This is a genomic window from Neoroseomonas eburnea, from assembly GCF_018129005.1.
Lineage (GTDB): Bacteria > Pseudomonadota > Alphaproteobacteria > Acetobacterales > Acetobacteraceae > Neoroseomonas > Neoroseomonas eburnea.
Map to the genome: position 1 here is coordinate 226,053 of NZ_JAAEDL010000004.1, position 48,607 is coordinate 274,659.

The window sequence follows — 48,607 nt, forward strand, 5'->3', positions numbered from 1 at the left end:
CAACTTCCCGGAGGGCCTGGCGGTCGGCGTCGGCTTCGGCGGCGGGGACGTGGCCGCCGGCACCGCGCTGGCTCTGGCGATCGGGCTGCAGAACATCCCGGAAGGCATGGCGGTGGCGGTGGCGCTGGCCGGGCTCGGCTACCCGCCGCGCCAGGCGGCGGGGGTGGCGCTGCTGACCGGCCTGGTGGAGCCGGTCGGCGGGCTGCTCGGTGCCGGGGCGGTCGCCATCTCCGGCGCGGTCCTGCCCTGGGGCATGGGTTTCGCCGCCGGGGCGATGATCTGGGTGATCAGCAACGAGATCATCCCCGAAACGCATCGCAAGGGGCATGAGGACATCGCGACGCTCGGCCTGATGGCGGGGTTGGCGGTGATGATGCTGCTCGATGTCTCGCTGGGCTGAGCCGCTTGCGCGGCGACCGCCGGCGGGCCATTGCTGGCATCGCATGGGCCTGTAGCTCAATGGTCAGAGCGGACCGCTCATAACGGTTTGGTTGCAGGTTCGAGTCCTGCCGGGCCCATGATTTTCGCGCGCGCCAGCGCGCGAAAATCATCCGCCGGAGGCAAGGCGGCGCAGCCGCCTGGGAGGCACCCTCGCGCGGCGCTGCCGCGCGAGTGCGGCGGCCCGGCGCCGTCCGTGCCGCCCGCCGCGCATCCCCTGCACCCGCGCGGAGCGCCAGCGCGCGAATATCATCCGCCGGAGGCAAGGCGGCGCAGCCGCCTGGGAGGCACCCTCGCGCGGCGCTGCCGCGCGAGTGCGGCGGCCTGGCGCCGTCCGTGCCGCCGCGCATCCCCTGCACCCGCGCGGAGCGCCAGCGCGCGAAAATCATCCGCCGGAGGCAAGGCGGCGCAGCCGCCTGGGAGGCACCCTCGCGCGGCGCTGCCGTGCCTGCCCGTTGCCCGCCGCTCCGTCCGCGGGCACACCATCCGTTCCGCCGGCGAGGCCGCCCTCCCGGCAGCCGAAGGGGCCAGGACCATCAGCGCGAAGACAGGCAAGGAAAATGGAGGGGCTCCGCCCCTCCAAGCCACCCCGCCAAAGGCCGAAAGGCCTTTGGAAACCGTGGTTTGGCACGGTGCGCCGCGCATTGACGCGATGCCGTACGCCATGCCCCTGCACGAAGCGCGTCGCGACGATCCGACGTGGCTGCCGTGCCCGGTGCCAGATGATGGTTTCCAAAGGCCTTTCGGCCTTTGGTGGGGTGGTGCGGAGGGGCAAAGCCCCTCCGGCCTTCGCGGATGACCTTCGCACCGATGGCATCCGCGCCCCCGGAAGCGCGCGGCGATGCGCCGCCTCGGTCCGCGCCGCTCACGGTCCTCGTCCTCGGCGCCTATGGCTTGGTCGGCGCCGTGGTGGCGGATCGCCTGGCCGCTGCCGGTCATCGCGTCACCGGCATCGGCCGGCAGGTCGAGGCCGCCCGCAGGGCGCGCCCGCACGTGGACTGGAAGGCACAGGACATCGCCCGCCTCGGGCGGGCCGAGGACTGGGCGCCGCTGCTCGTCGGCGTGGACGCTGTGGTGAATTGCGCCGGCGCGCTGCAGGACGGCGCGCGCGACGATGTCCAGGCCGTCCAGTCCGTCGCCATGCGCGCGCTGTTCGAGGCCTGCGATGCCGCCCGCATGGGCTGCGTCGTGCAGGTCTCGGCGGTCGGTGCGGCGGCGGATGCGTCGACCGCCTTCATGCGCAGCAAGGCGGAGGCCGATGCCGCCCTGGCCCGCGCGGCCTGCCCCTGGGTGGTGCTGCGGCCCGGCCTGGTGCTCGCACAACAGGCCTATGGCGGCACGGCGCTGCTGCGCGCGCTCGCCGCCTGGCCCGGGCCGGTGCCGCTGCCGCTCGTCGGGGCGGAGGTGCAGACCGTGCCGGTCGGCGTCGTCGCCGATGCGGTGCTGGACGCCGTGGAAGGCCGGCTCGCCCTGCGCGCGACCTACAACCTGCTGGAGGACCGGCCGCACCGCCTGGCGGACTGCGTCGCGGCGTTGCGAGCGTGGCTCGGGCGGCCGCCCGCGCGGAGCCTGCCGGCGCCCTTCGCCCTGGCGCGCATGCTGGCCTGGGGCGGGGACCTGCTCGGGCTGCTCGGCTGGCGGCCGCCGCTGCGCAGCACGAGCCTCGCCGAACTGGCGCGCGGCGTGCGCGGAGATCCGGAACCCTGGGCGCAGGCCACCGGGCGGCGTGTGCCGGCGCTGGCCGAGACGCTCGCCGCCATGCCCGCCACGGTGCAGGAGAAGTGGTTCGGCCGGCTCTGGCTCCTGCGGCCGGCGATGATCGCGGTGCTCTCCGTCTTCTGGGCAGCGAGCGGGATCGTCGCCCTGCTGCGCCCGGCCGAGGCCGCCGCGGTGCTGACGGCGCGGGCGGTGCCGGAGGCGTTCGCCGTGGCGGCGGTGCTGCTGGGCGCCGCGGCGGACCTCGCGCTGGCGGTGCTGATGCTCCACCGCCGGACCATGCCGTTCGCGGCGCGGGGCATGGTGGCGGTCACGCTCGCCTACCTGGCGGGGGGCAGCCTGCTCGCGCCCGATCTCTGGCTCGATCCGCTGGGACCGCTGCTGAAGCCCATCCCGGCCATGCTGCCCGCCCTCGTGCTGCTGGCGACGGAGGAGGAGCGGTGAGCCTGCTGCCCGACCTGCTGCGCTGGCTGCATGTGCTCGGCGCCGCCGTGCTGTTCGGCACCGGCGCGGGCATCGCCTTCTTCATGGTCATGGCACACCGGACGCGCGATGCGGCGCTGATCGCCCATGTCGCCGGAACGGTGGTGGTGGCGGACACGGTGTTCACCGCGACGGCGGTGGTGCTGCAGCCCGTCACCGGCGTGCTGCTGGTGCAGGAGGTCGGGTGGTCCCTGACCGAGGGCTGGATCCTGCTGTCGCTGGCGCTCTACGTCCTGACCGGCCTGTTCTGGCTGCCGGTGGTGGCGATCCAGCTCCGCCTGCGCAACCTGGCGCGCGCGGCGGCCGCGGCGGGGGTGGCGCTGCCGCCGGCCTATCACCGGCTGTACCGGATCTGGTTCGCCTGCGGTTTCCCCGCCTTCCTGGCGGTGCTGGCGATCTTCTGGCTGATGCTGACGCGCCCGCTGCTCGGCTGAACGGGAGCGCCGGCCGGGCCAGGGGCGCCGGCTCCGTTGCCTTCGCGGGGGGATGGGCGGCGTCCCTTGGCGGCGAAGGCACGCCGCCGACGCGTCACCGGCGTCGCATCGCCAGGGCCAGGCCGCCGAGGATCATGGCGCCCAGCAGCCAGACCAGCAGCAGCGCACCGATGCCGAGTCCTGTGCCGACCAGCGTCCCGGTGCGCGCGCTGTCCGATTCCGCCGCCAGGTACTGCAGCGTGGCGCGGACCAGGCTGACCGCGAACCAGCCCGCCATGCCGATGTTGAAGGCAAGAAGGAGCCGCCGCGGCAGGCGGGCACGATGCGGGGTGGCGGACGCATCCATCGGCGGCTCCGGGGCGGTGTCGGTCCGTTCCTGAACGAAGCGGCGCCCGGCGCCGAGGAAATGCTTCGCGCGCCATGCCGTCAGGCGGTCGAGGCCGTCGTCGCCGCGCCCGCCGGCCGCCGCGCGCCGAGCGCCAGCACCGCCGCCACCAGGCACGCCGCGCCCGCCAGATAGAAGGCCGGCAGGTAGGAGGCCAGCGCATCACGGCTGAGTCCGCCCAGCAGGGCCGCCAGCGCCGCGCCGAGCTGGTGCGCCGTGAAGATCCAGCCGAAGACGATCGGCGCCTTCTCCCGCCCGAAGGCCTGGCCCGCGAGCTTCACGGTCGGCGGCACCGTCGCGATCCAGTCGAGCCCGTAGAACACCGCGAAGAAGGCGAGCCCATAGAGGCTGAAGGTGCTGGACGGCAGCCAGAGCAGCGAGAGCCCCCGCAAGCCATAATACCAGAACAGCAGCTTGCGGTTGTCGTAGCGGTCCGAGAGCCAGCCCGACAGCACGGTGCCGATGAAATCGAAGATCCCCATCAGCGCGAGCACCGAGGCCGCCTGGACCTCCGCCATGCCGAAATCGGCGCAGAGCGGGATGAAATGAGTCTGGATCAGCCCGTTGGTGGACAGGCCGCAGACCAGGAAGGTCACGAACAGGATCCAGAAGACCCGGGTCCGCGACGCCTCGGCCAAGGTCGCGAAGGCGGTGCGGACGGGATTGGCGGCGGGCGACGGGGGTGGGGCGACGCGGTCCTCGCCAAGGGCCGGCAGGCCGAGCTCGGACGGATGGTTGCGCCCGAGCAGCAGCACGAGCAATGCCGCGACGCCGCAGGCGAGCAGGCCCGGCGCCATGGCGGCGCGCCAGCCGGCCTCCTGCGCCAGCCAGGCGCCGAGCGGCAGGAAGGCGAGCTGCCCGGTGGCATTCGCCGCCGTCAGCAGCCCCAGCACCAGGCCGCGGTGCCGCACGAACCAGCGATTCGCGACCGTCGCGCTCAGCACCATCGCCGTCATGCCGGTGCCGATGCCGGTGATGGCCCCCCAGTAGAGCCAGAGCTGCCAGACCTGCGTCATCGTCGTCGAGAGCAGGCAGCCCGTCACCACGGTGACGAGCGCGATCGCGACCATCCGCCGCAGGCCGAAGCGCTGCAGCAGCGCCGCGGCGAAGGGCGCCATCAGGCCGAACAGCAGCAGGCGCAGCGCGAGCGCCCCGGAAATGGCGGAGGTCTCCCAGCCCGTCTCCCGCTGCAGGGGCAGCAGCAGCGCGCCGAGCACACCGAGCGCGCCGGCTGAGGCCAGCGACACCAGGAAGGTGATGGCGACCATCACCCAGCCGTAGTGGATGCCGCGGCGAGCAAGCGCGGCGGCGAGCGGTTCGGCGAGCATGGGGCGTCCTTCCGGGATCAGGCGAGGTCGGTGGCGAGGAGTTCGGCGACCAGCAGGCGCAGCGCCTGCGTGCGGTCCGGACCGAAACGGGCTTCGAAGTCCTGCTGCGCCGCGGCCCAGAGCGGGCGGGCGGCGGCGAACCGGGCCTGGCCTTCGGGTGTCAGCGCGAGCAGGCGGCTGCGGCGATCCGCGGGGTCCGGTCCAACGGTGAGCAGCCCGTCGCGCTCCAGCGGCTGGAGGTTCCGCCCGAGCGTGGTGCGGTCCATGGCCATGACGGCGGCGAAGGCGCCAAGGGCGATCGGCCCGCGCGAGGCAAGCCGGCCGAGCAGCGCGTATTGCCCGATGTTCAGCCCGGCCGGCGCGAGGCGCAGGTCGTAGAACTGGGTGAGGTGGCGCGTCGCCTTGCGCAGGCCGTGGCAGCTGCAGCGGTCCGGAAGCATGGCGCGATACTAGGCGTATATACACCTATTGCAAGGCCCCGCGCCGCCAGCCTTGGCGCGAGGGGCCGCGGGCCGTAGAACCCCGGGCCAACCCTTCCCCTTCGCAGGTTCCCCGCCCCATGGCCGCCTATCAGTACGTCTACGTGATGAAAGACCTCACCAAGTCCTATCCGGGCGGTCGCGAGGTCTTCAAAGGCATTACCCTTTCCTTCCTCCCCGGCGTGAAGATCGGCGTGCTCGGCCCTAACGGCGCCGGCAAGTCCACGCTCATGCGGATCATGGCCGGGCAGGACAAGGAATTCGGCGGCGAGGCCTGGGCCGCCGAGGGCGTGCGCGTCGGCTACCTGGCGCAGGAGCCGCATCTCGACCCCAACCTCACCGTCGGCGAGAACGTCCGCGCCGCCTTCGCCGACCTGAACGGATGGCTGCACCGCTTCAACGAGATCTCCGAGAAGTTCGCCGAGGAGATGTCCGAGGACGAGATGAACGCCCTGCTCGCCGAGCAGGCGGAGCTGCAGGAGAAGATCGACGCCGCCAACGGCTGGGAGATCGACCGCCAGGTCGAGATCGCGCTCGACGCGCTGCGCTGCCCGCCGCCGGACAGCCCGGTGACCAACCTCTCGGGCGGCGAGCGGCGCCGCGTCGCACTCTGCCGCCTGCTGCTCGAGAAGCCGGACATGCTGCTGCTCGACGAACCGACCAACCACCTCGATGCCGAAAGCGTCGCCTGGCTGGAACGCACGCTGAAGGACTATGCGGGCACGGTGCTGATCGTCACGCACGACCGCTACTTCCTCGACAACGTCACCTCCTGGATCCTCGAGGTCGATCGCGGCCGGGGCATCCCCTACGAGGGCAACTACTCGACCTACCTCGAACAGAAGCGCAAGCGCATGGCGCAGGAGGAGCGCGAGGAAAGCGCCCGCCAGCGGCAGCTCGCCGAGGAACGGGACTGGATCGGGCGCTCGCCTTCCGCCCGCCAGGCCAAGTCCAAGGCGCGCATCGCGGCCTATGAGGACCTGCTGCGCGCGAGCCAGGACAAGGCGCCGGACCCGACCGAGATCGCCATCCCGCCCGCCCCGCGCCTGGGCAACACCGTCATCGTCGCGGAGAACCTGTCGAAGGGCTACGGCGACCGGCTGCTGATCGACAACCTGTCCTTCAAGCTGCCGCCGGGCGGCATCGTCGGCGTCATCGGGCCGAACGGCGCCGGCAAGACCACGCTGTTCAAGATGATCATGGGCCGCGAGACGCCGGATGCCGGCACGCTCACGGTCGGGGAGAGCGTGGAACTCGGCTACGTGGACCAGTCCCGCGACAGCCTCGACGACAACAAGACCGTCTGGCAGGAAATCTCCGGCGGCGATGACACCATCACCATCGGCAAGCGCACCGTCGCGTCGCGCGCCTACGTGGCCGCCTTCAACTTCAAGGGCGGCGACCAGCAGAAGAAGGTCGGCTCGCTCTCGGGCGGCGAGCGCAACCGCGTCCACCTCGCGAAGATGCTGAAGAAGGAGCACAATGTGCTCCTGCTCGACGAACCGACCAACGACCTCGACGTCGAAACGCTGCGGGCGCTGGAGAACGCGCTGATGGAATTCGCGGGCTGCGCCGTGATCATCTCGCACGATCGCTTCTTCCTCGACCGGCTCGCGACGCACATCCTCGCCTTCGAAGGGGACAGCCACGTCGAGTGGTTCGAGGGGAATTTCGAGAGCTACGAAGAGGACAAGCGACGTCGACTCGGGGACGCAGCGACGGACCCGCACCGGATCAAGTACAAGCCGCTGGCGCGGTGACGCGGGAGAAGAATCCGGGGGAGGGAACTCCCCCGGACCTTCTGTCTGTCACCAGGGCAATCCGGGCGCGGCAGGCCTGCCCGCCTGGCGGAGGCCGCATTTGAGCGCGAGCATGATCCCGCTGCGCTCGGCACGGATCGTCACGACCGAACGGCTGATGATGATCCCGCCGGGGAAGGAGAACCTGCCGGACCTGATCCGGCTGAAGGGCGACGAGCGCGTCTTCGGCTGGATGCTGCACGGCGTCCGCAGCGCCGAGCGCGCGGCGGAGGAACTCGAGGACGATTCCGACTTCTGGGAGGTGCGCGGCTACGGCACCTGGTGCGTCTTCGAACGCGAGAGCGGTGCCTTCCTCGGCATCTGCGGCTTCATGGAACGGCCGGACGGGCGCGGTGTCGCGCTGCGCTACGCCCTCTGGCCCGAATGCCGCGGCAAGGGCTTCGCCCGGGAAGCGGCACGCGCGGCGCTCGCCTTCGGGCACCGCGCGGGCCTGCGGCGCATCATCGCCGTCGCGCGGGACGAGAACATCGCCTCGCGCGCTGTGCTGACCGATATCGGCATGACCCTGGCCGGGGAATTCCGCAACCAGGGCCACCGCATGCTGCTGTTCCAGAGCCTGGCCGGAAGCTAGAGCGGCTTCGGTTCGCCTTGGCTCACGGCAACCGCTGCAGCCTTCTGAAATTGCTAGCATCTTCACCCGATCAGGTGGGGCCACCTGATCGGGATCTGCTCGAGCATCCTGATTCGGAAGTCCCGCGGACTTCGGAATCAGGACATCATTCCAGCCTTTCCGGCCAGCCCACAAACAACCCGACATCTCCCGGCATCCCGCCGGGGAAGTCGATGATGCGCGCTGAGAAGGTGAAGCCGCCGGGGGCGAGTTCCTTCTCCCACCACTCGTAGACCTTGTGGAAGACGCCCGGAAGCGTGTCCTGCCAGCCGGAGAGGTGGTTGTTGATCCGCCGCCCGCCATCCTCGCACAGCAGGGAGGGGAATTTCACGATCATCACCTCCCGCTCGCCGGCTTCGAAGGCCTTGCGGATGCGCGTGATCGCCCGCGCGCGATCCTCGGCGGTGATCTCGTAGGTCTGTACGCGTTCGGAGAAGGCCTGCAACTCGGCTTTCCTATGCGCCTCCGCGGCTTCGGCCTCGGCGTGGCGCCGTTTGGCCTCCGCCTCGCGCGCCGCGAACAGGCCTTGGACGCTGAGGGGTGGTGAAGGCTCGGTCATGGGCAGCTCCTTCGATGCCGAGGACGAAGCCTAGCCGTCTTTGTGATCCTGCCGTTCTGATTCTGCGCAAGCCGCGGGTGCGATCAGCCCCGCGTCTCGCGCGCGGCGAGTTGCGCGATCTGGTTGCGCATCGCGTCCAGCAGCGGCGCGACCCTTCCGCCGTTGCGCTGGATGACAGCGGCGTATTCGCTGCGCGTCGTCAGCCGGAGGGAGGTGCCCTCGGCGATCACATCCACCACCTTGGGCTGGCCGCCGATCTCGCTGACCCGCCAGTCGAGCGAGAAGGCCGGCGTATTCGGCCGCTCGATGATGGTGTTGACCAGCGCGTCCTCCTCCGTCCGCTGCTGGCTGCGGCCGAGGGAGAAGCGCACCCCCCGGTATTCCCCGAAGCGGGCCGAGAGGTTGCGCACGATGATGTCGTCGAACAGGCGATTGTATTCCGCGAGTTCCGCCGGGGTTGCCTGGCGGACGTAGCGGCCGAGGATGAAGCGGCCGGTGCCTTCGATGTCGATGGTCCGGCGCAGCACGGCCGCGACCCGGTCCCGCCGCCGCGGCAGGTCGAGCCGCGGGTCGTTGATCGCTGCCACCAGCTCGTTGCCGGCCGCCTGGATGAAGCCGGTGGCGCGGGCGAGGTCCATCTCGGCCCGGCCATGGCGCGGCAGTGCGAGCATCGCCGCCGCGAGGAAGGGGGAGGAGAGAAGCAGCCTTCGGGTCATGTGGTTCATATGGGTGGACCTCCGCCGATTCCGAGTCATCGCGGGGGCGGCGGCGTCGGTTCCGGGTTCGGCCCCGCCGGCTGGGTCACTCCCTGGCCATAGCCGATGACGCCCGAGGGAGCGACCGTCGTGCCGTAGACTTCCCGGTTCTCGATCTCGAAGGCGCGTCGCTGCCGGTAGGCCGAGCGCAGCGTCGAATAGGGGTCGAGAGAGGTTGCGCGCACCTGGTCGATCGGCTCCAGCAGCGCCTCCCGCGTGTCCACCACGACGAGGCCAAGCCGAACCCAGCCGGCGGCGTCCACCGCCGCCCCCTGGCCAAGCCAGGTGAGCGGGTGAAGTGCGATGTCCACCCCCTGGCCGACCAGGTCGCGCGGGGAGGAGGGGCCGAACAGCGGCACGAACATGTAGAAGCCCTCGCCGGCCCCCCAGACCGCCAGGGTCTGGCCGAAATCCTCGGAATGGCCGGGCACGCCCCAGTCCCGCGCCACGTCGAGGATGCCGCCGATGCCGAGGGTCGAGTTCACCATGAACCGGCCGAGCGTGATGCGTGCCCGGCTGATGTTCCCCTGCAGCAGGTCATTGGCCAGGATCACCGGCGCGCGCAGGTTGCCCAGAGCGTTGCGGATCCCGTTGCGCACCGGCTGGGGCAGGACGTCGCGATAGGCTTCGGCCACCGGCTGCAGCACGAAGCGGTCGGCGACCTCGTGCACTTCGAACATCGCGCGGTTGGCGGGTTCGAAGGGGTCGTTGGTCTCGCGGAACTCGGCCACCGCTTCCGGGTCGTCGGCCGGGGGAGGCGTCGCGCACGCCCCCACGGCGAGGACGGCCAGGGCACAGGCCCAGCTTCGCGATTTCGTGATGATCGGGGGGAGCATTGCGGCGGAATACAAGGTCTCGCCCGGGGTTGGAACCGGTTTCCGAACAGGTCTCATGGACGGCAGGCGGGCACGACTATAGCGACAGCAGGTTGCGGCGCAGCAAGGCGTTTCGTCGCAGTGTGTCACGAAGTCTTGCAAGCGCGTCGTGGACAGGCGAGAGGAGCCGCCCGCCCGCTGCGGTGCTGAGGAACGAGGAACGAGCGCGATGAACCAGGTCATGGGCGGTACCCTGGCCCGCTGGCTGACCGGGCCCCGGGTGGCCGGCCTGCCTGCCCCGGCGGAAATGCCCGCCCCGCGCCTGTCCTTCGAGTTCTTCCCGCCCCGGACGGACAAGCTCGAGGAGCAGCTCTGGGCCTGCATCCGGCGGCTCGAGCCGTTGGCGCCGCGCTTCGTCTCCGTGACCTACGGTGCCGGCGGATCGACCCAGGAACGCACCCATGCGACCGTCGCGCGCATCGTCACCGAGACCACGCTGACGCCCGCTGCCCACCTGACCTGCGTCGGCGCGACGCGGGAGGAGGTGGACGCCGTCGCCCGGCGCTACTGGGCGGCCGGGGTGCGCCACATCGTCGCCCTGCGCGGGGACCCGCCGGCAGGGGCCGCCACCTACACGCCGCACCCGGGCGGCTATGCCCAGGCGGAAGATCTGGTGCGCGGGCTGAAGCGCATCGGGGATTTCGAGATCAGCGTCGGCGCCTACCCCGAGACCCACCCGGCGGCGCTCTCGGCCGAGGCCGACCTGGATTTCCTCAAGCGCAAGATCGATGCCGGGGCGACGCGGGCGATCACCCAGTACTTCTTCGATACCGAGGTCTATCTCCGCTTCCTCGACCGCTGCCTGGCCAAGGGCATCACGGTGCCGATCGTGCCGGGCATCCTGCCGGTGTCGAACTTCCAGCAGGTGGTGAAGTTCTCCGCCATGTGCGGCGCGAGCGTCCCGGCCTGGATGGGCCAGCTCTTCGAAGGGCTGGAGGAGGACGCCGAGACGCGGCGCATGGTCGCCGCGGTGGTGGCGGCCGAACAGGTGCGGCTGCTGCAGGCGAACGGGGTGGACGAGTTCCACTTCTACACGCTGAACCGGCCGGACCTGACCTACGCGATCGCGCATATTCTCGGGGCACGGCCCAGGAAGGCCTGATGCCGTCCGGCCCCGCCGGGGCCGCTCAGCCGGCGATCGCGATGTGGTCCGGCGCCAGCTTCGCCGCCGCGCGCGCATGGATGGCCGCGAAGGCCCGCTCCAACGCCTCCGTCGCCCTGTCGGCATCGAAGAGCGGGCAGGAGGGCAGGTTCGCGGCCAGCCTCCGCTTCAGCTCCGCGACCCGCTCCGGCGCATTGCCGAGACCCGTCGCCATCCGTTCGTAGTCCTGCAGGGAGGCCACGGCGAGTTCGGGCATGCCGACCGCCCCCAGCAGGCTGGCCCCCATGCGGCTGGCGAAGGATTCGCCCATCCGCGTCAGCACCGGCAGGCCCATCCGCAGCGCGTTGCTGGCCGTCGTGCCGCCATTGTAGGGGAAGGTGTCGAGGAAGAGGTCCGCCAGCGCATGCCGCGCCAGGTGCTCAGCCAGCGGAACGAAGCCTGCGAAGACGATCCGCTGCGGATCGATGCCCAGCTTCCTGGCGCGCGTCCGGTAGGTGCCGGAGGATTCCGCCTTGCCGGCATAGAGCCAGAGCACGCTGCCGGGCACCTGCGCCATGATGCGCATCCAGGCGTCGAAGGTTTCGGGCGTGACCTTGTAGGCGTTGTTGAACGAGCAGAAGACCGTGCCGCGGTCCGGCAGGCCGGATGCTGCGCGGTCCGGCGCTGCCGGCGCGGCATCGAGATGCCGGCAATTGGCCTGGAAATGCGGGAGGTGGATCACCTTCTCGCGGAACTGCCCGAAATGGGCGGCCGGGATCGTGGTTTCGTCGGCGACGACGTAGTCGATGTAGCCGGCCCCCATGGTTCCGATGAAGCCGAGATAGCCGACCTGCACCGGCGCGATCCGCGCGGCGAAGAGCCGCGTCCGGGCGCCGAGCGTATGCCCGTTCAGATCCACCGCGATGTCGATGCCGAGATCGCGGACGTACCGGATCGCCTCCTGGTCGCCGAGGGCCGAAAGGTCGTGGAACCGCGTGACCGCCGCGCGGACCTTGTCCTGCCACGGCTCGGCCTGCGCCGGCACCAGAGAGAGGGCGTGCACCTCGAACCGCCGGCGGTCGTGCCGCTGCAGCACGTCCAGCATCAGGTGGGTTACCGGATGGTTGCCGAAGTCGGAGGAGACATATCCGACCCGGATGACATCCGCCGATCGGGGCACGGCCGGAAGGGGCACATCCGCCGTGGCGGGATACCTTTCCGCCACGAAGGCCTCCGCCGCCAGCCGCTGGAGCTGCAGGGAATCGGTCGCCGCCAGCAGGTCGAAGGGGGAGGAGGCTGGACGGCCCTGCCGGATCGCATCGAGGAGTTCCGCGACCATCTCCTCATGCCCGCTCCAGTCCGCGACCTGCATCCGGGCGTGCAGGATCTGGCCCGGGAGGAAGGGTTCGGACGGATCGATCCGCCGTGCCTCCTCGAGGTCGCGCAGCGCCCTGTCGGGGCGGCCGGCCCGCAGGAGGGCGTTGCCGCGCTGCAGCAGCGCCTCGCGGTATCTCGGCCGCAGCGCGATCGCCTCGCCGCAGGCCGCCGCCGCCGCCTCGAAGCGCAGCAGCCTGGTCAGCGCGATGCCGAGGTTGCAGTGTGCCTCGGCCAGATCGGGCGCGAGCGCGATGGCCCGGCGGAAGGCGGCGCTCGCCGGCCCGGGGCGACCGGCGTCGAGCAGCGCGATGCCCAAGCCGTTGTGCATCGTGGCGTCGGCGGGCTTCAGGGCCGTTGCCCGTTCGTAGGCGGCGAGCGCCTCCTCGACGCGCTTCAGCGCAAGCAGCGCCCTGCCGCGTCCGGCGTGGCCCTCCGCGAGGTCCGGCCGCAGCGCGAGGGCGCGATCAAAGCTCGCCAGCGCCTCTGCTGCGCGCCGGAGGTCGCACAGGGCGCCGCCACGATGCAGATACGCCTCGGCGGCGGAGGGGGCGAGCGCGAGCGCCGCGTCGAAGGCCGCGAGCCCCTCGGCGAGGCGTTCCATGGTGCAGAGCGCGCAGCCGCGCAGGATGTGGGCGGGGGCGATGTCCCGGTTGCGGGCAAGCAGGCCGTCAAGGGAGGCCACGGCCTCGGCCGGGCGTTCCAGGTCGATCAGCGCCTGGGCGCGGTGCAGATGCGCCTCCAGCATGTCGGGCCGGAGCCGGATGGCCTTCTCGTAGCAGCGCAGCGCGCGCTCGTGCCGCCCGAGCTGGCGGAGGCCGTTGCCGAGGTTGGCTTGTGCCTGGGCATTGTCGGGCCGGTAGGCGAGCGATTTCTGGATGAGGTCCACGCCCGCCTGGTGCTGCCCCTGCTGCAGCGCGCAGACACCGAGGAGGTGCAGGGCGTCGTAGTGGTCGGGGAAGAGCCCGAGGATGGCCCTGTAGATGTCCTGCGCGGCCACCACCTGCCCTTGCTGGTGCAGGGCCAGGGCGCGGCCGAACATCTCGTGCGCCCGCTGGATCAGGGCTGCGGAGCGGCGGTCGTTCTGCGGTGACAAGGGCTGCCCCTCCTCGCCCGGCTGCGGGACCTCGGCCACCGGGCCGGGGCGCGGGCCGGTGTCGTCTAGAGCAGATCCCGATCAGGCGGAATCACCTGATCGGGTGAAGATGCTCGCGAAAACAAGAGGCTGGAGCGGTTGCCGTTCGCCGAGGCGAACAGTGGCCGCTCCAGCCCCGGCGCCTGACCCTGCGAAGGGGTGAGGCCGGCGCGGTGCCGCCATGCTCAACCCGGCCGCAGCCGGGCATAGACCGGGCGCAGCAGGAAGGGGCTCAGGAACAGCGGGAACTGGCAGAGCGCGAAGAACAGCAGGATGCGCGAATCCGTCGCGGCCGGCAGCACCGCGAGGTACAGAGCCATGTTGCGGTTGCCCGACAGCAGCCCCGCCGCCAGCGCCAGCCGCCGCCCGGCCGGCGCGAAGGCCAGCGCCGTCGCGATGTTCAGCCCGAAATTGCCGGCGAAGGCCAATGCCAGCCCGCCCAGCACCCAGTCCGGCTCGGCCAGCAGCTTCGCCAGCATCCCGTCCATCACGCCGAAGCCGTAGAGCACCACCAGCCACACCACCGCCCCGTCCACTGCCGGGCCGACGCGCTTCAGCGCCGCGTCGCCGACCGCCCGGCGGATGGCGATCGAGACCAGCAGCGGCAGCCCCACCACCAGCGCCAGCCGCGCCATCAGCCCGGTCAGCGAAATGGCGAGGTCGATCCCCATCAGCCCCAGCGCCAGCGGCGGCGCGGTCAACGGCACCAGCAGCGTCGTCACCACCGCGACGACGAGCGAGATCTCCCCATCCAGCCCCACCAGCCTGGCGAAGGCGGGGGAGGAGGTCGCCGCGCACCCCGTCGCGCTGATCACCAGCGCCGCGCCGAGCGGCCCGTCCAGCCCCGTCGCCAACGCCACCGCATAGGCGAGCAGCGGCGAGATCAGCAGCAGCCAGGCGGTCAGCGCCGCCACCAGCAGCGGCCGGCGCAGATAGCCGAAGACCTGCGCCGGATCGACGCGCAGCAGCACCAGCGTCATCAGCCCGGCGACGGTGATGGTGACGACGTCGCGGAACAGCGCGGCGAGCGGCGGGACGAACAGCCCGGCGAAGATGCCGATGGCCAGCAGCGCACCGCCCTGCCGGGCGGACCATTCCAGGAAACGGAGCGGTGACAGGAGAGGCGGGCCCCGGCGGCGGTTGGAGGTCTTCGCCTCAGGTTCTATATCCCAGGGCGTGCACGCGCCATCCTCGCTCCTCACCCTGCTTGCGGGGCTGGTCCTTCTTGCCGGGCCGGCCCTGGCCGGCTGTACCGATCCCCCTGCGCCCGGCGTGGTGTGGCGACGCTGCCTGCTCGACGAGGCGGACCTGCCCGGCGCCGACCTGACGCGCGCGCTGCTGCGCGATGCCTCCTTCCAGCGCGCCGTACTGACGGGCGCGAAGCTCATCGAGGCGGACGGGATCGAGGCGCGCTTCGTCTCGGCGGATCTGTCCGGCGCGGATCTCTCGCGCGCCAACCTGCGCCAGACGGATTTCACCCGCGCGAACCTTCGGCATGCCGTGCTGGCCGGGGCGGATCTGCGGCGTGCGACCCTGTTCCGCGCCGACCTGACGGAGGCCGACCTGAGCGGTGCGAACCTTGCCGGCGCCAACCTGGCAGGCGCGATGCTCGGCGGTGCGCGCTGGACCGACGGGCAGCGCGTCTGCGCCGCCGGCTCGGTGGGGAACTGCCAGTGAGCGGCGCCGACTACCTGGCGCGGCTGAACCCCGAGCAGCGCGCCGCGGTCGAGGCGGTGGACGGCCCGCTGCTGGTGCTCGCCGGCGCGGGCACCGGCAAGACGCGCGTGCTGACCACGCGCTTCGCGCATATCCTGCTGCAAGGGAAGGCGTACCCGTCGCAGGTGCTCGCCGTCACCTTCACCAACAAGGCGGCGCGGGAGATGCGCGAACGCGTCTCCGCCATTCTCGGCCAGCCGGCGGAAGGGCTGTGGCTCGGCACCTTCCACGCCCTTGCCGCGCGCATGCTGCGGCGGCATGCGGAGAAGGTGGGGCTGACCTCGAACTTCACCATCCTCGACGCCGACGACCAGACGCGGCTGCTCAAGCAGGTGATGGACGCCGCCGGGGTGGACCTGAAGCGCTGGCCGCCCAACGGGCTGATGGCAGTGATCCAGCGCTGGAAGGATCGCGCGCTGTCGCCGGAAGCGGTGACGCCGGCCGAAGATTCCGACTACGCCAATGGTCGCGCGACGGAACTCTACGCCGCCTACCAGGACCGCCTGAAGGCGCTGAACGCGGCGGATTTCGGCGACCTGCTGCTGCATGTCGTGACGCTGCTGCGCGACAACGCCGACATCCTCGCCGACTACCACCGCCGCTTCCGCTACATCCTGGTGGACGAGTACCAGGACACCAACCTGGTGCAGTACTACTGGCTGCGGCTGCTCGCGCAGGCGCACAAGAACATCTGCTGCGTCGGCGACGACGACCAGTCGATCTATTCCTGGCGTGGCGCGGAGATCGAGAACATCCTCCGCTTCGAGAAGGATTTTCCCGGCGCGCGGATCGTGCGGCTGGAGAGCAACTACCGTTCCACGCGCCACATCCTCGCCGCCGCCTCCGGGCTGATCGCGAAGAACACCGGGCGGCTGGGCAAGACCCTGCGCCCGGGCCGCGCGGACGCGGAAGGGGAGAAGGTGCGCGTCGTCTCGCTGTGGGACAGCGAGGAGGAAGCGCGCATGGTCGGCGAACGCATCGAGGCGGCGCGGCGGGACGGCTTCTCGCTCGGCGAGGTCGCGATCCTGGTCCGCGCCGGCTTCCAGACGCGCGCCTTCGAGGAACGGATGATCGTCCTCGGCATCCCCTACCGCGTCGTCGGCGGGGCGCGCTTCTACGAGCGGCAGGAGATCCGCGACGCGCTCGCCTATTTCCGCGTGGTGGCGCAGCCGGCGGACGACCTGGCCTTCGAGCGCATCGTCAACGTGCCGAAGCGCGGGCTCGGCGACACGGCGATGCAGGCGATGCACGCCATCGCGCGGGCGGAATCGCTGCCGCTGTCGCTCGCCGCCGCGCGGGCGCTGGAAACCGGCGCGATCAAGCAGGCCAAGGCGCGGGCCGCGTTGACGGACCTGCTGCGGGGCTTCGAACGCTGGCGCGCCATGGCCGGTGTCGAGGGCCATGTGGTGATGGCCGCGACGCTGCTCGACGAATCCGGCTATGCCGAGATGTGGAAGCAGGACAAGTCGCCCGATGCGCCGGGGCGGCTCGACAACCTCAAGGAACTCGTGCGCGCCATGGGCGAGTTCGAGAACCTCTCGGGCTTCCTCGAACACGTCTCCCTGGTGATGGAGAATGACGAGGCGGCGGAAGGCGAGCGCGTCTCGCTGATGACGCTGCACGCCGCCAAGGGCCTCGAATTCGACATGGTCTTCCTGCCGGGGTGGGAGGAAGGGCTGTTCCCCTCCCAGCGCTCCCTCGACGAGGGTGGCGAGAAGGCGTTGGAAGAGGAGCGCCGGCTGGCCTATGTCGGCATCACCCGCGCGCGGCGCGTCGCGGTGATCAGCCATGCGGCGAACCGGCGCATCTACGGCAACTGGCAGGCCTCGATCCCCTCCCGCTTCCTGGACGAGCTGCCCGCCGGCGAGATCATCGTCGAGGGCGGGGCGCAGCGGGAGGCGCGGTCCCATGCCTCGGTCTTCGCCGGCGGCGGGATGTTCGGCATGCGGCCCCGGCGGATGATCGAAGCCGGCGCCTGGGAGGTGAAGGAACGCCCTGCCGCGACCGGGAAGTTCTCGGTCGGCGAACGCATCTTCCACCAGAAGTTCGGCTATGGGCGGATCACCGCGATCGAGGAGAACCGCCTCGACATCGCCTTCGAGAAGGCAGGCGAGAAGCGCCTGCTCGACAGTTTCGTGGAGAAGATCGGATGAGGCCCTCCGGCCCCGATGCGCCCGGCGCCCTGTCCCGCCGCCGGGCCGAACCGCTGGAAGCCCTGGTGATCGACGGGTTGCCCGAACATGCCGTGCCGGTCTTCGAGGCGGCGCTCGAACAGGTGTGCACCACCGTCGCCTATTTCCGCGACGAGCCGACCGATACCTGGCGGATCGAAGGCGTGCGCGAAGCGGGTGCGCATGACGAGGCGCTGGACGCGGCGCTGGCGCTCGCCGCGGCCGTCGCGGGGATCGACCCGCCCGTGGTGCAGGCCGCGCCGGTGGAGGCGGAGGGTTGGCTCGCCCGCACCGTGCAGGCCTTCCCGGAAATGCCGATCGGCGGGCGCTTCCTGATCCGCCCGACCCATGTGCCGGACCCCGTGACCCATGGCCGCGTGGTGCTGAAGCTCGATGCCGGTCTGGCCTTCGGTTCGGGGGAGCATGCCTCGACCCAGGGCTGCCTGCGCGCCTTCGAGGCGGTGGCGCATCGCCGGCCGCGGACGGTCTGCGACCTCGGCAGCGGGTCGGGCATCCTGGCGATGGCGGCGGCGAAGATGGTGCCGTGCCGCGTGCTGGCGACCGATATCGAGCCGTGGTCGGTGCGCGTCTGCGAACAGAATGCCCGGCTGAACGGGCTCGTGCCGCGGCGGATGCGGGCCATCCTGGCGGATGGCTGGAAGCCGCGCGTGATGAAGGGCGTGCGCTACGACCTGATCTTCGCGAACATCCTGGCGCGGCCGCTCTGTGCCATGGCGCGGGAGCTGGCGCTGCACCTGGCACCCGGCGGCACGGCGATCCTGGCGGGGCTGCTTGGCACCCAGGCGCGCATGGTGCTGGCGGCGCATCGGCGGCAGGGGCTGGTGCTGGAACGGCGGATCGATGTCGGTCCGTGGTCGACGCTCGTGCTCAGGCGCCGAGGCTGATCGCCTGGCGCTGGATCTCGTCGTTGCGTTCCAGCGCCCTGGCATTCGCCTCATAGGCACGGCGGGCCTGGATCATGTCGGCCATGGCGCGTTCGAGCTCGCCGCTCGCCTGCGCCGTGGTCAGGCCTTCATTGCCGGTCGGCGGGGCGGGCGAGGGATCGCTGCCGCGCGCGCTCTGCGGCGTCGGGCTGGCGATGGTCGCCGCGGCGCGATCGACCCGTTCCGCCGAGCGTTGCATCCCTTGCACCGAGGCATTGAGCGCGACCTGCATCGTCTCATCCTGCGGTACATTCCTTGATCTTCGATGAACGTCGTGCCGGTGCGGCTGCGCAGGTGCCCAAGGAAGGAGGTGGGGGTTCGGGGGCGGAGTTCTCTCCGCCCCCGATTCTCATCCCACCCGCATGGCGAATCCCGTACCAGCCGCCGCTATTGGCGACTGCCGGCATGAGGCTGTTCGTGCCCTCGGACGGCGGCGCAGACCTCCGGTTTGCTTGGCTTCGCCGGACCACCGGCGGGCCGCGTTCGCGGCCTCGGCACGAGTCAAGAACTCGTGCCGCTGGTATCACTCCGCCGCCCTGGCGGTCGCTTCCACGTGCTGCCGCAGCCTCGGCATCACCTCCTCGGCGAGCCGCTTCATCGTCTCCGCTTCCCAGGAGGCGTTGACGCCGGACCAGTCGAGCCCCGGCATCAGCAGGTGTCCGAAGGGCCCGGTGTCCTCGCGCAGCGCCACCAGCCGGTCGAGCACGGTCTTCGGGCTGCCGCAGATGACGCAGGCCTCGATCATGTCCTCGGTGGTGGCGTCCATCGGGTCCATGTCGTCGCGCGGCGTCATGGTGGCGGCGAGGCCGGCGCGCTTCGCGAGGCTGCCGAGGTAGTCGAAGTAGTAGCGCGTCGCGCCTTCCGGCGCGGTGGCGCGGGCGCGGGCCTCGGTGTCGTTGGCGGCGATGACCAGGTTGCGGGCGACGCGCCAATTGGACCCGTCCACGGGCCGGCCGGCCTCGGCGAGTCCCTTGGCGATGCCGCGCCAATGCCCGCCGAGCACCCGGTGGGCGACGAAGTTGGCGCTGATCACGCCCCAGCCGCGCGCCGCGGCGACGGTCACGCCGTAGCTGTCCGGCTGGCGGGCGGAGATGTGGATGGAGGGCCCTTCGCGCCGGAAGGGCTTGGGCATGAAGCCGACGCCGTAATCGGGCAGCACGGTGCGCGTCAGGCGGATCGGCCAGGTGGCGCCGTCGATCTCGTAGGGCGGGTCGGCGGCCCAGATCGCCTGGATGGCGGCGATCGATTCCAGCATGCGCTTGCCGCGCTCGATCGGCGCGATGTCGCCGAAGAGCTCGAAGTCGGAGGCGAGGCCGCCCGAGCCGATGCCGAGCATGAGCCGCCCGCCCGACATGTGGTCGAACTGGGCGACCTCGGCGGCGACGATGGCGGGGTGGTGGTTGGGAAGGTTGATCACACCGGTGCCGAAGGCGAGGCGCGTGCGGTGGATCAGCCCCGCCATGAACATCAGCGGAGAGGCGATCGGCTCGGAGGTCGCGGAGAAGTGTTCGCCGACCCAGAGCTCGTCGAAGCCGAGCCGGTCGGCGAGGAGGGATTTCTCCGTGTCCTCGGCGAGGGTCTCGTGCATCGGCCGCTGCGGCGGGTGCAGCGGCATCATGAACAGGCCGAGGCGCATGGTCGGAACCCTTCCTCCGTTCGATCGGAGGCTAGGGGCTGCGCCGCCGGCGGTGAAGGCGGGGCGGGGCCGCGGTCGGGGGGGTGACGCGGCCCCGCGGTGCCGGTCAGGCCGCCCGGGGGGCGGGGCGCTGGCCGGCGTCGTTGGCCGGGCGGGGGCTGAAGCCGGGCTCGAAGACGCGGCCGATGTCGAAGCGCGTCATGCCGATGTCCTGCAGCTCACGGTCCGAGAGCTGACGGAGGGCGTTATAGGTCTCGACCCGGGCCGGGAAGGTCAGCACGGCGCGGATCAGGCCCTCGGCGACGCGGGCGACGGCGCGGGCGGCGCGGCGGACGCCCTCGGCGATGGCGGCGTCGCGCGCGGCGATGGCGGCGAGGCGGATGCGTTCGGCCTCGGCCATGCGGCTGGAGGTCATGACGGTGGCGGGCAGCAGCAGGGCGGCCTCGGCCTTGGTGATGGCGGTGTCCATGGTAGTTTTCCTTCGCGATGCCGGCGGTTCGTTTCGAACTCGGCTCGCATGTCGTGGGCGTTATGTAGATGCGTCCGGGTCACAGGTGATGCGCGAAGGTCACGCGTGAGATATGCGTTTCTTGCGTGGTTTCCTGTGGATGAATGCAATTTTGCGGTAACAAGGATCACAGCCCTGAGCCCCTCCGACCGCCTCGCCGCCCTTCGCGCCCGCCTCGCAGAGGTCGGCGTGCAAGGCTTCATCGTGCCCCGCTCCGACGAGCATCTCGGCGAATACGTGCCGCCCGCGGGCGAGCGCCTGGCCTGGCTGACCGGCTTCACCGGCTCTGCCGGCCTGGCCATCGTCCTGCCCGACCGCGCCGCCGTCTTCACCGATGGCCGCTACACGCTGCAGGTCCGCCAGCAGACCGACCCCGCCCTCTGGGACTGCCGCCACATCACCGAGGAACCGCCGGCGGAGTGGCTGAAGGCCCACGCCCAGGACCTCGCCATCGGCTACGACCCCTGGCTGCATGCCGCGCCGGCGATCGAGCGGCTCAGCGTGCCCGGCGTCCATCTCGTGCCGCTGCTGGCGAATCCGCTGGACGCCGTCTGGACCGACCGGCCGCCCGCACCGATGGCCCAGGCCGTGCCGCATCCGCTCGATGTCGCCGGCCGGCCGCATGCGGACAAGCGCGCCGAGGCCGCCGCCGCGCTGCGGGAGGCCGGCGAGCAGGCGGTGGTGCTGGCGGATTCGCATTCCCTCGCCTGGCTGCTGAACATCCGCGGCGGGGATCTCGCGAACACGCCGCTGGCCCTCGGCTTCGCGCTGCTGCACGCCGATGCGCGCGTCGAACTCTTCATGGCGCCGGCCAAGGTGCCGGCGGGGACGCGGGCGCATCTCGGCAATGAGGTGGTGGTGCGACCGCGGGAGGAACTGCCCGCCGCCCTCGATGCCCTGCGCGGCAAGCGCGTGCGCATCGACGCCGAAGCGACGCCGGCCTGGTTCACCCATTGGCTGCGCGAGGCCGGCGCCGAGATCAGCTCCGGCGAAGACCCGTGCCGCATGCCGCGCGCCTGCAAGAACCCGGTCGAGCGCGACGGCGCCCGTGCCGCGCACCGGCGCGATGCGGCGGCGATGGCGCGCTTCCTCGCCTGGTTCGCGGCGGAAGCGCCGAAGGGCGGACAGACCGAAATGTCGGCCGCCGCCCGACTGGTGGAGTTCCGGCGCGCCGGCGACCGCTTCCGCGGCGAATCCTTCCCTGCCATCTCCGGCGCCGGCGAGCACGGCGCCATCGTCCATTACCGCGTCACGCCCGAGACCGACCGCGGCATCGCGCCGAACGAGGTCTACCTGATCGATTCCGGCGCGCAGTACCTCGACGGCACGACGGACATCACGCGCACCCTCTGGACCGGGCCGGACGCGGCGCCGGCAACCCTGAAGGACCGCGTGACGCGCGTGCTGAAGGGACATATCGCGCTGGCGACGGCGCGCTTCCCGGCGGGCGTCGCCGGGCCGCACCTCGACGCGCTCGCCCGCCGCGCGCTGTGGGATGTCGGGCTCGACTACGACCACGGCACCGGGCACGGCGTCGGGTCCTTCCTTTCGGTGCATGAAGGGCCGGTGGCCTTCAGCCGCACCGCGCGCATCGTGCCGCTGCGCGAGGGCATGATCCTGTCCGACGAGCCGGGCTTCTACGCCACGGGGGAATACGGCATCCGGCTCGAGAACCTGCTGCTCGTGGTGCCGGCGGAGCTGCCGCAGGCGACGAAGCCGTTCCTCGCCTTCGAGACCCTGACCTTGGCCCCCTTCGACCGCGCGCTGATCGAGCCCGGACTGCTGACAGGGCCGGAACGCGACTGGCTCGATGCCTATCACGCGCGCGTGCTGGCGGAGGTGGCGCCGCAGGTGGACGGTGCGACGGCGGATTGGCTGCGCGCCGCCTGCGCGCCGATCTGATGCCCGGCCACCTCGACACCCTGCCTTCCCGCGCCGTCGGTTCCGGCGCGGCCGTCAAGCATGTGATGATGCCGGCTGCCGCTCTCGCCTGCGCCGGCCCGCCGGCCATCGCGGAATCCGCGCGGTCGATGCACTCCGCCCGCGATCGCGCGGCCGGGGCCGCGCCCGGCCCCTGGCAAGGCAACCGGGCGCTGCTGCGCATTTCGGCCGATCCCGGCGATCCCTTCCTGCTGGGGCCGAAACGCGGCGCGAAGGGGCGCGCCTCGGCGCGGCCGGCGTCGGAGAAGGGCGGGCTTGCCCATCGCCTCGATGCCGAGCGGGAGTGACACCCCGCGCCTGGATGGGCAGCGCGTGCTGCTCGTCTATGGCCTGATGGGCGAAGTCATGGCCGCGCTGCACCCCTTCGGCATGGACTACATGCACCCTCTGCGCGACTGGCTGGAGGCGCAGGGTGCCGATGTCGCCATCGTGCCCCTGCGCACGGCCGAGCCGGTCTCGGCCAATGCGGCGCGGCTGCGAGAGGCGCTGATGGCCGATCCCCGGCCGGCGCTGATCATCGCCCACAGCAAGGGCGGGCTCGAAGCCCTTGCGGCGCTGCTGGACCCGGAGGCCCAGGCGCGCTGCACCGGCTTCCTCGCCATGCAGTCGCCCTTCTACGGCAGCCCCGTGGCCGATGCGGTGACGGGCGCGAAGCCGCTGGAAGCCGCCGCCGGCGGGCTGGCGCGGCTGCTGCGCATCGGCTCGGGCGAGGGGGTGCGGGACCTGACGACCACGTCCCGCCGCATCTGGATGGCGGCGGCAGCCCAGGCGGTGGCGCGGCTGCTTGCCGCCCTGCCGGTCGCCTGCCTGGCGACCGAGGTGCAGGAAGGCCTGGCGCGCGGGCGCGAACGCCTGCATCTCGCCGCCGCGCAGTGGATGGAAAGGCGCGGCTGCGGTCCGAATGACGGGCTGGTGCCGGTCTCCAGCGCGCTGATCCCGGGGGCGCGGCACCTCATCCTGCCGGGCAGCCACATCGCGACGGTCAGCCGCGGACCGGGGCGCGATCCGGTGGCGATGCTGCGCGCCGGGCTGGACGCCCTGTTCAGCGCGGCGCCCCCGCCAGCAGCCTGATCCCGAGGCCGAGGAACAAGGTCCCCGCCGCCCCGTCCAGCCAGCGCCCGGCGGTGGAATTGCGCAGCCGGTCCGCGATGCGCCCCGCGCCGGCGATCAGCACGGCGAAGAGCGGTATGGAGGTGATCGGCAACAGCGGCCCGAGGATCAGCATCTGCAACCAGGCCGGGCTGCGCCCCGGATCGACGAAGAGCGGCACGAAGGCCAGGAAGAACAGCCCGACCTTCGGATTGAGCAGGTTGGTCAGGAAGCCCTGCCGCCAGGCCGCGCCGAGCCCGGTCGTCGGCGTCCGGTCGGCGCCGAGCCCGCCGTTGCCCCTCAGCGCCGCGCGGATCGCATGCACGCCAAGCCACAGCAGGTAGAGCGCGCCGGCCACCCGCAGCGCGGTGAACAGCGCCGGATGCGCGGCGACGATCGCCGCCACGCCCGCGGCCGCGGCGAGGATGTGCACCGCCGCGCCGGTGAAGATGCCGAAGGTGGCCGCCCAGCCCCGCCGCGCCCCGCCCGAGAGCGTCTGGCCCAACACGAAGGCCATGTCCGGCCCCGGTGTCAGCACCAGCACGACGCAGGCGAGGAGGTATCCGGCAAGCAGGCTGGGATCGACGGGGAGCATGGAGCGGAGCATGTCGCAGCCCGCGCCATCGATCCAACGCATAGGAATGATGCGGTCGATCAGCCGCCTTGATGGGCCATCAGCCGCCGCGGATGGTCAGCGCGACATCCACATTGCCGCGCGTCGCATGGGAATAGGGGCAGATCTTCTCATGCGCCTCCTTCGCAAGCGCCTCGAGCTCGGCCTGCAGCAGGCTCGGATCCTCGACGGTGAGCACGACGGACAGGCCGAAGCCGCCGCCCTCGCGCGGGCCAATCGACACCGCCGCCGTGACCTTCGCCCCGGCGGCGTTCTTCTTGTGCTGCTTGCCGATGAAATCGAGCGCCCCACCGAAGCAGGCGGCATAGCCGGCGGCAAACAGGTGCTCGGGCGTCGTGGTGTCCGGCTTGCCCGGGCCACCCATCGCCTTGGGGACGGACAGGTCGGCCTTCACCGAGCCGTCGGCAGCCTCGGTATGGCCGTTGCGGCCACCCGTGGCGGTGGCGGTGGCGGTGAAGAGCGGGGTGATCTTGTCCATCGGCGGGGGTCCCTCTGCCTGCCTGGAGGAGGTGGGGGCGGCAGGGAAAGCGGCAAGGAAGGTCGGGGGAGGGGAACCTCCCCCGAAACCCCCTCCCTTCTTTGGCACCTGGGGAGGCGGATCAGACGTCCGCGAAGCGGGGTCAGAGGGCGGCCATCTGCCGCCACTCGGCCTCGGTCAGGATGCGGACGCCGAGCTCGGCGGCTTTGGTCGCCTTGGAGCCGGCGTCGGTGCCGACCACCACGAAATCCGTCTTCTTCGACACCGATTTCGTCACCTTGGCGCCCAGACGCTCGGCCTGCGCCTCGGCCTCGTCGCGCGTCATGGTCTCCAGCGTGCCGGTGAAGACCATGGTCTTGCCGGCGAAGGGACTGTCCGAGGCACCGGCCGCCTCGGCCGGCAGGGGCGGGGCCTCGCGCGCCAGGTCGTCGAGCGCGGCCAGGGCACGGGGCTCGGCGAAGAACTCGACCAGCTCCTCGGCGATGGCCGGGCCGATGCCCTGGATGGAGCCGAGTTCCTCCCGCGCTTCGGACCCGACGACATGGGCGGCGATCATCTTCGCGCGCCATTCCTCCAGCGTGTGGTAGTGGCGCGCGAGCAGCTTGGCGTTCTGCTCGCCGATGCGGCGGATGCCGAGGGCGAAGATGAAGCGTTCCAGCGGCACGTGGCGGCGCGCCTCGATGGCGTCGAGCAGTTTTCCCACCTTGCGATCGCCCCAGCCTTCGAGCGCGAGCAGCTTTTCGCGATGCTGGTGGAGGCGGAAGATCTCCGCCGGGCTGTGCACCAGGTCCCGGTCGAAGAGGATCTGGATGTTCTCCTCCCCCAACCCCTCGATATCCATGGCGCGGCGGGAGGCGAAATGCTTCAGCCGCTCCACCGTCTGCGCGGCGCAGATCAGCCCGCCGGTGCAGCGGCGCACCACGTCCTCGCCGTCGCGGATCGCATGGCTGCCGCAGACCGGGCAGTGGTCCGGGAAGACGAAGGGCCGCGCGTCCCGGGGGCGCTTCTCCAGCACCACGCCGAGGATCTGCGGTATGACGTCGCCCGCACGCTGCAGGATGACGGTGTCGCCGATGCGGATATCCTTGCGGGCGATCTCATCCTCGTTGTGCAGGGTGGCGTGGCGGACGACGACGCCGCCGACGGTCACCGGCTGCATCACCGCGCGCGGCGTCAGCGCGCCGGTGCGGCCGACCTGGATCTCGATGTCGAGCAGCCGAGTCGTCGCCTGCTCGGCGGGGAACTTCCACGCCGTCGCCCAGCGCGGCGCGCGGCCGACGAAGCCGAGCCGGCGCTGCCAGTCGAGGCGGTCGATCTTGTAGACCACGCCGTCGATGTCGTAGGCGAGCGAGGCGCGCTGCTCGCCGATGCTTCGCTGAAAGGCGGCGGCTTCCTGTTCGCTCGCGAGGCGCTTCGACAACGGATTCACCGCGAAGCCCCAATGCTTCAGCCGCGCGAGGAATTCGTGGTGGCTGTCGGCCGGCGGCTCGCTCGCCGCGCCCATGGCATAGGCGAAGAGCTTCAGCGGCCGGGAGGCGGTGATGCGCGGGTCGAGCTGGCGCACCGAGCCGGCGGCGGCATTGCGCGGGTTGGCGGGGATGACGATGGCCTCGCCCAGCTTCTCGCCGCGCGCGCGGCGCTGCTCGCGTTCCTCGAAGGCGCGTTCCTGCGCCGCGCGGAAGGCGAGGAAATCCGCCTTGTCCATGAAGACCTCCCCGCGGATCTCGATGCGGGCGGGGTAGGGGGCGCGCAGCCGCTTCGGCAGGGAGGGGATGGTCAGCAGGTTCTGCGTGACGTCCTCGCCTTCCATGCCGTCGCCGCGCGTCGCGCCCTTCGCGAAGGCGCCGTGCTCGTAGAGCAGGTTGATCGAGAGGCCGTCGATCTTCGGTTCGGCGACGAAGGGCAGCTTCTCCTCGGCTGGAAGGCCGAGGAAGCGGCGGATCGAGGCGCAGAACTCGGCGAATTCCTCCTCCGAGAAGACGTTGTTGAGGGAGAGCATCGGCTCCCCGTGGCGCGATTTCGCGAAGCCCTCCGCGGCCGCTGCGCCGACGCGGCGGGAGGGGCTGTCCGCGCGGATCAGCGCCGGGAAGCGGGCCTCGATCGCGCGGTTGCGCAGCACCAGGGCGTCGTAGGCGGCGTCGCTGATCTCCGGCGCGTCCTTGCCGTGGTAGAGCGCGTCGTGATGCGCGATCTCGGCGGCGAGCGCGGCGAGTTCCGCGGCGGCCTCGGCCTCGGTCAGCGTGGCGGGATCGCGGGCGCGCAGGGCAGGGTCGGCGGTCATGCATCGGCCTCGGCGGCGAGGGTCTCGTCGGCGGCGCCGACCGGGATGCGGCCTTCGGGGTCGGTGCCGCGCGAGATGTAGAACGTCGGCGCCTCGCCGTCGCCCCGCCGGAAGCGGTTGCCGCGGTCCTTCACGGCGGCGGTTCCGCCGCCAGGTTCAGGAAATCCTGGTGGACCACGGCGAAGGCCATGACGCGTTCGCCGCGGCTGCCGAGGCGGCGGTAGAAGGCGTGGGCGCCGGTGTTGCCTTCCTTCGCCGTCAGCCAGAGATGGCGCGCGCCCTGGGCATGCCCCGCGCGCGCCACGGCGGCGAGCAGCGCGCGCGCGATGCCCTGCCGGCGATGCGCGGGCGCGACATAGAGATCGGCGACATAGACGCCGCGTTCCGCGTGCCCCGTCTCATAGGTGTGATGCCCTGTCGCGTAGCCGAGGAGCCGCCCATCCGCGGCCTCCGCGATCATCACGATGGTCGCCGGATTGCCGATCAGGTCCTCCCCGACATGGCGATCGGTGAGCAGATCCTCCGGGTCTCCCTGGTCATGGTTCAGCTCCGCGATCAGCCGCCGCAGCGCCGCCGCGTCGTGCATCCCGGCCCTGCGGACCTTCATGGCGCCGCCCCTCCTCGAGGGCGGACTCCCGAAGAAGGGAGGGGGAGCGGGGGAGGTTCTCCTCCCTCGCCCTGCTTCCTACCGCGCATCCGCGAGCAGGCTTTCGGCCGCCGCCCGCGCCGCGTCGGTCACGCGCTCGCCCGCGAGCATGCGTGCCAGCTCCTCGCGCCGCTCTCCATCCGGCAGGGCGTGGACCAGCGTCTCCGCCCGCCCGCCCTTCACCTGCTTGGCGACGCGCAGATGGGCCGCGCCGCGCGCCGCGACCTGCGGCGAGTGCGTCACCACCAGCACCTGCAGCCGTTCCGCCACCCGTGCCAGCCTTTCGCCGACCGCCGCCGCGGTGGCGCCGCCGATGCCGGAATCCACTTCGTCGAAGACCAGAGTCGGCACCGGCGACCCGCGTGCCAGCACGACCTTGAGCGCGAGCATGAGGCGGGAAAGCTCGCCGCCCGAGGCGATCCGGGCGAGCTGTCCCGGCGTCTGGCCGGGATTGGTGGCGACGAGGAAGGTCACGCGGTCCTGCCCGTCCGGCCCCCAGGCGTTCTCGTCCTTCGCCGCGACCTCGATGGTGAGGCGCGCGCGGTCGAGCTTGAGCGGCGGGAGTTCCCTGGAGACCGCCTTTTCCAGCCGCGTGGCCGCCTCGCGTCGCGCCGCGGTCAGCGCCTCGCCGGCGCCGAGGTAGGCGCGGCGGGCCGCGGCCTCGTCGCGTTCCAGCGCGGCGACGCGGCCCGAGCCGGCGTCGAGGGCTTCCAGCCGCGCGCGCAGGTCGGCGGCGAGCGCCGGCAGTTCCACCACCGCGACGGAGTGCTTCCGCGCCGCGGCGCGCAGGGCGAAGAGGCGTTCCTCCACCTGTTCGAGCCGGCGCGGGTCCGGGCCGCCCTCGTTCATCAGGCGGGAGAGGGCGGATTCCGCCTCGGCGAGGGCGTCCTGCGCGGCGGCCAGCGCGACGATGGCGGGTTGGGCCTCCTCGTTCGGCGGCGGCAGGCGCTCCAGGGCGCGGGCGGCCTCGCGCAGCGCGCGGGCCGGGCTGCCGGAGCGGCGGTCGCGCGGGGTGAGCTCGGCGATCGCCGCGGCGATGGCCTCGGCGCGGCGCTCGCCCTGCTGGAGGCGCTGGCGCTCGGCGGCAAGGCGATCCTCCTCGCCTTCCTCGGGGTTCAGCTCCTTGAGCTCGGCGACGGCGTGGCGGAGCCATTCCTCCTCCCGCTGGGCGGCGGCGATGGCTTCCCGAGCCTCGGCGAGGCGGCGTGTCGCGGTGCGCCAGGCGCTCCAGGCCTCCGCGGCGGCGGTGCGCCTGCCCTCCAGCGCCCCGAAGGCATCGAGCAGCCCGCCATGGCTGGCGGGGTCGGCGAGGCCGACCTGCTCGTGCTGTCCCTGCACTTCGACGAGCGTCGCGCCGAGCCGGCGCAGCAGCGCGACACCCACCGGCTGGTCGTTGACGAAGGCGCGGGACCGTCCATCGGCCTGGACGACGCGGCGGAGGACCAGGTCGTCCTCCGGCTCGATGCCCTGTTCCCGCAGGATGTCGAAGGCGGGATGGCCGGAAGGCGGGTGGAAGGCGGCGGCGACGGAGGCCTGGGTCTGGCCGGCGCGGACCATGCCCGCCTCCGCGCGCTGGCCGAGCGCGAGGCCGAGGCTGTCGAGCAGGATGGACTTGCCGGCGCCGGTTTCGCCCGTGAGTGCCGTGAGGCCCGGACCGAAGGCGAGGTCCAGGCGCTCGATCAGCACCACGTCGCGGATGGCGAGGCTCGAGAGCACGGTCCCTCCGTGCCCCGCGTCAGAACAGCCAGTTGAGCGTGCGGGTCATGAAGCCCGGCCGGTCCTGGCTGGCCGGCTGGGCGCCTTCGACCAGCAGCGCGTAGGAATCCTGGTACCAGGGGCTGCCCGGGTAGTTGTGGCCGAGCACCGAGGCGCTGCGGCGCGCCTCCTCGGTCAGGCCGAGGGAGATGTAGATCTCGGTCAGGCGGTGCAGCGCCTCGGGGACGTGGTTGGTGGTCTGGTATTCCTCGACCACGCGGCGGAAGCGGCCGATGGCGGCGCCGGACAGGCCCTGGCGCTGATACCAGCGGCCGATATGCATCTCCCGCCCGGCCAAGTGATCGCGGGCGAGGTCGATCTTCAGCCGCGCGTCGCGGGCATAGGCGGTGTCCGGGAAGCGGTTCACCACGTCCTGCAGCGCGGTCATGGCGATCACGGTCTGCTGCTGGTCGCGCTGGGCGTCGTTGATCTGCTCGTACTGCGACAGGGCCCGCAGGTAGTAGGCATAGGCGACGTCGCGGTGCGCCGGATGGAGCTGGATGAAGCGGTCGAGCGCGCCGATCGCTTCCGTGTAGCGGTTGCGGTGATAGTCCGTGTAGGCGGCCATCAGCTTCGCGTTGGTCGCCCAGGTGGAATAGGGGTGCTCGCGTTCCACCGCGTCGAACAGGTCGACGGCGCGCTGGTAGCGGCTGGCGCGCAGTTCCTGCATCCCGGCGGCGTAGAGCGCCTCCGGCGATTGTTCGGCGGCATCGGCCGGCGCCGTGTTCTGGTTGAGGGAGGGATCGGCGCCTGTCCCCTGCCGGAAGCGGTATTCGCCGCAGCCGGCGAGCAGCGCGATGGCAAGGACGGGCAGGATTGGGCGAATCATCAGGGCAGCCATCATGTCGGGCCGCTGTATATCACGCTCGGCGGCCCGACCGCCAAGCGGGGGCGGTCAGGCCATCGCCGGGGCGGCGGCGGCGCGGATCGGCGTAGCGGACATGCCTTCGGCCATGGCCGGCAGGCCGGCGAAGCGCCAGGCGGCGGCATCGGCGAAAAGCGCGCGCAGCAGCCGGTTGTTGAGCGCATGGCCGGACCGGGCGCCGCGGAAGCGGCCGCGGATCGGTGCGCCGGCCAGCGCCAGGTCGCCCACCACGTCCAGCATCTTGTGGCGCACGAACTCGTCCGGGCGGCGCAGCCCGCCGGGATTCAACACCAGCGGCCCGTCGACCACCACCGCATTGGCGAGGCTGCCGCCCTGGGCGAGGCCGGCGGCGCGCAGCCGGGCCACGTCCTCGGCCAGGGTGAAGGTGCGGGCATCGGCCAGCCCTTCGCGGAAGGCGTGGGGCGACAGGCGCATCGCCTTCGCCTGCCGGCCGATCGCGGTGTTGGGGAAGTCGATCTCGAGTTCGATGTCGAAGGCGGGCTCGCGGGAGGGGAGCAGTTCCGCGAAGGCGCCGTTCGGCTCCTCGACGCGGATCGGGCGCAGCACCTCGATCGCCTCGCGCGGGGCGGCGGTGGTGGCGATGCCGGCGCAGTCGATCAGGAAGACGAAGGGGGCGGCGGAACCGTCCATGATCGGCACTTCCGGCCCGTCCACCTCGACGATCGCGTCATCGATGCCGGTGCCGGCGAGCGCGGCCATCACGTGCTCGATGGTGCCGATGCGCCCCGGCCCTTCGCCGATCGCGGTGCAGAGCCGGGTGTCGGTGACGTGGTCGAACAGCGCCGGGATCTCGATGCCGAGATCGACGCGGCGGAAGACGATGCCCGTGCCGGCGGCGGCCGGACGCAGGGTCAGGCTCGCCCGATGGCCGGAGTGCAGGCCGGTGCCGACGCACCCGATGGGTGCCTTCAGCGTCCTGCGCCGCCCCGTCTCGATCGGAAGAAAACCGTCCATTGCCCTCGTGCCTTTCCGGGGCTCTGCCGCCCTCTCCGCAATGCCTCCGCCAACTTGCTGCGGCGGCGATACGGTGCAGGACAGCGCCCCACATCACAGAAGCACTCCGGGATCCAGGGCGCCATTCAAGCCTTGTTTCTCTATATTTCTCTACAAGCAATTGATTTTGCTGAATTAATGCGATGCAAAATGGGGCAGGAAAAAGGCCGATCCGGCCTCATGCGAGGCAGCGCTTCTGCCCCAGCCTTCGGCCGGGACCATGACGGGTGATGCTTCAACCCCGCAGCGCGGTCGCCCCATCGGTGCCGCGCGCGACCTGATGGCCTGATCTTGAAATCCTGCGGACTTCGTAATCAGGCCACCATCCCGCGTTTCCGATGGCCGCTTGTCCGAACAGTTTGCCGGAGATCCTGCGGACTTCGCGGACAGGGCACGAGCCGGTGCCCGACGTCGCCCGGATCGTGGCTGCGGCCAGCAGGACTGGTCCGCAGAGCGCAATGAGGGCCGAGGCCGAGCAGGGCGCCTGGTCGCATAGCCAGGCAAGGTGACTGGAAAGCCGGAAGGCGGCCTGCCGCAGCTGCGGCGAGGCTGGTCGCCGGAGCCCGCCCCCGGCGACTGAAGGCGCGGAACAAGTACCAGCGGTTGCTGAAAGTGACCGCCGGGATCAGTTGTTGCTCTGGCGCCGGAGGAAGGTCGGGATCTCAAGCCCGATGTCATCCTGCTGCGTCTGGCGGGCCGCCTGACGGGCCGGCGCCGTGGGGGCTGGCCCGCCGACCGAGGGCTCGACCCGCACGGCATGGGCCGCCTGCGGCGCCGCGGCCGGCGCCTCGGGCAGGGTGCGGCGCATCATGCCGCCGATGCCGAGGCCGGTCGCCTTCTGGAAGAGGCCGCGCATCATGCCGCCGCCGGCGCGCCCCGGCTCCACCGCCGCGCGCGGGGCAGGGGCGTATTCGGGCGCCGCGGTCGTCGCGGGATGGCCCATCATCACCGGGGCTTCCATCGCCGCCGGCTGGCCGGGGGCGAAGGCCTCCATCACCACGGGCTCGGCCTGCGCCGCGGGCTCCGGCGCGGCATCCAGCACCGCCGGGCGCATGGCCTGCACGACGGCCGGCGCGGCGGCGGTGCGGATGAAGGAATGCGGGCCGCGGGCCGCGGTCGCCGGCGCGGCGGCCTGGACCGGCTGCGACGCCACGGCCGAGACCGGCGCCGCCGCCCCGCCGCCGACGGCGACGAGCTTCGGCCGCTCCGCTTCCTTCGCCACCGCGACGTCGATGCCGGTGGCGACGACGGAGACGCGCACGCGCCCGTTCATGCCCTCATCGACGGAGGTGCCGAAGATGATGTTGGCGTCCTCGTCCACTTCCTTGCGGATGCGGTTGGCGGCCTCGTCCACCTCGAACAGCGTCATGTCGTAGCCGCCGGTGATGTTGATCAGCACACCGCGCGCGCCCGCCATCGAGATGTCCTCGAGCAGCGGGTTGTTGATGGCCGCCTCGGCGGCCTTGCGGGCACGCTCGTCGCCCTCGGCCTCGCCGGTGCCCATCATCGCCTTGCCCATCTCCGCCATCACGGTGCGGATGTCGGCGAAGTCGAGGTTGACCATGCCCGGGTTGACCATCAGGTCGGTCACGCCGCGCACGCCCATGTAGAGGACGTTGTCGGCCATCTTGAACGCTTCCTGGAAGGTGGTGCGTTCGTTGGCCAGCCTGAACAGGTTCTGGTTCGGGATGACGATCAGCGTGTCGACGAAGGACTGCAGCTCCTCGATGCCGGAGTCTGCCGACTTCTTGCGCTTCGGGCCTTCGAAGTCGAACGGCTTGGTCACCACGCCGACGGTAAGGATGCCGCGCTCACGCGCCATGCGCGCGATCACCGGCGCGGCACCCGTGCCGGTGCCGCCGCCCATGCCGGCGGTGATGAAGATCATGTGCACGCCCTCGATGTGGCGGGCGAGTTCTTCCATCGCTTCTTCCGCCGCGGCGCGGCCGATCTCCGGCTTCGCGCCGGCGCCGAGGCCCTGCGTCAGGTGCGGGCCGAGCTGCACGCGGCGCTCGGCGCGCGAGTGGAAGAGCGACTGACTGTCGGTGTTCGCGACGAGGAATTCGACGCCGTCGAGCCCCATCGCGATCATGTTGTTGACCGCGTTCGTGCCACCGCCGCCGACACCGACGACCGTGATCCGCGGGCTGAAATCCGTGTGCGCGCTCTGCGGCACCGTCAGGTTCAGGGTCATGGGCGGGCCTCCTGGAGAGTCTCTACGCGGTCGTGTCGATTCGTGGCGAGGGTTCGCATCACACGCGGTCCTTCACCCAGTTGACGAAGCGGCGGAAGGCGCTGCCCGCGCGGGCAGGACCTGGCGCGATGTCGAGCACGGGGCGGCCTTCGCCGGCGCCCCACAGCAGCAATCCGATCGCGCTTGCGAAGGCGGGGCCGGACGCCGCTTCGGCGAGTCCGCGCACCGGCAGCGGGCGGCCGACCCGCACCTGGCGGTCGAGCACGCGCGCGGCGAGTTCCCGCACGCCGACGAGCTGGCTCGCGCCGCCGGTCAGAACGACCCGCGTGCCGCCTTCCTTGCCGAGGCCGGCGGCCTCGATCTTCTCGCGCACCAGCTCGAAGGTTTCCTCGAGTCGCGGCTTGATGATGTTCACCACCATGCTGCGCGGGATGCGCGCGATGGCGTGCTCGTCCTCCCCCAGCAGCGGCACGGGGAGGAATTCGCGGTCGTCGTCGGAGCCGCCATGCACGCTGCCGTGCAGCGTCTTGATGCGCTCGGCATGGGTCAGCGGAGTCGCCAGCACCGTCGCGATGTCGTTGGTCACCTGGCCGCCGCCGACCGCGACCTGCGCGGTGTGGACCAGGTGGCCCTCGCTGAAGACGGCGAGGCTGGTGGTGCCGCCGCCCATGTCGATGACGGTGGCGCCGAGCTGCTTCTCGTCCTCGACCAGCGTCGCGAGGCCGGCGGCGAAGGGGGCGGAGACCAGCTCCTCCACCTCCAGGTCGCAACGCAGCAGGCAGGCGCCGAGGTTGCGCAGGGAGGCCTGCGCCGCGCTCACCATGTGCAGCCGCGCGCCGAGCGTGTCGCAGATCATGCTGCGCGGGTCGTCGACGCCCGGCGTCGCATCGACGGTGAAGCCGAGCGGGATGCCGTGCACCGTCTCCCGCCCTTCCTCGGCGGTGCGGCGGCGGCCTTCGTGCAGGATGGCGCGCAGGTCCTGCTCGGTGACGGCGCGCCCGCCGACGCCCCACAGGATATGGAGCTGCCGCGAATCCGGCTGCCCGCAGGAGAGGTTGACGATGGCGCCGGGGATGCGGGTGTCCGCCATCTCCTCCGCCTGGCCCACCGCGGCTCGGATGGCGCGTTCCGCTTCCTCGAGATCGACGATCGACCCGCCCTTCACGCCGCGGCCGCGCTGCCAGCCGAAGCCGAGCACGCGCGGGCTGCCGTCGCTTTCGATGCGCGCGATCAGGCACACCGCCTTGGTCGAGCCGATGTCGAGCACGCCGAAGGTGCCGCTGCGCGCATGGCGCCGGCGGCGGGGCGGCGCGCCGGGCTCGATGGGCGGGGGCAGGCGAGCCATCTGGTTCATCCGCGCCGCGCCCGCGCCGCCTGCTGCGGGGAGGAGGGCTGCTCGGCCGGTTCGGCCTGGCGCGTCGGGCGCAGCACGAGGCGATCCGGCAGGCGCAGGTCGATGGCGGCGAGCGGGCGGTCGAGCAGCTTCGCCTCCCGCTGCAGCTCGCCGAGGCGCTGGATGGCGGCGGCCTCGGCGCCTTCCGGCAGCAGCACGTCGGTGCCGTTGTGCAGGCGCAGGTTCCAGCGGCGCTCGTGGATGCGCACCATGGCCTGCACGCGCTCGGCGACCTCGGCCTCGCGGCGCAGCACGTCGTAGAGCGCAGCACCCCCGGCATCGGCGCCGGCGCCGACCAGCAGCGGCAGCGGGCCGAACTGGTCGAGCCCGTCGGCGGCGACCACCTTGCCCTCGCGGTCGATGATCACGAAGCGGCCATTGTGCTGCCAGATCGCGAAGGGCCGCCGTTCCTCGATGCGGACGAGAAGGGTCGAGGGCAGGCGGCGCTCGACATGGGCGCGCTGGATCCAGGCGATGGTCTCGAGCCGCGTGCGCGTCGCCTCGGGCGAGATCTCCAGGATCGGGTCGCCGCGGGAGACGCCGAGCGCGGCGCGGATCATGTCCGTCGGCGTGTTGTGGCGGCCTTCCAGGATCACCTGCTGGACGGTGAACCCCATGCCCTCGCCGAGGCCGCCGAGGCCTTCGGCAACAGCGCGCGCCCGGCTGGCCGGATCGACCGCGCGCACGGCCTGCACGACGACCAGCAGCGCGCCGAGCCCGAGCGCGCCGTAGATCGCCGGGCGCACCAGCGACTTCCGCCGCTTGACCCAGATGCGCAGGCGCGACGGGCGCGCGGGGTCCTTCCGGGCGGAGGAGGTGGAGGAGAGGCGCTCACGCGCCATACCGCGCCTCCTTCACCATCCAGGCGCAGAGCGCGGGGAAGGTGATGCCGCAATGCGCCGCCTGTTCAGGCAGCAGCGAGGTCGGCGTCAGGCCGGGCTGCGTGTTGACTTCCAGCAGCACGAGGCGGCGCGCCCCCTCGGCGCTCTCGTCGTAGCGCAGGTCGGCGCGCGAGGCGCCGCGGCAGCCCAGCGCCTGGTGCGCGCGCAGCGCGATGTCGAGGGCGCGGGCATAATCATCGGCCGGCATCTGCGCGGGGACGACGTGGCGGGACCCGCCCTCGGCGTATTTCGATTCGTAGTCGTAGAAGCTGCCGGCATCGGCGAGGATGTCGGTGACGGCGAGCGCGCGGTCGCCCATCACGCCGACCGTGAGTTCCCTGCCGGGGACGTACGATTCCGCCATGGCATGCTCGCCGTAGCGCCAGTCGCGCGCGATCTCGGCGCGGCGGTTGCTGCCCTTCGGCAGGATGTGCACGCCGACCGAGGAACCTTCGTTCACCGGCTTCACGACATAGGGCAGGGGCAGCGGATCGGCCGCTTCGAGCTCGTCGCGCGTGACGAGCCGGTGTTCCACCACCGGCAGGCCGGCGGCGCGGAACACGGCCTTGGCCGCGGCCTTGTCCATCGCCAGCGCCGAGGCGCGCACCCCGGAATGCGTGTAGGGCAGGCCGAGCCAGTCGAGCACCCCCTGGATGCAGCCATCCTCGCCATAGCGGCCGTGCAGCGCGTTGAACACCACGTCGGGGCGCGGATGCGTCAGCGCGTGGACGACGGCGGCGAGGTCGTCGGTCACCTCGATCGGGATGACCTCGAAGCCGGCCGCGCGAAGGGCGGTGATGCACTCGCGGCCGGAGGAGAGCGAAACCTCGCGCTCCGCCGACTTGCCGCCATAGAGGACCGCGACCTTCTGCGTCATGAGGGCCTCCCGACGCGCTTGATTTCCCATTCGAGCTCGATGCCGGAGGCGGCGCGCACGCGGGCGCGGACCTCCTCGCCCAGGGCCTCGATGTCGGCGGCAGTGGCGCCGCCGGTGTTGATGAGGAAGTTGCAGTGCTTCTCGCTAACCTGCGCGGCACCGCGCGTCAGCCCGCGGCAGCCCGCATCGTCGATCAGCTCCCAGGCCTTCTTCGCGCCGGGCGGGTTCTTGAAGGTGGAACCGCCGGTGCGCGCGCGGACCGGCTGGGTCGCCTCGCGCGCGGCGCGGATCTCGTTGAGCCGCGCGGCGATCGCGGCGGCGTCGCCGGGCGTGGCGCGCAGCCGGGCGCGGACGACGACGGCGCGGGCGGGAAGCTCGGCACGGCGGTAGGCGAAGCGCAGATCCTGCGCCGTCATGCGGATCAGCCCGGCGGGCGTCGCGACCTCGGCCCAGTCCAGCACGTCCTTGATCTCGGTCCCGTAGGCGCCGGCGTTCATCGCCACCGCGCCGCCGATGGTCCCCGGGATGCCGACGAGGAATTCCAGCCCGCCCAGGCCATGCGCCGCCGCGGTTTCGGCCACCGTCACGTCGAGCGCCGCCGCGCCGGCGACGATGCCGCCGGCTTCCGCCGCGATGTCCCCGAAGCCGCGCGCGAGGCGGATGGTCACCCCCTCGATGCCGCCGTCGCGCAGGATCATGTTCGATGCCGCGCCGATGATCGTGAGCGGCGTGGTGCTCGGCAGATGCTTCAGCAGCGTCAGCAGGTCGTTGGTGTCGGCTGGCCTGATCAGTGTTTCGGCGGCGCCGCCCACCCGGAACCAGGTCTGCGCTCCAAGCGGCGCGTCATGGGTGACGCGCCCCCTCAAGGGTGGAATCCCGGTTTCCAAAGGCCTTTCGGCCTTTGGCGGGTGGGGTTCGGGGAGGGCGGCGCCCTCCCTGATCGAGCCCTTCGGCCCGAGAGGGGCGGCGCCCTTCCCGATGGCGGCTGCGGCCATCATCACTTCATCGCCCCCGCCAGCCGCCCGCGCGCCCGCGACTGCAGCGCGGCGAGCTGGTTCGGCAGCGCATGCGCCCACTGCGTGATGTTCCCGGCGCCGAGGCACACCACGTAGTCGCCCGACTTCGCGATGGCGTGGATCATCTCCGGCAGCGAGTCCGGCCCCGGTAGCGGCACGACGGAGCGGTGTCCGCGCGCGCGCAGCCCTTCGACCAGCGCATCCTTGTCGACGCCTTCGATCGGCTGTTCGCCGGCCGCGTAGACGTCGGCGACGATGACCGTGCCGGCGTCGTTCATGCAGGTGCAGAAATCCTCGAACAGCGAGTGCAGGCGGGAATAGCGGTGCGGCTGCACCACCGCGATCACGTCCCGCGCGCCGGCCTGGCGGGCGGCCTTCAGGACGGCGGCGATCTCGACCGGATGGTGGCCGTAGTCGTCGATCACGGCGATGCCGCCGGCCTCGCCGGTGCGGGTGAAGCGGCGCTTCACGCCCTTGAAGCCGGCGAGGGCGGAACGGATGGTCGCCTCGTCCACGTCCATCTCGACGCCGATGGCGATGGCGGCGAGGGCGTTCTGCACGTTGTGCTGGCCGAGCATCGGCAGGCGGAACGGCTTCATGGTGCGGGCGCGGCCGGTGGCGCGGTCGGTCACCGTGACTTCGAAGGTCGCGCCCATGCGGTCGGTGATGACGCGCTCCGCGCGGACGTCCGCCTGCGGGGAGAAGCCGTAGGTGACGATGCGGCGGTCCGACAGGCGCGGGATCATCGCCTGCACCTCCGGGTGGTCCATGCAGAGCACCGCGAAGCCGTAGAAGGGGATGTTGCCGACGAACTGGGCGTAGCCTTCCTTCATCGCCTCCCCGGTGCCCCAGTGGTCGAGGTGCTCGGGGTCCATGTTCGTCACCACGGCGACGACGGCGGGGAGCTTGAGGAAGGAGCCGTCGCTCTCATCCGCCTCCACCACCATCCAGTCGCCCGAGCCCATGCGGGTATTGGTGCCGTAGGCGTTGATGATGCCGCCGTTGATCACGGTGGGGTCGAGCTTCGCCGCCTCCAGCACCGCGGCGACGAGGGAGGTCGTCGTGGTCTTGCCGTGGGTGCCGCCGATGGCGATGGACCATTTCAGCCGCATCAGCTCGGCAAGCATCTCCGCGCGCCGCACCACCGGGATGAGACGCTGCCGCGCGGCGACCACTTCCGGATTGTCGCGCTTCACCGCGGTGGAGACGACGACGACCTGGGCATCGCCCAGGTTCGCCGCATCGTGCCCGACCGCGACCGGGATGCCCGCGCCGCGCAGGCGCTGCACGTTCATGCTGTCGGAAATGTCGCTGCCCTGCACCTGGTAGCCGAGCGTGTGCAGCACCTCGGCGATGCCGGACATGCCGATGCCGCCGATGCCGACGAAGTGGATGGGACCGATATTGAGCGGCAGCGCGCGCATCAGGCGGCCCCCATGGCATGGTGGCGCGCCAGGTCGAGCACGCGGTCGGCGAGGTCCCGCGCGGCGCGCGGGCGGGCGAGGGCGGCAGCGGCGGCGGCGGCGCCGGCGAGCCGCGCCGGCACGGCGAACAGCGCGGTCAGCCGTTCGGCCAGCGCCGTCGGGGTGAAGGCGGGCTGCGGATAGACCCAGGCGGCGTCGGCTTCGGCGAGCGCCCGGGCGTTGGCGTTCTGGTGGTCGTCGATGGCGGAGGGCAGCGGCACCAGCACCGCCGGCCGCCCGGCGCAGGCGAGCTCCGTCACCGTCGAGGCGCCGGCGCGCGCGATGACGAGATGCGCCGTCGCCAGCCGCCCCGCGATGTCGGGGAAGAAGGGCGCGAGGTTGGCGACGACGCCGGCGGTGCGATAGGCGCTCTCGGTGCGCGCGAGATCCTCGGCACGGCATTGCTGCGTCACCAGCAGCCGGGCGCGGATAGCCTCGGGCAGCATGGCGATGGCGGGCGGGACGATGTCGGCGAAGACGCGGGCGCCCTGGCTGCCGCCGGTGACCAGCAGGCGCAGCGCACCGCCATCGGGCGGCACCGGATAGGGCTGCCCGGCCAGCGCGGCGAGCGCCGGCCGCACCGGATTGCCCAGCACCTCAGCCTTCGCGCCGGCGGGCACCTGCGTCGTGCCCTCGAAGGACAGCGCCAGCAGGTCGGCGACGCGCGCCATCAGCCGGTTCGCACGGCCGAGCACCGCATTCTGCTCGTGCAGCACGATGGCTGGCCGCGACCGCCGCGGCATCAGCCGCGCCGCGGCGAGTGGCGGGAAGGAGGCATAGCCGCCGAAGCCCACCACCGCCGAGGGCCGCAGCAGCGCCAGGTGCCGGCGCGCCTGCGCCGTGCCGGCGATCAGCGCCATCGCCCCGGTCAATGCGCCGCGGATGCCGCGGCCGGACAGGCCGGCGCCGCGCAGGACGTAGCGCTCGGCATTGGCGAAGGCGGCGCTGTCATAGGCGGCGGAGCGCGCATCCGTCATCAGCGCGATGCGTTCGCCGCGGCGGAGCAGCTCGGCCGCCAGCGCCTCGGCCGGGAAGAGATGACCGCCGGTGCCGCCGGCGGCGATGACGATGGGTTGCACGAGCGGGCCCCTCACCGCACCCCTCCCGCCGCCAGGGCGGGGGGCAGGCCGGGATCCCCCGCGGCGTCGCCGGCACGCGCGCCGACGCGCCGGCGGGTGAGCGCGAGCAGCATGCCCATGCCGATCGCGATCGCCAGCACCGACGAACCGCCATAGGAGACGAAGGGCAGCGTCATCCCCTTGGTCGGGATCAGGTGCAGGGTGGAGGCCATGTTGACGAAGGCCTGCAGCCCGAACTGCGTCAGCAGCCCGGTGCCCGCCAGCATGACGAAGAGATCGTTCTCGCCGAGCAGCCGCATCAGCCCGCGCACCACCACGAAGGCGAACAGCGCGAGGATCAGCATGCAGACCACCATGCCGAACTCCTCGCCGGCGACGGCGAAGACGAAGTCCGCATGGGCGTCGGGCAGGACGTTCTTGACCCGCCCCTCGCCGGGGCCGCGGCCGAGCAGGCCGCCATTCGCGAAGGCCTCCAGCGCCACGCTGACCTGGTAGGAATCGCCGGAGGTGGGATCGAGGAATCGGTGCACGCGCGACTGCACGTGCGGGAAGATCAGATAGGCGCCGATCGCGCCGGCGATGCCGAGCCCGCCCACCCCGCCGACCAGGAACAGGTTCATCCCGGCGACGAAGAACTGGGCGAAGAACACCGCCGAGACCACCAGCAGCATGCCGATGTCCGGCTGCCCCTTGAGGATGACGGCGACCATGAGGAACAGGCCGAGCGCGATGGACGCGCCCCACACCTTCGAGCCCGGCGCCTTGCCCTCGGCGATCAGCCAGGCCGCCACCACGGCGAAGAAGGGCTTGAGGAATTCCGAAGGCTGCAGCGAAAGGCCGGGGATCGGCAGCCAGCGCCGCGCGCCCTTGATCTCGACGCCGATCACCAGCGTCGCCGCCGTCAGCAGCAGCGCCGCGGCGAAGCCGAGCAGCGCGAAGCGCCGCACGCCCTTCACCGAGAGCAGCGAGACCGCCACCATCAGCCCCGCCGCCATGGCGAGATAGGCGACCTGCTTGATGAAGAACATGTGGCGGGAGGAGGCGCCGATGCGTTCCGCCACCGCCGGGGAGGCGGCGAGCATCATCACGTAGCCGAAGGCGATCAGCGCGAGCAGCGCCGCGAGCGTCCAGCGGTCGACCGTCCACCACCAGCGGCCGAGGACGGAGGTGTCGGCGCGGGAGAAGGACATCAGGCAGCCCCTCCGTTCCGGCTGGCGGCCAGCGCCTGCGCGAGGTCGCGGAAGCGGTCGCCGCGCGCGTCGAAGCCGGTGAACTGGTCCCAGGACGCGCAGGCGGGCGAGAGCAGCACCACCGGCGCGGCCCCCCCGAAGGCGGCCTCGGCGGCGGCGGGCACCGCAGCCTCCAGCGTGCCGGCCACCTCGTGCGCCACGCCGTGCGCGGCGAGCGTCGCCGCCAGCACCGGCGCGTCGCGCCCGATCAGGAAGGCCTTGGCGATGCGCGGGAAGAACGGCGCCAGGGATTCGATGCCGCCCTCCTTCGCCTCGCCGCCCGCGATCCAGACGACGCGATCATAGGAGGCGAGGGCGCGCGCCGCGCTGTCGGCATTGGTCGCCTTGCTGTCGTTGACGAAGACGACGCCGCGCGCCTCGGCCACCCGTTCCTGCCGGTGCGGCAGGCCGGGATAGCTCCGCAGGCCGTCGGCGATCTCCGCCCGCGTCAGCCCGAGCGCGAAACCCGCCGCGGCGGCGGCGGCGGCATTCTGCGCATTGTGGCTGCCGGGCAGGGCGGGCGCCTCGGCCAGGTCGAGGATCGCGCCGGCATCGTCACGCAGCAGGCGGCCCTCCGCCCAGATGCCGCCGGGCTGCGGCGAGAGGCCCGAGATCCGCACCACGCGCGCCGCCAGACCGCGCCCCATCGCGGCGGTCATCGCGTCGTCCTGCCCCAGCACCGCGACGTCCTCGCGCGTCTGCCGGGCGAAGATCCTCGCCTTCGCAGCCGCATAGCCGGCCATGTCGCCATGCCGGTCGAGGTGGTCGGGGCTGAGATTCAGCATGACAGCCACGTTGAAGCGCAGCGTGGCGATTCGCTCCAACATGTAGCTCGACATTTCGAGGGTATAGACCCCTTCGGACCCCAAGATGTTGAGTGAGAGCGCCGGCGGGCCGAGATTTCCCCCCACCGCCGCCTCCCGCCCCGCTCCGGTCAGCATGTGGTGGACCAGCGCGGTCGTGGTGGACTTGCCGTTGGTGCCGGTGATGCCGACGAAGCGTGCCGAGGAATGCGCCGCCAGCACCGCGCGGTAGAGGAACTCGACGTCGGACAGGATCGGCGCCCCGGCGGCGCGCGCCGCCGCCGCCGCCGGATGCGCCTTCGGCAGGATGTGCGGGATGCCGGGGGAGAGCAGCAGCGCATCGGCGCGGAAGCGGCCCTCGGCCGGGTTGCGCACCGTCAGCCCGGCCTCGGCGGCGGCGCGGCGGGTGTCCTCGCGGTCGTCCCAGGCCTCCACCTCCGCCCCCCATGCGGCGAGCCGCAGCGCCGCCGGCAGCCCGGCGCGGCCGAGCCCGACGACGGCGATGCGCGCGCCGGGGAAGGGGGTGAAGGGAGGCTCCGGCGCTGTCATCGGATCTTCAGGGTGCTGAGGCCGACCAGGGCGAGGATCATGGCGATGATCCAGAAGCGGATGACGATGGTCGGCTCGGCCCAGCCCTTCTTCTCGAAGTGATGGTGCAGCGGCGCCATCAGGAAGACGCGCCGGCCGGTCCGCTTGAACCAGAAGACCTGGATCATCACGGAGACGGTCTCGACCACGAAGAGGCCGCCGACGATCGCCAGAACGATCTCGTGCTTGGTGGCGACCGCGAGGCCGCCCAGCGCGCCGCCGAGCGAGAGCGAGCCGGTATCGCCCATGAACACCGCCGCCGGCGGCGCGTTGAACCACAGGAAGCCGAGCGCGGCGCCGATCAGCGCCGAGGCGAGCACCGCCAGTTCGCCGGTGCCCGGCACGTAGTGCAACTGCAGGTAGTCCGCGAAGACGCGATTGCCGACCAGATAGGCGATCAGCGCGAAGACCGCGGCGGCGATCATAACCGGCACGATGGCAAGGCCATCGAGCCCGTCCGTCAGGTTCACCGCGTTGGAGGAACCCATCATCACCAGCATGCCGACCAGCGGGAAGAGCATCCCGAAGGGGATCAGCAGTTCCTTGAACACCGGCAGGGCGAGCTTGTCGGCGAGCGGCACCGGCATCAGCGCCGTGATCCAGATGGCGGCGACCAGGCCGAGCCCCGCCTGCACGGCGAGCTTCATCCGCCCCGAGACGCCCTTGGTGTTGCGCTTGGTCACCTTCAGCCAGTCGTCGGCGAAGCCGAGCGCGCCGTAGCCGACGGTGACGACCAGCACCGCCCAGACCATGCCCGAGCGCAGGTCCGCCCAGAGCAGCGTCGAGACCACCAGGGCGGTCAGGATCATCACGCCGCCCATGGTCGGCGTGCCCTTCTTCTCGATCAGGTGGCGTTCCGGCCCGTCGTCGCGGATCGGCTGGCCGCCGCGCTGGAAGCTGCGAAGCCAGCGGATGATCGGCGCGCCGAACACCAGGCAGATCAGCAGCGCTGTCATGCAGGCGGCGCCGGCGCGGAAGGTGTGGTAGCGCGCCAGGTTGAACAGCGCGAAGTCTTCCGCGAAGGGGGTGAGGAAATTGTAGATCATGCGGCGGGGCTTTCGGTGAGCGCCCGCACCACCGCCTTCATGCCGGTCGCGAGGCTGCCCTTGACGAGGATGGTGTCGCCGTCACGCACCGCGTCGCGCACGATGGGCGCGAGGTCCGTGACGGACGCGGTCCAGGCGCCGACCATGGCCGGCGGGAGCGCAGCGACGGCATGCCTCATCAGCGGCCCGCATGCAAACACCAGATCCGCCGCCTCGCGCAGATGGGACGCAAGGGCGATGTGCTCGGCCTCCGCGAAACCGCCGAGTTCCCCCATCTGGCCGAGTACCGCGAGTTTGCGCCGGCCCGGCAACAGCTTCAGCAGCGCGAGCGCCGCGCGCATCGACGGCGGCTGGCCGTTGTAGGCCTCATCCAGCAGCAGGGCGCTGCCGCCGTCCGGGGTCGCGATGGTCCGGCGGTCGCCGCGGCCGGGCATGGCGCGGAATCCGGCGAGCCGCGCCGCCCCGGCTTCGAGGTCGGCGCCGAGCGCGGCGGCGGCGGCCAGCGCCGCGACGGCGTTGCGCGCCATGTGCAGCCCCGGCGTGCCGAGGCGGAAGGCGATGCGGTGCCCGAGGATCGTCGCCTCGATGTCGCTGCCCTCGGCATCGGCCGCGACGCGCAGCGCGTGGGCATCGCCGCCCTCGCCGAAGGTGACGATGCGAGCGCCGGCGGCGGCCTCGCGCAGGATCGGCAGCAGGGGGCTTTCGGCGGGCAGCACGGCGGTGCCCCCGGGCTCGAGTCCGGCGGCGATCGTCGCCTTCTCCCGCGCGATCGCCTCGAGGCTGCCCATATGGCCGATATGGGCGGTCTCGACTGCGGTGATCACCGCCACATGCGGCCGCGCGAGGCGCGCGAGCGGGGCGATCTCGCCCGGATGGTTCATGCCGATCTCGATCACCGCGAAAGCGGCGTCGCGCGGCGTGCGCGCCAGGGTCAGCGGCACGCCCCATTGGTTGTTGTATGAGGCATCGGCCGCATGCGTCCTGCCGCTGGCAGACAGCGCCGTGCGGAGCATCTCCTTGGTCGTCGTCTTGCCGACGCTGCCTGTGACGCCGACGAAACGAGCGCCGCTGCGCCGCCGCGCCGCCGCGCCGAGCTCGGTCAGCCCGGCCAGCGTGTCGCCCACGCGCAGCAGCGGCGCATCCGGCGCGACGCCCGGCGGGTCGCGGTCGACCAGTGCCGCCGCCGCGCCCTTCGCCAGCGCATCGGCGACGAAATCATGCCCGTCGCGCACGTCGCGCAGGGCGACGAAGAGATCGCCAGCCGCGATGCTGCGCGTGTCGATCGAAATGCCGGTCACCACGACCTCGGCAGCAAGGGCACCGCCGGTCGCCGCGCGCAGCTCGGCCGAGGTCCAGAGCGCGGTCACGGCGCCGCCCCCGCGAGACGGCGGACCACCTCGACATCGTCGAAGGGATGCTTGACCCCGGCGATCTCCTGGCCGACCTCGTGGCCCTTGCCCGCGACGGCCAGCACGTCGCCGGGGCCGAGATCGGCCATCGCCGCGGCGATCGCGGCTTCCCGCGGGCCGGCGTCGATCGCGCCCGGCGCGCCGGCCAGCACGGCGGCGCGGATGGCGGCGGGGTCTTCGCTGCGCGGATTGTCGTCGGTCACCCAGACCTTGTCGGCGGCCTCTGCGCAGGCGCGGCCCATCAGCGGGCGCTTGCCGGGGTCGCGGTCGCCGCCGGCGCCGAACAGCACGTGCAGCCGCCCCGCAGTATGCGGCCGCAGTGCCGCGAGCAACCGGGTCAGCGCGTCCGGCGTATGGGCGAAATCCACATAGACGGCCGCCCCATTGGGCAGGACGACGGCGCGTTCCATCCGCCCGCGCACGCCCGCGAGGCCGGGCAGCGCGGCGAAGACGCGGTCGGCGGGCAGGCCCGCGCCGACCGCCAATGCCGCGGCGAGCAGCGCATTGTCGGCCTGGAAACGCCCCGGCAGGGGCAGGAGGAACTCCTGGCGCGTGCCGAAGGCCTCGGCCTCGATCGCCAGGCCGTCGGGCAGGGGGCGGGCGGCGATCAGGCGCACCGCGTCCCCGGCCTCGCCGACGGTCAGCAGGCGGAAGCGGCGGGCGCGCGCGATGCCGTGCAGCGCGCCGAGCGTCGCCGGGTCCATCTCGGTGCAGATCACGGCGGCGCCGCCGGGCGGCAGCAGCGTGTCGAACAGCCGCAGCTTGGCCGCGCGGTACGCTTCCATCGAGCCATGGTAGTCGAGATGGTCGCGCGTCAGGTTGGTGAAGCCCGCCGCCGCCAGCACCACGCCGTCCAGCCGCCGCTGGTCGAGCCCGTGGGAGGAGGCCTCCATCGCCGCCGCGCCGAAGCCCGCGCGGGCGAGCGCCGCGAGCGCGGCATGCAGCGCCACCGGATCCGGCGTGGTCAGCGACGGACCCGGCGGAAACCCCTCGGCCACCAACCCGAGCGTGCCAAGCGAGGCGGCGCGTTCGCCTTCCGCGATCCAGATCTGGCGCAGGAAATCGACCGTGCTGGTCTTGCCGTTGGTGCCGGTGACGGCGACGACGGTGCGCGGCTGCGCGCCGTGGAAGGCTGCGGCCATCAGCGCCAGGGTGCGGCGCGGATCGGCCGAGGTGATCAGCGGGCGCACCGGCACGCCCGGCGGCCATTCGGTGCCTTCGGGCGCGATCACGGCGGCGGCGCCGCGTTCCACCGCATCGGCGATGAAGGCGCGGCCGTCGGCGCGCGCCCCGGGCAGGGCGGCGAAGACCATGCCGGGGCCGACGGCGCGGCTGTCCGCCGTCAGCCCGGCGATCTCGCCATCCTCGGCCAGGCTCGGCAGGCCGGCGCGGTGCATGAGGTCACCGAGGCGCAAGGCTCGCCTCCCGCTGCGGAGCGGCGGGCGGCGGCGCGATGGCGGGGGTGGCGCCCGGGCGGGACGCGGCCGGGCGGCTGCGGGGCGCTTCGGGCGCCGGTGCCGCCAGCCCCGGCACGCCGCGGCCGTTCATCGGCATGGTGATGGCGCGGGTGATCTCGGGCGTCGCCGGCTCCGGCAGCAGGCCCAGGATCGGCGCGATGCGGGAGATCACCATGCCGGCCGCAGGTGCCGCGACCCAGCCGGCGGTGGCGAAGCCGTGGCTGCGCGCATTGGGCTTCGGTTCGTCCACCATGACGTAGACGGCATAGCGCGGCGCATGCATCGGGAAGGCGCCGACGAAGGCGGCGATGCGCTTGTTCTCAAGGTAGCCGCCGCGCGGGCCGGTCTTCTGCGCCGTGCCGGTCTTGCCGCCGACGAAATAGCCCGGCACCTCGGCGGAACGGCCGGAGCCGTCGGTCACCACCAGCCGCATCATCCGGCGCATGATGTCGGAGGTGCGCTCGCTGAGCACGCGCACGCCTTCGCGCTGGGTGCCCGGCGGCTGCGCCAGGACCGTCGGCTGGCGCAGGATGCCGCCGTTGACGATGGTCGCGCCCGCCGTCGCGACGTGCAGCGGCGTGACCGACATGCCGTGGCCGAAGCCGATCGTCATGGTGTTCAGCTCGCGCCAGGCGCGCTGGGGCGGGACCAGCGGCAGCGCGGTCTCCGGGATCTCGATGCGCAGGCGCGAGGTCATGCCCATGCGCTGCATGAACTCGCGGTGCCGGTTCACGCCCACCGCCGCGGCCATGTGCGCCGAGGCGAGATTCGACGAATAGGCGAGGATCTCCGGCAGGGCGAGCCAGCGGTTCTTGCCGCGGTAGTCGTTGATGGTGAAGCGGCCGACGCTGATGGGGCGGGAGGCATCGTAGCCCTGCCAGGTCTGCAGCCCGTTCTCCAGCGCCATCGAGGCGGTGAGCAGCTTGAAGGTCGAGCCCGGCTCGTAGACGCCGACGGTGACGCGGTTGAAGCGCTGGTCGGCGGTCGCGGAGCCGACGTCGTTGGCGTCGTAGTCGGGCAGGCTGACCATCGCCAGCACCTCGCCCGTGTTGACGTCCATCACCACGCCGGCGCCGCCGATACCGTTGAACTCGGTGATGGCGCGCTGGACGGAATCGCGCAGCGCGAGCTGCACGCGGATGTCGAGCGACAGGCGCAGCCGCTCGGAGGGATTGCCGCGCAGTCGCTCGTCGAAATAGCGCTCGACGCCGGCGATGCCCTGCCCGTCCACGTCGACGCCGCCGATGATGTGCGCGGCGGTGCGCCCTTGCGGGAAGTAGCGGCGCTCGGCTTCCTCGAAATACAGGCCGGGAATGCCCAGCGCGTTGACCTGCGCCATTTCGCGCGGCGTGAGCGCGCGGGCGATGTAGGCGAACTGGCGTTCGCCGGACATGCGCTGGATCAGCCGCTCGCGGTCGAGCTGCGGCAGCACGCTGCGCAGCCGGTCGGCGGCCTCGGCCGCGTTCTCGATCTGGCGCGGGTTGGCGTAGAGCGCGGTCAGCGGCAGGGAGACCGCCATGATCTCCCCATTGCGGTCGGTGACGGTGGCGCGCGCGACCGGTGCCTCGGCGGCCGGCGCCGGCGGGCGGGAGAGGGCGGCGGCGCGCCGCGGCGCGGCGGGGTCGAGCACGGTGGCGAAGGCGAGCTTCAGCGCCACCGCGCCGAACAGGGCGGAGAAGCCGAAGGCGGCGATGACCAGCCGGCCGCGCGTACGCTCGAGGATCGCGCGCCGCATCAGGTCGGGCTGCGTCACGCGTACCACGCTGCGCGCGGGTTCCTCCGCCGTCGCCGCGGGGCGGCGCAGCATGGGCGCGCTCGCCGGGGCCGAATGCGGCTCCGGCGGCCGGACCGAGCCGGGCGGAGGGATGTGGGTCATGGCGATGTGCGCCGCCTAGCGCACGCCGCCGGCGGGCAGCGTCGCCGCGGCGGCGCGGGCGATCGGCACCGGCGGGGCGAGGGCGGGCCCGGTGCCGCCGAGGGCGGAGACGAAGGTGGGCGCGGCGACGGCCGCGGCGGCGGGCG

General features: G+C 72.1%; 44 protein-coding genes and 1 tRNA gene (1 of these 45 running past the window's edge). 13 read left to right on the forward strand and 32 right to left on the reverse strand.

From position 1 onward, the window contains the following. The 4 genes from GXW74_RS06280 to GXW74_RS06295 form a co-directional block, all read left to right on the forward strand. Window positions 1–400, forward strand: the 3' portion of a protein-coding gene (locus GXW74_RS06280; protein WP_246522953.1) for a ZIP family metal transporter. Its footprint begins 389 nt before the window's first position; the window shows 400 of its 789 coding nt (coding positions 390–789); the start codon falls outside the window, past its left edge; the stop codon is at window positions 398–400. Between the two features lie 45 nt (window positions 401–445). After that, window positions 446–518, forward strand: a tRNA-Ile gene (locus GXW74_RS06285). Between the two features lie 730 nt (window positions 519–1,248). Then, the gene (locus GXW74_RS06290; RefSeq protein ID WP_211845607.1) at window positions 1,249–2,598 is read left to right on the forward strand and encodes a DoxX-like family protein; all 1,350 of its coding nucleotides are present in this window, start codon (window positions 1,249–1,251) and stop codon (window positions 2,596–2,598) included. Then, window positions 2,595–3,071 (forward strand): DUF2269 family protein, encoded by a 477-nt coding sequence (locus GXW74_RS06295; RefSeq protein WP_338148158.1) that lies wholly within the window; start codon window positions 2,595–2,597, stop codon window positions 3,069–3,071. The genes GXW74_RS06290 and GXW74_RS06295 overlap by 4 nt, the downstream gene beginning before the upstream one ends. A gap of 94 nt (window positions 3,072–3,165) precedes the next feature. On the opposite strand, the gene GXW74_RS06300 is transcribed toward GXW74_RS06295, so the two are convergent. The 3 genes from GXW74_RS06300 to GXW74_RS06310 form a co-directional block, all read right to left on the reverse strand. Further along, on the reverse strand, window positions 3,166–3,417 hold the full coding sequence (locus GXW74_RS06300) for a hypothetical protein (protein WP_211845608.1): 252 nt from the start codon (window positions 3,415–3,417) through the stop codon (window positions 3,166–3,168). 80 nt (window positions 3,418–3,497) lie between these two features. Then, window positions 3,498–4,784, reverse strand: a complete 1,287-nt coding sequence (locus GXW74_RS06305; protein ID WP_211845609.1) for an MFS transporter — start codon at window positions 4,782–4,784, stop codon at window positions 3,498–3,500. Window positions 4,785–4,801: 17 nt separating this feature from the next. Beyond that, window positions 4,802–5,224 (reverse strand): MarR family winged helix-turn-helix transcriptional regulator, encoded by a 423-nt coding sequence (locus GXW74_RS06310; protein WP_211845610.1) that lies wholly within the window; start codon window positions 5,222–5,224, stop codon window positions 4,802–4,804. 119 nt (window positions 5,225–5,343) lie between these two features. Between GXW74_RS06310 and ettA the strand changes: the two genes are divergently transcribed. Together ettA and GXW74_RS06320 are read left to right on the forward strand one after the other, a co-directional pair. Beyond that, a complete protein-coding gene (gene ettA, locus GXW74_RS06315; protein ID WP_211845611.1) occupies window positions 5,344–7,023 on the forward strand; it encodes an energy-dependent translational throttle protein EttA in 1,680 nt (559 codons plus the stop codon). Between the two features lie 112 nt (window positions 7,024–7,135). Further along, window positions 7,136–7,654: a GNAT family N-acetyltransferase gene (locus GXW74_RS06320; RefSeq protein WP_246522954.1), complete on the forward strand. Its 519-nt coding sequence runs from the start codon at window positions 7,136–7,138 to the stop codon at window positions 7,652–7,654. Window positions 7,655–7,799: 145 nt separating this feature from the next. Here the strand turns inward: GXW74_RS06320 and GXW74_RS06325 are convergent, their stop codons facing one another. The 3 genes from GXW74_RS06325 to GXW74_RS06335 form a co-directional block, all read right to left on the reverse strand. After that, a complete protein-coding gene (locus GXW74_RS06325) occupies window positions 7,800–8,252 on the reverse strand; it encodes a hypothetical protein (RefSeq protein ID WP_211845613.1) in 453 nt (150 codons plus the stop codon). 83 nt (window positions 8,253–8,335) lie between these two features. Then, the gene (locus GXW74_RS06330; RefSeq protein WP_211845614.1) at window positions 8,336–8,968 is read right to left on the reverse strand and encodes an MlaC/ttg2D family ABC transporter substrate-binding protein; all 633 of its coding nucleotides are present in this window, start codon (window positions 8,966–8,968) and stop codon (window positions 8,336–8,338) included. Window positions 8,969–9,003: 35 nt separating this feature from the next. Then, window positions 9,004–9,738 carry an MlaA family lipoprotein gene (locus GXW74_RS06335; protein WP_338148159.1) on the reverse strand — a complete coding sequence of 245 codons (735 nt, stop codon included), beginning with the start codon at window positions 9,736–9,738 and terminating at the stop codon, window positions 9,004–9,006. A gap of 313 nt (window positions 9,739–10,051) precedes the next feature. Here GXW74_RS06335 and metF point away from each other — a divergent pair, with 313 nt between their 5' ends. Next, window positions 10,052–10,984, forward strand: coding sequence for a methylenetetrahydrofolate reductase [NAD(P)H] (gene metF, locus GXW74_RS06340; RefSeq protein WP_246522956.1), 933 nt, complete (start codon window positions 10,052–10,054; stop codon window positions 10,982–10,984). Window positions 10,985–11,009: 25 nt separating this feature from the next. On the opposite strand, the gene GXW74_RS06345 is transcribed toward metF, so the two are convergent. Together GXW74_RS06345 and GXW74_RS06350 are read right to left on the reverse strand one after the other, a co-directional pair. Next, window positions 11,010–13,433 (reverse strand): tetratricopeptide repeat protein, encoded by a 2,424-nt coding sequence (locus GXW74_RS06345; RefSeq protein WP_211845617.1) that lies wholly within the window; start codon window positions 13,431–13,433, stop codon window positions 11,010–11,012. A gap of 224 nt (window positions 13,434–13,657) precedes the next feature. Then, window positions 13,658–14,674 (reverse strand): hypothetical protein, encoded by a 1,017-nt coding sequence (locus GXW74_RS06350; protein ID WP_338148160.1) that lies wholly within the window; start codon window positions 14,672–14,674, stop codon window positions 13,658–13,660. Between GXW74_RS06350 and GXW74_RS27900 the strand changes: the two genes are divergently transcribed. Genes GXW74_RS27900 through GXW74_RS06365 form a run of 3 tightly spaced genes read left to right on the forward strand, consistent with a single transcriptional unit; the run spans window position 14,649 to window position 18,264 of the window. After that, a complete protein-coding gene (locus tag GXW74_RS27900; protein ID WP_338148161.1) occupies window positions 14,649–15,149 on the forward strand; it encodes a pentapeptide repeat-containing protein in 501 nt (166 codons plus the stop codon). The genes GXW74_RS06350 and GXW74_RS27900 overlap by 26 nt on opposite strands. Continuing rightward, the gene (locus GXW74_RS06360) at window positions 15,146–17,341 is read left to right on the forward strand and encodes an ATP-dependent helicase (RefSeq protein WP_338148162.1); all 2,196 of its coding nucleotides are present in this window, start codon (window positions 15,146–15,148) and stop codon (window positions 17,339–17,341) included. The genes GXW74_RS27900 and GXW74_RS06360 overlap by 4 nt, the downstream gene beginning before the upstream one ends. Continuing rightward, window positions 17,338–18,264, forward strand: coding sequence for a 50S ribosomal protein L11 methyltransferase (locus GXW74_RS06365; RefSeq protein WP_211845619.1), 927 nt, complete (start codon window positions 17,338–17,340; stop codon window positions 18,262–18,264). Before GXW74_RS06360 ends, GXW74_RS06365 begins: the two co-directional genes overlap by 4 nt. Here the strand turns inward: GXW74_RS06365 and GXW74_RS06370 are convergent. From GXW74_RS06370 to GXW74_RS06380, 3 genes are all read right to left on the reverse strand, one after another. Beyond that, window positions 18,248–18,535, reverse strand: coding sequence for a flagellar basal body rod C-terminal domain-containing protein (locus GXW74_RS06370; protein WP_211845620.1), 288 nt, complete (start codon window positions 18,533–18,535; stop codon window positions 18,248–18,250). The two genes, GXW74_RS06365 and GXW74_RS06370, sit on opposite strands and share 17 nt — an antisense overlap. Before the next feature lie 291 nt (window positions 18,536–18,826). Next, a complete protein-coding gene (locus GXW74_RS06375; protein WP_211845621.1) occupies window positions 18,827–19,939 on the reverse strand; it encodes an LLM class flavin-dependent oxidoreductase in 1,113 nt (370 codons plus the stop codon). A gap of 106 nt (window positions 19,940–20,045) precedes the next feature. After that, window positions 20,046–20,408 (reverse strand): DUF1127 domain-containing protein, encoded by a 363-nt coding sequence (locus GXW74_RS06380; RefSeq protein WP_211845622.1) that lies wholly within the window; start codon window positions 20,406–20,408, stop codon window positions 20,046–20,048. 174 nt (window positions 20,409–20,582) lie between these two features. Here GXW74_RS06380 and GXW74_RS06385 point away from each other — a divergent pair, with 174 nt between their 5' ends. From GXW74_RS06385 to GXW74_RS06395, 3 genes are read left to right on the forward strand one after another with little or no spacing between them, the layout of a single operon-like run. Beyond that, entirely contained in the window at window positions 20,583–22,349 is a 1,767-nt protein-coding gene (locus GXW74_RS06385; protein WP_246523001.1) for an aminopeptidase P family protein, read from the forward strand. Next, window positions 22,349–22,675, forward strand: coding sequence for a hypothetical protein (locus tag GXW74_RS06390; protein ID WP_211845624.1), 327 nt, complete (start codon window positions 22,349–22,351; stop codon window positions 22,673–22,675). The genes GXW74_RS06385 and GXW74_RS06390 overlap by 1 nt, the downstream gene beginning before the upstream one ends. Window positions 22,676–22,700: 25 nt before the next feature. After that, window positions 22,701–23,459, forward strand: coding sequence for a lipase family protein (locus tag GXW74_RS06395; protein ID WP_211845625.1), 759 nt, complete (start codon window positions 22,701–22,703; stop codon window positions 23,457–23,459). On the opposite strand, the gene GXW74_RS06400 is transcribed toward GXW74_RS06395, so the two are convergent. From GXW74_RS06400 to GXW74_RS06500, 21 genes are all read right to left on the reverse strand, one after another. Further along, window positions 23,431–24,084 (reverse strand): LysE family translocator, encoded by a 654-nt coding sequence (locus GXW74_RS06400; RefSeq protein WP_246522958.1) that lies wholly within the window; start codon window positions 24,082–24,084, stop codon window positions 23,431–23,433. The two genes, GXW74_RS06395 and GXW74_RS06400, sit on opposite strands and share 29 nt — an antisense overlap. Before the next feature lie 67 nt (window positions 24,085–24,151). Continuing rightward, a complete protein-coding gene (locus tag GXW74_RS06405) occupies window positions 24,152–24,589 on the reverse strand; it encodes an organic hydroperoxide resistance protein (protein WP_211845627.1) in 438 nt (145 codons plus the stop codon). Window positions 24,590–24,731: 142 nt separating this feature from the next. Next, window positions 24,732–26,870, reverse strand: a complete 2,139-nt coding sequence (ligA, locus tag GXW74_RS06410) for an NAD-dependent DNA ligase LigA (protein ID WP_211845628.1) — start codon at window positions 26,868–26,870, stop codon at window positions 24,732–24,734. Next, window positions 26,867–27,004: a hypothetical protein gene (locus GXW74_RS06415; protein WP_211845629.1), complete on the reverse strand. Its 138-nt coding sequence runs from the start codon at window positions 27,002–27,004 to the stop codon at window positions 26,867–26,869. Before GXW74_RS06415 ends, ligA begins: the two co-directional genes overlap by 4 nt. After that, complete coding sequence (locus GXW74_RS06420; RefSeq protein WP_211845630.1) at window positions 27,001–27,477, reverse strand: GNAT family N-acetyltransferase; 477 nt, start codon at window positions 27,475–27,477, stop codon at window positions 27,001–27,003. Before GXW74_RS06420 ends, GXW74_RS06415 begins: the two co-directional genes overlap by 4 nt. Window positions 27,478–27,555: 78 nt before the next feature. After that, window positions 27,556–29,232, reverse strand: coding sequence for a DNA repair protein RecN (gene recN, locus GXW74_RS06425; protein WP_211845631.1), 1,677 nt, complete (start codon window positions 29,230–29,232; stop codon window positions 27,556–27,558). Between the two features lie 19 nt (window positions 29,233–29,251). Then, window positions 29,252–30,100, reverse strand: coding sequence for an outer membrane protein assembly factor BamD (locus GXW74_RS06430; protein WP_211845632.1), 849 nt, complete (start codon window positions 30,098–30,100; stop codon window positions 29,252–29,254). 66 nt (window positions 30,101–30,166) lie between these two features. Next, window positions 30,167–31,111 (reverse strand): UDP-3-O-acyl-N-acetylglucosamine deacetylase, encoded by a 945-nt coding sequence (gene lpxC / locus GXW74_RS06435; protein WP_211845633.1) that lies wholly within the window; start codon window positions 31,109–31,111, stop codon window positions 30,167–30,169. A gap of 664 nt (window positions 31,112–31,775) precedes the next feature. Further along, on the reverse strand, window positions 31,776–33,344 hold the full coding sequence (gene ftsZ / locus GXW74_RS06440; RefSeq protein WP_211845634.1) for a cell division protein FtsZ: 1,569 nt from the start codon (window positions 33,342–33,344) through the stop codon (window positions 31,776–31,778). 58 nt (window positions 33,345–33,402) lie between these two features. Further along, the gene (ftsA, locus tag GXW74_RS06445; RefSeq protein ID WP_211845635.1) at window positions 33,403–34,698 is read right to left on the reverse strand and encodes a cell division protein FtsA; all 1,296 of its coding nucleotides are present in this window, start codon (window positions 34,696–34,698) and stop codon (window positions 33,403–33,405) included. Continuing rightward, window positions 34,695–35,579: a cell division protein FtsQ/DivIB gene (locus GXW74_RS06450; RefSeq protein ID WP_246522960.1), complete on the reverse strand. Its 885-nt coding sequence runs from the start codon at window positions 35,577–35,579 to the stop codon at window positions 34,695–34,697. Before GXW74_RS06450 ends, ftsA begins: the two co-directional genes overlap by 4 nt. Next, window positions 35,569–36,495 (reverse strand): D-alanine--D-alanine ligase, encoded by a 927-nt coding sequence (locus GXW74_RS06455; RefSeq protein ID WP_211845636.1) that lies wholly within the window; start codon window positions 36,493–36,495, stop codon window positions 35,569–35,571. Before GXW74_RS06455 ends, GXW74_RS06450 begins: the two co-directional genes overlap by 11 nt. Continuing rightward, window positions 36,492–37,370, reverse strand: coding sequence for a UDP-N-acetylmuramate dehydrogenase (gene murB / locus GXW74_RS06460; RefSeq protein WP_456306965.1), 879 nt, complete (start codon window positions 37,368–37,370; stop codon window positions 36,492–36,494). Before murB ends, GXW74_RS06455 begins: the two co-directional genes overlap by 4 nt. A 122-nt stretch (window positions 37,371–37,492) precedes the next feature. Next, window positions 37,493–38,935, reverse strand: a complete 1,443-nt coding sequence (gene murC / locus GXW74_RS06465) for a UDP-N-acetylmuramate--L-alanine ligase (RefSeq protein ID WP_211845638.1) — start codon at window positions 38,933–38,935, stop codon at window positions 37,493–37,495. Beyond that, window positions 38,935–40,068: an undecaprenyldiphospho-muramoylpentapeptide beta-N-acetylglucosaminyltransferase gene (gene murG, locus GXW74_RS06470; protein WP_211845639.1), complete on the reverse strand. Its 1,134-nt coding sequence runs from the start codon at window positions 40,066–40,068 to the stop codon at window positions 38,935–38,937. Before murG ends, murC begins: the two co-directional genes overlap by 1 nt. Next, window positions 40,065–41,243 (reverse strand): FtsW/RodA/SpoVE family cell cycle protein, encoded by a 1,179-nt coding sequence (locus GXW74_RS06475; protein WP_211845640.1) that lies wholly within the window; start codon window positions 41,241–41,243, stop codon window positions 40,065–40,067. Before GXW74_RS06475 ends, murG begins: the two co-directional genes overlap by 4 nt. Beyond that, a complete protein-coding gene (gene murD / locus GXW74_RS06480; protein ID WP_211845641.1) occupies window positions 41,243–42,634 on the reverse strand; it encodes a UDP-N-acetylmuramoyl-L-alanine--D-glutamate ligase in 1,392 nt (463 codons plus the stop codon). The genes GXW74_RS06475 and murD overlap by 1 nt, the downstream gene beginning before the upstream one ends. Then, entirely contained in the window at window positions 42,631–43,719 is a 1,089-nt protein-coding gene (gene mraY, locus GXW74_RS06485; protein WP_211845642.1) for a phospho-N-acetylmuramoyl-pentapeptide-transferase, read from the reverse strand. The genes murD and mraY overlap by 4 nt, the downstream gene beginning before the upstream one ends. Then, a complete protein-coding gene (locus tag GXW74_RS06490) occupies window positions 43,716–45,086 on the reverse strand; it encodes a UDP-N-acetylmuramoyl-tripeptide--D-alanyl-D-alanine ligase (RefSeq protein ID WP_211845643.1) in 1,371 nt (456 codons plus the stop codon). The genes mraY and GXW74_RS06490 overlap by 4 nt, the downstream gene beginning before the upstream one ends. Then, the gene (locus tag GXW74_RS06495; RefSeq protein ID WP_211845670.1) at window positions 45,083–46,525 is read right to left on the reverse strand and encodes a UDP-N-acetylmuramoyl-L-alanyl-D-glutamate--2,6-diaminopimelate ligase; all 1,443 of its coding nucleotides are present in this window, start codon (window positions 46,523–46,525) and stop codon (window positions 45,083–45,085) included. The genes GXW74_RS06490 and GXW74_RS06495 overlap by 4 nt, the downstream gene beginning before the upstream one ends. A 4-nt stretch (window positions 46,526–46,529) precedes the next feature. Further along, window positions 46,530–48,392, reverse strand: coding sequence for a peptidoglycan D,D-transpeptidase FtsI family protein (locus tag GXW74_RS06500; protein WP_211845644.1), 1,863 nt, complete (start codon window positions 48,390–48,392; stop codon window positions 46,530–46,532). Window positions 48,393–48,607 lie beyond the last annotated feature (215 nt).

Bases quoted from the DNA above. Each gene is read 5' to 3' on its own strand.
- GXW74_RS06375 (WP_211845621.1), bottom strand. From the start codon at position 19,939: ATGCGCCTCGGCCTGTTCATGATGCCGCTGCACCCGCCGCAGCGGCCG.
- GXW74_RS06455 (WP_211845636.1), bottom strand. From the start codon at position 36,495: ATGACGCAGAAGGTCGCGGTCCTCTATGGCGGCAAGTCGGCGGAGCGC.
- GXW74_RS06495 (WP_211845670.1), bottom strand. From the start codon at position 46,525: ATGCACCGCGCCGGCCTGCCGAGCCTGGCCGAGGATGGCGAGATCGCC.
- GXW74_RS06325 (WP_211845613.1), bottom strand. From the start codon at position 8,252: ATGACCGAGCCTTCACCACCCCTCAGCGTCCAAGGCCTGTTCGCGGCG.
- murD (WP_211845641.1), bottom strand. From the start codon at position 42,634: ATGACAGCGCCGGAGCCTCCCTTCACCCCCTTCCCCGGCGCGCGCATC.
- ftsA (WP_211845635.1), bottom strand. From the start codon at position 34,698: ATGAACCAGATGGCTCGCCTGCCCCCGCCCATCGAGCCCGGCGCGCCG.
- GXW74_RS06400 (WP_246522958.1), bottom strand. From the start codon at position 24,084: ATGCTCCGCTCCATGCTCCCCGTCGATCCCAGCCTGCTTGCCGGATAC.
- GXW74_RS06450 (WP_246522960.1), bottom strand. From the start codon at position 35,579: ATGGCGCGTGAGCGCCTCTCCTCCACCTCCTCCGCCCGGAAGGACCCC.
- GXW74_RS06390 (WP_211845624.1), top strand. From the start codon at position 22,349: ATGCCCGGCCACCTCGACACCCTGCCTTCCCGCGCCGTCGGTTCCGGC.
- GXW74_RS06475 (WP_211845640.1), bottom strand. From the start codon at position 41,243: ATGTCCTTCTCCCGCGCCGACACCTCCGTCCTCGGCCGCTGGTGGTGG.
- ettA (WP_211845611.1), top strand. From the start codon at position 5,344: ATGGCCGCCTATCAGTACGTCTACGTGATGAAAGACCTCACCAAGTCC.
- GXW74_RS06370 (WP_211845620.1), bottom strand. From the start codon at position 18,535: ATGCAGGTCGCGCTCAATGCCTCGGTGCAAGGGATGCAACGCTCGGCG.
- GXW74_RS06430 (WP_211845632.1), bottom strand. From the start codon at position 30,100: ATGATTCGCCCAATCCTGCCCGTCCTTGCCATCGCGCTGCTCGCCGGC.
- GXW74_RS06330 (WP_211845614.1), bottom strand. From the start codon at position 8,968: ATGACCCGAAGGCTGCTTCTCTCCTCCCCCTTCCTCGCGGCGGCGATG.
- metF (WP_246522956.1), top strand. From the start codon at position 10,052: ATGAACCAGGTCATGGGCGGTACCCTGGCCCGCTGGCTGACCGGGCCC.
- GXW74_RS06310 (WP_211845610.1), bottom strand. From the start codon at position 5,224: ATGCTTCCGGACCGCTGCAGCTGCCACGGCCTGCGCAAGGCGACGCGC.
- GXW74_RS06405 (WP_211845627.1), bottom strand. From the start codon at position 24,589: ATGGACAAGATCACCCCGCTCTTCACCGCCACCGCCACCGCCACGGGT.
- murC (WP_211845638.1), bottom strand. From the start codon at position 38,935: ATGCGCGCGCTGCCGCTCAATATCGGTCCCATCCACTTCGTCGGCATC.
- GXW74_RS06420 (WP_211845630.1), bottom strand. From the start codon at position 27,477: ATGAAGGTCCGCAGGGCCGGGATGCACGACGCGGCGGCGCTGCGGCGG.
- ligA (WP_211845628.1), bottom strand. From the start codon at position 26,870: ATGACCGCCGACCCTGCCCTGCGCGCCCGCGATCCCGCCACGCTGACC.
- GXW74_RS06305 (WP_211845609.1), bottom strand. From the start codon at position 4,784: ATGCTCGCCGAACCGCTCGCCGCCGCGCTTGCTCGCCGCGGCATCCAC.
- mraY (WP_211845642.1), bottom strand. From the start codon at position 43,719: ATGATCTACAATTTCCTCACCCCCTTCGCGGAAGACTTCGCGCTGTTC.
- ftsZ (WP_211845634.1), bottom strand. From the start codon at position 33,344: ATGACCCTGAACCTGACGGTGCCGCAGAGCGCGCACACGGATTTCAGC.
- GXW74_RS06500 (WP_211845644.1), bottom strand. From the start codon at position 48,392: ATGCTGCGCCGCCCCGCGGCGACGGCGGAGGAACCCGCGCGCAGCGTG.
- GXW74_RS06320 (WP_246522954.1), top strand. From the start codon at position 7,136: ATGATCCCGCTGCGCTCGGCACGGATCGTCACGACCGAACGGCTGATG.
- GXW74_RS06300 (WP_211845608.1), bottom strand. From the start codon at position 3,417: ATGGATGCGTCCGCCACCCCGCATCGTGCCCGCCTGCCGCGGCGGCTC.
- GXW74_RS06380 (WP_211845622.1), bottom strand. From the start codon at position 20,408: ATGGACACCGCCATCACCAAGGCCGAGGCCGCCCTGCTGCTGCCCGCC.
- lpxC (WP_211845633.1), bottom strand. From the start codon at position 31,111: ATGGACGGTTTTCTTCCGATCGAGACGGGGCGGCGCAGGACGCTGAAG.
- GXW74_RS06365 (WP_211845619.1), top strand. From the start codon at position 17,338: ATGAGGCCCTCCGGCCCCGATGCGCCCGGCGCCCTGTCCCGCCGCCGG.
- GXW74_RS06290 (WP_211845607.1), top strand. From the start codon at position 1,249: ATGGCATCCGCGCCCCCGGAAGCGCGCGGCGATGCGCCGCCTCGGTCC.